We start from the raw sequence: 56,359 nt of genomic DNA on the forward strand, positions 1-56,359 counted from the left end.
TTATCCAAAGAAATCACCCTTTCATTTTTAGATGAATTGGGCTACTTTTCGAGCGGCGCTAGTGGGCTACTTTTCGACCGTCACTGACAATCTTCCGCCAGGCCCAGGGCAGCCTCCATCGCCCGAACATTGCCGACGGCTGAGAGTGCGTTGCTTTTCTCGCCCTCAGCTATTTCTGCAAGCGCAAGCTGTTTTGCGGAAGTGGTTAACTGTTCGATCTGTGAACTGGAGGCGGCTTCGGTGCGCAGCAAAATTGCTGTCATCGGCCCCAGAGAGGGTGAGTCACTCGCAAGCCGCACCTGAGCATACTTATCAAACTCAACCAGTTTACGAGTTGCGTCCTCAAGATCAGTCAAAACATCCGATGGCAGGCTGGGATTCCAGGTGCTTACTATTGCAGGGACGGCGGCCTCATAAACCCCGGCCTGTTTCCTCACCTCGGCATGCGAATACATTTGCTGGGCACGAGGCACCCATTCATGTTTCTGCCAAGATACCGGCTCAATTATTATTTTTCCGGCTTCATTATCTGTTGCCACGCCTGTAGCTTACCAACACTTAACTGTATAAGTGTTGGTAATGCGAAAACTCACCAACATTTAAAAACACCGGCGGCACCGCAGGTTTGCGGTACCGCCAGATTTGGTTGCTGTTTTAGGGCTAGAAGTCCCAGTCCTCGTCTTCTGTGACCTCGGCTTTGCCGATCACGTAGGAGGAGCCGGATCCGCTGAAGAAGTCGTGGTTTTCGTCAGCGTTTGGTGACAGTGCCGAGAGGATCGCAGGGTTCACGTCGGTGACGCTCGATGGGAACATTGGCTCGTAACCGAGGTTCATCAGCGCCTTGTTAGCGTTATAGTGCAGGAACTTCTTTACGTCCTCGGTGAGGCCCACGCCGTCATACAGGTCTTGGGTGTATTTCACCTCGTTGTCGTAGAGGTCGTAGAGCAGTGCGAAGGTGTAGTCTTTCAGCTCCTGGCGACGCTCTTCTGTTTCGAGCTCCAACCCCTTCTGGTATTTGTAGCCGATGTAGTAGCCGTGCACAGCCTCATCACGAATAATCAAACGGATCAGGTCTGCTGTGTTGGTGAGCTTCGCACGGCTCGACCAGTACATTGGGAGGTAGAAGCCGGAGTAGAACAGGAATGATTCAAGCAGTGTTGAAGCGACCTTGCGTTTCAGTGGGTCATCACCGTGATAGTAGTCCATCACGATCCGCGCCTTCTTCTGCAGGTTCGGATTTTCCACTGACCAGCGGAATGCTGCATCAATCTCGGTGGTTGAACAGAGTGTTGAGAAGATTGACGAGTAGCTTTTGGCGTGCACTGACTCCATGAACGCGATATTAGTGTAGACCGCTTCCTCGTGCGGGGTTAGCGCATCTGGGATCAGTGATACAGCGCCAACCGTGCCCTGGATTGTATCAAGCAGTGTTAGGCCGGTAAAAACCCGCATGGTCAGCTGCTGCTCTTCAGGGGTGAGTGTGTTCCACGACTGCACATCGTTAGAGAGCGGCACTTTCTCTGGCAGCCAGAAGTTGTTAACGAGCCGGTTCCACACCTCAACGTCTTTATCGTCTTCAATGCGGTTCCAGTTGATCGCCTGCACCTCTGTTAACAGGTGGCCCTTTTCTGCTGGACTCATTGTGGGGTCTCTTTCTCGCTTCTTTATTTATTTCTGCTGGTTTAGTTACATCTAGCAGCAGTTACAGCATACAGCTTACACAGCCCTCAACCTCGGTGCCCTCAAGCGCCATCTGCCGGAGTCGAATGTAGTAGATAGTTTTGATGCCTTTTCGCCACGCATAAATCTGCGCCTTGTTGACGTCGCGAGTGGTTGCGGTGTCCGGGAAGAACAGGGTCAGAGACAGTCCCTGATCAACGTGCTGGGTTGCAGCCGCGTAGGTGTCGATAATCTTTTCTGCGCCGATCTCGTAGGCATCCTGGTAGTATTCCAGGTTGTCGTTGGTGAGGAACGGTGCCGGGTAGTAAACTCGGCCGAGTTTACCCTCTTTCCTAATCTCAATCTTTGACGCGATCGGGTGGATCGAGCTGGTTGAGTTGTTGATATAGGAGATCGAACCGGTTGGTGGCACCGCCTGCAGGTTCTGGTTGTAGATTCCGTGTTTTTGGATGCTTTCGCGCAGCTCAATCCAGTCTTCCTGGGTTGGGATGTGGATCCCAGCATTGTCGAATAGCTCCTGCACGCGCGCGGTTGCGGGCTGCCAAGGCTCATCGATGTACTTGTCGAAGAACTCACCGCTTGCATACTTCGAGTCTTCAAACCCGACGAAGGTTTCTTCGCGCTCGATCGCGATCTTGTTTGAAGCTTTCAGTGCGTTAAACAGGATTGTGTAGAAGTAGATATTGGTGAAGTCGATGCCTTCTTCGCTACCGTAGAAGATCCGCTCACGGGACAGGTAACCGTGCAGGTTCATCTGGCCGAGACCGATTGCGTGTGACTGGTCGTTGCCGTCTTCGATTGAGCGCACAGAGTTGATGTGGCTCATGTCACTAACCGCAGTGAGGGCGCGGATCGCGGCCTCTACGCTCTTTTCGAAGTCTGGCCCGTCCATCATCATCGCGATGTTCATTGAACCGAGGTTGCAGGAGATGTCTTTGCCGATTTTGTCGTAGCTGAGGTCTGCATTATAGGTGGTTGGTGTGTTTACCTGCAGAATCTCAGAGCAGAGGTTCGACATGTTAATGCGGCCCTTGATCGGGTTGGCGCGGTTCACGGTGTCTTCGAACACAATGTACGGGTAGCCTGATTCGAACTGCAGTTCGGCGATGGTCTGGAAGAAGTTTCGCGCATTGATTTTTGTTTTGCGGATCCTGGAATCATCCACCATCTCGTAGTATTTTTCGCTGACGGAAATATCTGCGAATGGCACACCGTAGACGCGCTCGACGTCGTATGGCGAGAACAGGTACATGTCTTCGTTCTTTTTCGCGAGCTCGAAGGTGATGTCTGGTACAACAATGCCGAGCGAGAGGGTTTTAATGCGCACCTTCTCGTCAGCGTTTTCGCGCTTGGTGTCGAGGAAGGGGAGAATATCTGGGTGGTGTGCGGAGAGGTAAACAGCGCCCGCGCCCTGTCTTGCTCCGAGCTGGTTTGCGTAGCTGAAGCTGTCTTCGAGCAGTTTCATAACCGGGATAATGCCCGATGACTGGTTCTCGATCTTCTTGATTGGCGCGCCCGCTTCACGCAGGTTTGAGAGCAACAGCGCAACACCGCCGCCGCGCTTTGAGAGCTGCAGTGAGGAGTTGATACCGCGTGAGATTGACTCCATGTTGTCTTCGATCCTGAGCAGGAAGCAGGATACATATTCGCCGCGCTGTGCTTTGCCAGCGTTCAGGAAGGTTGGTGTTGCCGGCTGGAAGCGCCCGGAGATGATCTCGTCAACGTAGAGTTTTGCGAGCTCCTGGTCTCCGTCTGCGAGGGTTATCGCAACCATCACAACGCGATCCTCGAAGCGCTCCAGGTAGCGTTTACCGTCGAAGGTTTTGAGTGCGTAAGAGGTGAAGAATTTGAAGGCGCCGAGGAAGGTTGGGAACCGGAAGTGCAGACTGTAGGCGTGTTTGGTGAGCTCTTTTACGAAGCCCTCCGGGTACTTGTTGATGATCTCTGGCTCGTAGTACTCGTTTTCGATTAGGAAGCGCAGCCGCTCTTCAAAGTCGTGGAAGAACACGGTGTTCTGGTTAACGTGCTGCAGGAAGTACTGCCTTGCCGCCTCACGATCCTTGTCGAACTGGATTTTGCCGTTTGCATCGTAAAGGTTCAGCATCGCGTTGAGAGCGTGATAGTCCATTTCGCTGATGCGCGATGAGTCGTGCTGTGTGGTCACTGTTGTTTCCAAAACTGTTCCAGTCCGTTTCTAACGTTTTCTACGTCTTCTGGGGTTCCAAATAGTTCAAGGCGATAGAGGTGTGGCACGCGACACTTTTGTGCAACAATGTCGCCGGCTATTCCGTATGCGTCGCCGAAGTTGGTGTTTCCGGCGGCGATAACACCGCGTATTAGTTTGCGGTTGCGTTCGTCATTCAAAAACTTAATAACCTGTTTTGGGACGGCCTTGGTGTGTGGGCCACCACCGTAGGTCGGGAGGATTAAAACGAAAGGCTCGTCTGCCACGAGCGGATCCTCTGCACTGCGCAGTGGGATCCGCTGAGCGGGCAGTCCGAGCTTTTCGACAAATCTGTGGGTGTTCCCTGAGACACTTGAAAAGTAGATCAGGTTTGCCATGCTGTTGCCAGCTTAGGCGAGACGACCGGCAAGCTCGTCGATCTTGTCTGGACGGAAGCCTGACCAGTGGTCACCGTCGGTGACAACAACGGGTGCCTGCAGGTACCCGAGCTCTTTAACGGTCTCGAGCGCGGTCTGATCCTCAGACAGGTCGAGCACATCGTACTCAATGCCCTTGCTGTCGAGCGCGCGGTATGTTGCGGTGCACTGTACGCATGATGGCTTTGTGTAGACGGTAACAGTCATTGTGTGCTTTCCCTATCTCTCTTGTTCGCTTGGTTATTAAGTTGTTCACTCACGTTGCTTGAGTTTCTGCGGATTCAGCAAGGGAGTAACCTCAACCATCCTCAAAAACCACTATATATAGTGAATCACAAATAGTTGTGGCACTACATAGGGGAGTTACATCGGTGTGATTTTCCACCGAGTTATCACCCGTTTTTAGCACCGCCTGTTTAAAACTTTTTGCTAAATTTCAAGCATGTAAGTTAGTTATCCACAGGCTGATTCGCCAATAATTTTTTTTGCACAGGTTTGCGTCTTGGGCGTGTCTAGCAGGCCACCGACACAACATCTATCCGCTGTTTTTCAGTTTCACCCCCATATATAGTGTTGAATGAAATTGGCGGGTGTTTTTCACCGCCGTTTTTAACCAGTCCCCCGCTCACCGGGTTAAATAGTGTGTTTAAACCCTGGGGTTATAAACCCTTTTTGTTTACCTGCATAGTCAAACTGTCTATTTTCAATGAACACTGGTTTTATGGATTACAGTCGCAGGCACGAGTGCGTGGCGCTAGGCGCTCGCATTATCGAGCTGCGCCAAGAACTCAACCTGACCCAGACTGATCTCGCTCACCTCTCACACATTGACCCAAGCAACCTCGGCAAAATCGAGCGCGGCCAAGCAAACGCCAGCATCACAACCATCACACTAATCGCAAGAGCGCTAGAGACAACCGTCTCTGACCTGACACGGGATATTGACCCGACCAAGGTTAGTGAAAAAGTGCGGAAACCAACCGTTCGCGAGTTCCTTGAGTATCAGCAAGAGCGTGAATCTAGGCGACCACAACCAAACAGTTAAACACTCAGCAACCGGCCAAACAGCCGGGTAATGACTCTGGGCAAGAGTGCCATAGAACCGCTCTGCGTAGCCTGGCTAGGTAATCGGCACCGGACATATGAGCTCAGCCCCAGCACTGTTGCGCCACTGCACAACAGCGACCGCGCTCGCGCACGGAGACTCCGGCTCATAGACCCAGACAGAGAGGCTCTGACCGGGGCTCACCCTCTGCGGCAGACTCAGCGCGCAAACAGCAGAGCCCGCGACACTAACGCGGACGCCAAGCAGATCCTCCCCGCTGTCGTTGATTAGTTTTAGCCGGTGCTGCTGATGCGAGATCCGCCACGGATTAACAACCACCGGGGCAGTAAGCGGCGGCGCACGCAGTTGATCTGTGGCGCTGGCCCTGCTCAGTTTGCTTTTAATGTTTATTAACCTCATGGCAAAACACTATTTGCAGCGTGGGACATTTTGTTACCAATGGTGATAAACCGGCGGTCACGTAGCGATTAGCCAGCGAGAACGGAGTACCAAACAGATTACAACTCCAGCAAAACGGGATGAGCTGTTAGACGTGGTGGTACGGTCTGCCGGCGCTGATCTCGGCAGCGCGATAGAGCTGTTCGACAACTATTAGTCTCACCAACTGGTGTGGGAAAACCAGTTCAGAGAGTGACCAAACCAGGTTGGCGCGCTGGCGGATCCGCTCGTCAACCCCGTAGGCACCACCGATCACAAGCGTTATCTCGGCGAACCCAAGCTGCGCCGAAAGCTGCTTGGCGAGACCCGGTGAGCTGAGCATTTTGCCCCGCTCATCGAGCAAAATAACAAACTCGTCGGGTTTTAATTTGGCGAGGATACGGTCGGACTCCTGGGTGCGAGCGGCCTCCTCGGCAAGCGCAGAGTGCGCGAGGAACTGCCAGTTCAGGTTCCAGGGCTTGCGCAGGCGCTTCTCGTACCGCTCGATACCCGGCTGTATCCAGCTCTCCGACTTCTTGCCAACAGCTAAAATCCGAATCGTCACATCTCTAACAATACCGACAGTTGAAAATCGGCGGACTCTCCGGCAACCACAGCACCAGCCACATCAGCGGCCGCGAAATTTGCAGCAGAAAGTATATAAGCCTGAGCCGTACCGCAGCCATTACACAGCAAAGCTGGATAGACTTAGACAAAGTATGTACTAAAGCGCCCTTGCTGCGCAAAAACAATTTTGGAGGCACTATGCGAAGCAAATTTGCTCTGCTGGTTGGTCTTGGTGTCGGTTACGTGCTCGGTTCACGTGCCGGTCGCCCTCGCTATGAGCAGATCAAGCGTGGCACAAAGGCAGTGTGGCGGCAGCCACTCGTGCAGCGTGGCGCAGATGCGGCAAAGGATTTTGCGGGCGCCCGTGCTCAGCAGGCTCGTGACCTGATTGCTGAGGCTGCGAAGACTGTGATTAGCGGATCCGGCAACAAAAAAACCAGCGCAAAATCAACTCACACAGCATCTACATGGGATCCACACGGCACCGGTGCGCAGTCAGCTGCGGCGCAGGCACCCGGCGCCGAGCCGAGCGCGCAAACCACAGCTCCCGAGAACGCCAGCACAAACGGCACCAAAGCGGCTAGTTAGGTTAGAAATTGGCGAAGAAAAACCCTAATACTTTTAAACTGCTCGGTGCTCTGCCCGGGCAGACGATGCGGCTTGTTCGCACCGAGATTGCCAACGCGAAGGCGGAGGTTGCAGGCGGGTTTAAGAACCTGTTAACCGGTGTTGCTCTAATTGTTGTAGCGCTGGTGCTGTTCTTTTGGGCTATCCCGGTGTTTATTACCGCCGCGATCGCGGGTATTGCTGAGGCGCTACCGGTTTGGCTGTCAGCTCTGATCATCGGTGGCGCAATCCTGCTGGTGATTGTGATTGTTGTACTGATCGCTGTTTCCTTCCTGAAACGTGCGTCAATTGTGCCGAAAGAAACTATTGCGCGCGTGCAGGGTGATCTTGATGCAGCGCAGCACGTTGTCGACAATGTTGACCAGATGACAGCAAAGCCAGGCAAAAAGGGAACCAAGCCTGGCGAGAAAGGAACCTGGCGATGAGCGCCGCAAACTCACAGTCCACAAACGCACAGACGTCAGGCTCACAGCACAGCAACCAGGCTGGCGGCTCCAGTGAGCGACCAGAGACAGTTAAACTCCCAGGTCGCGCCGCTGGTATCGCGGCTGCTGAGCAGGCTCGCGCTGAACTTCGTAAAACCCTCGACCAGCTCAGCTACAACCTGGATTTTCCAGCGCGGATTGATGACCGTGTAAACGACGTCAAGCACAAGATTATTCGCCAAAAGCGCCGCAACCCGGTCAGTTTCGTGGTCGGTGTTGCCGTCCTCGGACTGGCTGCCGGAGCCGTTGTTGCCGGTGTCAGTCTAGCCATCGCCCGCCGCCTCTAAGGTAGCCCCGCTCACACCGGTGCTTTTTGCACCGGTGTGCTTCTATTTGCAATTGAGCGCTAAAGGCGCGAAAATAGCTTAAGTGTGTCATGTATCGCAGTAAATACAATCCCCGGTTACTCTCGGGGAAACAACTGTTAAATGCAGCGAGTTATTACACAAGTTAGTTGAGTTTGATGAGTGAACAAAACGGTCCCTTAGCAGGTCAGAGAGTGTTGGTCCCCCGCGGCGGCAGCTGGGGAACCCTTGTAGCGAAAGCACTCCGCAGCCAGGGTGCAACACCGGTTGTCGCTCCCCTCATCGACTTCTCGCACACCAGCGAGGAGGAGAAGCTCCGCCAAGCGCTAATCAAACTTGAGTCCGGCTACTATGACTGGATGACGGCGACAAACGCGACCGTCGTTGATGTGCTCGCTCACAACAACACAGTTATTGCGAAACGCACCCAGGTTGCGGTTGTTGGTGAAACAACCTACGCAGCGTTCATCGACGCCGGCTACGAGGTAGCGCGCACAACCGAGGAGGCTGACACCAGCGCTCTCGGCCTGTTGAAGGTGTGGCCGGAGATCTCAAACGGCAAGATTTTGCGGATCCTCACCATGCGCTCCGATGTGGCCAAGCCGGTTCTCACCGAGGGACTGATCGATCTCGGTCACGATGTTACTCAGATCGTCGCCTACCGCACTATCGGTGTGCCAGCGTCCGTGCACGTGCGCGAGGACGTCAGCTCCGGCCACATCAACGCCCTGCTGGTTAGTTCCCCGCAGGTTGCTCGTGAGGTGGCTGCGCAGTTTGCGGACCGTCCAGACTCGACAATCGTCGCCTGTTTGGGTGATGAGGCTCGCGCAGAGGCCGAACGGCTGGGCCTGACAACCGGCAGTTCCGCGTCTGAGGCCCTCACCTGCGCGGTGGCGAAGGCCGCACTGGAGGCACTCGATCCAGCCGACATGATGGACTAGCCCCCAGCTAAGCAGCAGACCAACTAGTCAGCCAGGCAGGTAGCGCAGCGCCCGCGTCACTGGCCTGCGACAATAGCCCGCGATAAGCTGGCGCTAACGGCTAGGCGATGCCCGCTAGTTTGCGGCGCATCACGGTCAGCGCGGGTTTGCTCGCGTTAAGCGCCGCACTCAAATCCCCGCCGTGATTCTCCGCCCCAACATACAGGGGTGCCGACAGCTCAGCACCGTCATTGTTGGTGGATCCACCCGCCTCAGCTTTATCGGCACCCGCGGGCACAAAGACTTCGCCAAGCTCCCACGCGCCCGCTGACACAGCGTTCGCATCAACCCCGAGCAGCTCGACCGTCTGCTCGCGCAACTGCACGGTAATTTCACGACGGCCGCGAATCTCCAACCGGGGAGCTTTCTCTCCGTCACACCAGAGCTGCGCCGCTGCCCCGTCGTGGGAGATGTCGGCGAGGTCAATGGTCAGTTCCGCGCTTCCACCTTTAGCGAGGTGCTCGTGCATTTCCGCAGGGCACTGCCAGCCGCTCGCGTCGGTCGGGGCAGGCAGGGTGACAACTGCGCTGTGAAGCGTTGCAGGTGTGGAGCCCGTGGGATCCACCCCGGCAATAATTAGGGCGCGGGCACTCAGCAACTCCCCCACCAAAGCTGCGGCGGTGTCGGCAGGGTTAGAGCAAGAGCCAGCATCGGCGGTGTCACCGGAGTCCGGCAGAGAGCCAGGGTCGACAAAGTTGCCGCGACGCGGTGTCACCATTACAGTGTGCCGCTCGGCCTGCGCATCAAAACTGTGATCGTGCAGCTCACCGGTGATAATTGTCACGTTGTAGGTTTGCAACAGGGTTACGAAATCGGTTAGCCAACTGCGCCAGCCAGGCTGCGGGGTAAGTAGCGTTGCGGCGCTGTCATTGCGGGCGGCGAGCGCGAAAATCGCGTCTGCCAGCGATCCACGCCGACCAACGGCCGCGGCCAGCCCCGGCACAACATCGGTTGACACCTCGGTGACCTCGGCCGCAAAGTTATACCGCAGCTGCGGCGCAAGCAGTGTCTGCGCGGTTTTTGCGCCAAAACGCTGACACACCAGCTCCCACAGGTTGCGATGCTGGCCGATTTTCAGCACGGGCAGCACCCGATCCAGGTAGGCGCGCAGTGCGGCGGTGGATCCAATCAGCGCCATCGTTCGGGAGCTCAGCGGGCTAGCTGGTATCCCTAGCACCGAGTATTTTTCAAGCTCGCCAAATTTACCGGACGCTGTTCTCATCCACTGTGTCGGCAACTGCTCACTGACAGCCGTCTCGGTTGCCTGAAACAGCTCCCGCAGCGCGCCGCTTGCGTCTGTCAGGCCACGCTCGGGCACAGTGATCTCGCCGGTTACAAGCGCAACTCGCAAACCTAGTTGCGCGAGCTCAAAACAGCTGCTGAGCGCGGCAATACAGTCGCCAACAACAACGGCATCAAACTCTGCGCACTGGCTCGTTTCAGGCTGCGACACGGGCATCACCGCTGTTCATTTGACTGCTGTGAATCACTCGGCTGCGGCGCGGGGGCTGGTGCGATATATTGCGGAGCCGGCGCATCAGCCGGCACACCAATCGGCGCTGCACCAACCGGATCGACAGCAGCCGGCACACCACTAACCGGCGTACCACTATAAGTCGCGCCAACCGGAACCGGCTGCGGCGGCACCACCTGCTGGCGCAGCGAACTGTTAGCGGGAAGCTTTGCAAACTGCTCAGGGGTGATAATCAGCCTGCCTGCCGGATCCACCGGGAAAAATTGCTCGATTGTGTCAACACGGGTGGTTTTTACCGCGCCTCGCTTCTCGTCACGCTTGAACACGAACATCGCGGCTGCAACAAACACCGACAGCACAACCAGTTCAACAAACACCAGTAACGGACCACCAGAGCTGGTCTCAGCAGACTCCTGCACACCGCTTAAGGTTACCCCGAAAGCAAACCAGTTGTTGACCGTGTGCAACGCAATCGCAGTCTCTAGACCGCCGGTCCGCCAGGTAAGGTAGCCGGCAGCGGCACCCATCAAACCAACCGCGGTAATGCCCCATATGTCATACTGCACGTGCACAGCGGCAAACAGCACAGTGGTGATCGCGATCGCAACCGCCGGATGTTTCACCCACGAGCCGATCATCTGCAGCAGCGCGCCACGGAAAATAACCTCCTCGGCACCCGCCTGGAGCGGTACAATCAGCAGCACAATTAGCATTGAGAGGAGGAACCCGCCAAGGTTAAAGTCTTGCAGTCGCTGCTCGGTAGCCGCCGGATCCAGTGCGACAACAATACCCTGCACTATACCGTGCAGCGGCACGAGCACCGCGAGCGTCAGCAGTGTCATCTTGCCGAGTGGGCGCCAGCGCAGTTTCAGGTTAACCGAGTAGAGCCTGCCGACCGGTCGGATACCAACAGACAAGCAGGCGAGGATAGCTGCTGGCCACATAATCGCGACGCTCAAGAGAAGGAACAACAGCGCACCCACCTGGAACTCGCTGGATGATTCCAGCATCGCAGTGATCTCCTCAATATCCCCGTTCACGGGGAGACTGTTGACGAAATCGGGAGCCGCGATCACCAGAATCAGAATCAACGCGATCACTAGCGCCGTTGACATCACAAAATAGTAGACCATGGTCAGCAACACCATCACGAGCGGTTTCCACCACGAGTATTTGTTGATGCCACGGTAGAGGCGGTGGTATTCGAGCGGATCCGTCTGGTGCTTCACGCTGACCCGGGGCTGCGCCCACGGATACATCGGCGCGGCAGGCGGCACGGAAGCGGGGTAGCCGGGAGCCGGCGCGGGCGCGGGGTAGACTGGCGCGCCTTGCGGCACCTGGCCAGGGTAAGCAGGAGCTGCCTGACCGGGGGGCGGCGCAGGATTATCTGGTACCACTGCGGGGTTGGGGGTCTGTGGCTGCTGATAGTCTGTCATGTTTCCTCCAACTCGTTTGTGGCTGCTGGTGTCTGCCCGCGGTTAGGCGCCGCGCAGTTTGTTCGCGAGGTAAGCAAACAGCTCCTCGCGTGGCACTCGCACCTGCTCCATTGTGTCGCGCTCACGCACGGTGACAGCGTTATCGTCGAGCGAATCAAAGTCGACGGTGATGCAGAACGGGGTGCCGATCTCGTCCTGGCGACGGTAGCGGCGACCGATCGCTCCAGCGTCATCAAACTCGGTGTTCCACTGTTCACGCAGCTCCGCCGCAATCTCCTGGGCGAGCGGTGACAGTTTTTCGTTGCGGCTGAGAGGCAACACAGCGGCTTTCACCGGCGCGAGACGCGGATCCAGCCCCAAAACTACGCGGGTTTCGGTGCCACCCTTCGCGTTTGGCACCTGCTCCTCACGGTACGCATCCACCAGGAACGCCATCAGTGAGCGGGTGAGACCCGCCGCCGGTTCGATCACATATGGCACCCAGCGCGCATCCTTGGTCTGGTCGAAGAAGCTGAGGTCTTTACCGGACGCCTCCGCGTGGGTTTTCAGGTCGTAGTCGGTGCGGTTTGCAACGCCCTCCAGCTCACCCCAGTCACCGCCGGCAAAACCGAACTTGTATTCAATGTCTACTGTGCGCTTCGAGTAGTGTGAGAGTTTTTCTTGCGGGTGCTCGTAGAAACGCAGATTCTCGGGCTTGATGCCGAGGTTTGTGTACCAGTCCATGCGCTCCTGGATCCAGTACTCGTGCCAGGTCTCGTCGGTTCCCGGCTCAACAAAGAACTCCATCTCCATCTGCTCAAACTCGCGGGTTCTGAAAATGAAGTTACCCGGTGTGATCTCGTTGCGGAAGCTCTTACCGATCTGCGCGATACCGAACGGCGGCTTCTTGCGCGAGGTCTGCAGTACGTTCGCAAAGTTCACAAAAATACCCTGCGCGGTTTCTGGCCGCAGGTAGTGCATACCCTGCTCGTCATCGACAGGACCCAGGAAGGTTTTTAGCAGTCCCGAGAACGCGCGTGGCTCGGTCCACTCACCGCGTGTGCCACAGTTTGCGCACACAATCTCGCTCATGCCCTCAGCCTCACGGCCCTTCTTCTCGGCAAAAGCCTCAAGCAGGTGATCTTCACGGTAGCGTTTGTGACAGCTGGTGCATTCCACGAGCGGATCCGTAAACACCGCCACGTGCCCGGACGCCTCCCAAACCTGCTTGGGGAGGATCACGCTAGAGTCGATGCCGACAACGTCTGCGCGACGCTGCACCATGGTCAGCCACCACTGCCGTTTAATGTTCTCTTTTAACGCTGTTCCCAGAGCCCCGTAGTCCCACGCGGACCTTGACCCGCCGTAGATTTCACCCGCCTGAAACACAAAGCCGCGCTTTTTCGCGAGCGAAATAACTTTTTCTAGACGTGACTGACCTGCCATATTCGTTTCTTCTCCAAGGTGCTTAACGGGGAACTTGGTAACCGCCACAGACTCCAGGCGGCAATACATCATAACAATTTTACAGAGCTATGCTGGTGTTTAGCTATAACGCGGCGCAGCCGGCATTTTCGCTTAGGCTTGATTCTTCGCAACAAGCGAGTAGAGTTAGGGGTATGCGTCCGCACCGTTTTCACCCCTCCACCCCGCTGGCTGCGGCGCTGCTGATCTGCGGCGCCGTCGCTCTCGCGGGCTGCGCTGAGGCGGATCCACCAAAAAAGCCCGCTGCGTCTGACACCGCCAAGAAACCCAGCAAAAAGGACGAGAAACCGGCCGCAGATAACGCCGCCGATGACTCCGCAACCGACGATGCTGGGGCAGCAAATGCGCCGGTCAGCTATGATCTTGATTCTCCCGACTCGGTTACCGTGCTGGTTAATAAACAGCGCCCGCTGAACCCGATAACCTTCGAGCCGGGCGATCTGGTGCTGCCGAGCCTGCCGAACCCGAACGGTCAGCCGGTGCGGCAGGTGATGCTCGCCGACCTGGAGCGGTTGGCAGCGGACGCGGTCGCCGCGGGCCTGCCGCAGCCGATTCTTAGCAGTGGTTACCGCAGTTACCAGCTGCAGGAGAGCCTGTTCGCTAACTATTCCGCGAACTACGGTGTTGCGGCGGCGGATCAGTTCTCCGCCCGTCCCGGGCATTCCGAGCATCAAACCGGGTTGGCGGTTGATCTCGATGACGGATCCGGCTGCAACCTGCAGGCTTGCTTCGGCAACACCGCCCTCGGCCAGTGGCTGAGAGACAACGCCCACCGCTACGGTTTTGTGCTGCGCTACACCGAGGCGGGCACACCGATAACCGGTTATACGGCGGAGCCGTGGCACTTCCGCTACGTTGGCGTTGAGGTTGCTGAGGCGGTTAGGGCGAGCGGCGCGGAGACGCTTGAGCAGTTCTTCGGCGTCGCCTAGACTACGCTAGCGGCGCACGTGGCTGCCCCGAGAGGGATCCCGCCCACAGCTCGCAGCGGGCGCCAAAACAGAGATAGCGGCTAGAGCTGCACCAGGTTGAGCGGCGGCTCGCCCGCCAGGCGGCGTTCAATCTGCCGGCGAATCAGTCGCACAATCCGCGGCTGCATAGCGCTTGAATCGCCGCCAACGTGCGGTGTTATCAGCACACCGGGGAGGCTCCACAGCGGGTGATCCGCGGGCAGCGGTTCCGGATCCACCACGTCAAGCGCCGCACGCAAACGCCCCGAAGAAACCTCCGCGGTGAGCGCGTCAGTGTCGACGACGGCACCGCGCGCAACGTTCACAACCAGCGCCCCGTCGGGCAGGTGCGAGAGCATTTCGGCGTTGATAAGCCCGCGCGTCTGCTCGGTGAGCGGCACCGTAATAATCAGAATGTCGGTCTGCGGCAAGAGCGTCGGCAGCTCCGCAACACCGTGGACAAGCACCTCACTGTCTGAGTACATTTCGGTGCGGGCAACGCTCGCAACCCGGTTCAGCTGGGTTTCAAAGCCCGCGAGCCTGACCGCGACCGCCTTCCCGACGCCGCCATACCCGAGCAGGGTGACCCGCGAATCCGCCAGCGACGGATAAAACTTTGGCGCCCAATTGTGTGCGTCCTGATTGCGCACAAACTGCGCAAGCCCGCGCTGGGCAGCGATTGCGAGCCCGATTGCGAGCTCAGCGGTTGAGGTCTCGTGCACACTCGCGGCGTTCGCGACCGGGATCCCCTTCGGCACATACTGTTTCAGCGAATCGTAGCCGATCGACTGCCACTGGATCAGCCCAACATCAAGCCCCTTCAGGTTCGCGATAACCGAGCCGTCACCCATGTAGGGCGGCACCACAATGTCGATCTGCTGTCGGGGCGCTGGCGACTCCAAATCCCACAGCGCAAACTCGGCGTCATCGCCGCTAACATGCTGCCGCAGAGCCTGCAGCAGGGACTCTCGTGCCACGGTAACAAACTGCTTAGCCATGCTAATATCCTACAAAACTAAGCTAGCAGCGAGGTGTAAACCTGCTGGTTCGGCTAATCCCCGCCGGTTTCCCGGGTGGATCCGCACAGCCCCCGTATCGCTCTCCCCGCCGCTGCTGGGGTGCTGCCGGCCTGCTGCCTCGGGTGGATCCGGTGCTTAAGCCCAGTCGCTGCGCGCCGCCGCTTTCGGGTTCAGCTGCTGCAGTATCCAGGTGATGCTGTTTTCAACCTCGGGATCGTTCTCGGTTTCGTTGCCTGTTTCGTGCAGGTAACCGGTTTCCGCTTTCGCCCACGAGGTTTCAATCACTCGCACACCGGCCGCTCGCACCCGGCTCGCGAACGCTTCGCTCCCCTGTTTTGCCGGATCAAGCTCGGCGTTTAAAACAATCAGGTCTGGTAGTTTAGCCAGCTGTTTTTCTTGCAGCTGCAAAACCGCGATCGGTTCGGTTGGCAGGGTTGGTTCCGGCGGCAGTTCCACCGTCTCAAACAGCGCATCGTGCGCGGCACGCGCGGCCGCTTCCGCGCTCGCCCGCTCCGCCGCTTTAATCTGCTCGATCATCGCGGTAATTGCCGCGAGCGAGGCGCGTTCCTGCCCGGCGGCGGCGGTTGCCGGTTTCGCGGGTGCGGCGTTAATCGGGGCGGTGTCAGCGGTCACGCTGGTCGGTTCCGCGGCGCTAACGGGTGCGGCGCCAACCGGTGCAGCATCCACTGATCCGGCGCCAGCAGGCGCGGCACTAACCGCCCCGGCCTCAGCTGGCGCGGTGTGCTGGGGCGCAGCCCGCCTCGGGGTATATCCGCCAGCGCCAGCGCCAGCACCAGCACCGGCGTCAACCACACCAGCGCCGCTGGCTGAGCCGATCCGCCCCTCCTGACCGGTTAAAAGCTCTGGGTAAACCAGCAAAACACCCGCCGCCCTGCCCGCAATACCAGCGGCGGCAGAAACAGCCTGGGTGAGAGCGGCCTGCAGCGCAAAATCGGCGGCGATTCCGGATCCGCCAACGAAAATAAGCCCGCCGTAGTGGGCGTCAACCCAGCGCAGCACCGCAGCAACCTGGTTTGCGGCGCACAGCTGCGCGGCCGCGTCTGCGGCGAGTCCGTCACGGTTCTGGCGGGTTTCGGCGAGCACCGCAGCGTAGTCGACCGCCAGAATCCTAACCCCGTGCTCTGCGAGACGCTGCGCAAAACACTCGGCTTCGCGGTAGCGGGGATCGTCAGCCCAGACGAGGGTTGCGAGCGGTGAGGCGGCGATGCGCTTGAGCGGATCCGGCGCGATCGTGGGTTCAAACAGTGTGGCGCTGATGCTGCCCCGGGCAGCCGGATTACCGGCGCGATCCTGAGCGGCCTCTGGCATCGGGATCGGCATTTTTATCTGTTTAACCGCGTAAGACATGTCTCTCTATTTGCAATAGCCTCCGCTAGCTATCGTACAACTTTTTGCATACCCCCTCACGATCTAATAGCGTGTGCATGTGACTGTGGTAAAACAGAAGCATGGCAGTGACCCACACCAGATTCACCTACACGGACAGTTACGGCGTCAAAATCTACGCCCAAAAGTGGGCTCCGGCAGACCACAGTCCCGGCTGGACTGGCCCGATCGCGGGCGACCAAAACGCTGTTGACCCGACCGATCTGATCGGCGCGGTGCAGATTGTGCACGGCATCTGTGAGCACTCGGACCGCTACAGTCAGTTCGCTCACGAGCTTGCGAACGCGGGTTTTGTTGTTTACGCTGACGATCACCGCGGGCACGGCCGCACCGGCATCCAGCAGCACCGCGAAAACCCCGATCAGATGGGGAAGCTCGGGCCCGGTGGGCTGCTCGCAACCGAGGCCGCGATAACGCAGCTGACCAGCATCATCCGCGAGGCTCACCCGGGTATTCACGTCACCGTGTTTGCTCACTCCTGGGGGTCTTTGATGGCGCAGCGGATCCTGAATCGCACCCCGAATGTTTGGGACGCCGTCGTGTTAAGCGGCACCGCATACCGCACCCCAGCCCACATGAACTCGGGCGATTTGAACGCCGGTTTTGAGGGTCCAACCGACTACAACTGGCTGAGCCGTGACCTGAACGTCGGCATCGCCTGTGAGGAGGATCCGATGCGGTTTAAGGGATCCATTCTCAACCTGTTCGGGGTTGCCGACTCGCTGCGCCTGTTTGGCACCCCAGCGGCCGGCCTCAACCCGAAAACGCCGCTGCTGATCACCGGCGGCACCGCTGACTCGCTCAGCCAGAAGGACGGGCTGCAGAAACTCGCCGCCGCGTATCGGAAACGCGGGCTTGAGGATGTGACGTTACGGCTCTACCAGGACGGTAGGCACGAGATGCTCAACGAGATCAACCGTGACGAGTTTGTTGGTGACGTTATGACCTGGATAACCGACCGGGCGATGGGATACTAGTTGCCGCGCGCCCCGAGATCGGTTGTTGTCACGTCCGCAACCGCCCAGTTGAGGTAGGAGCGGGAAGCGGTTGGCCCGCGCTGCCCGTGATAGCGGGAGTTGGTTGCGCTGTAACCGTAGGGGCGTTCTGCCGCGCTTGACAGTTGGAAGAAGCACAGCTGCCCAATCTTCATGCCCGGCCACAGGCGAATCGGCAGGGTTGCGACGTTTGACAGCTCAAGGGTGACATGCCCCGAGAATCCGGGATCGATAAAGCCCGCTGTTGAGTGGGTGAGCAGGCCGAGCCTGCCGAGTGAGCTTTTACCCTCCAGGCGGGCGGCAATATCGTCGGGCAGAGTCACCTGCTCGAAGGTGCTGCCGAGCACAAACTCGCCCGGGTGCAGCACAAACCCCTCCTCCGGGTCCGCCTCAATCAGGCGGGTTAGTTCCGGCTGCTCAACCGCCGGGTTGATCTCCGCGTATTTGTGGTTATCAAACAGTCTAAAATAGCGGTCAAGACGCACATCGACGCTTGACGGCTGCACCATCTGCGAATCGCTCGGGGTTAACTGGATCCGCCCGTCTGCAAGCTGCTGCTGAATATCTCTGTCTGAAAGTAACACGTAATCTATACTACTTCAGTTAAAAAGCGCCCGGGCAACCGGTTTAGCAACCGGCCGCCACTATTTGATGCGGTTACGCCACGCGGGAGTGTCGAACTTCGACTCGAGCAGTTCCTCCGCCTCATCCCACTCGGTGTCGGTGATGCTGCCCTCTACACCGCCGTGACGCTGTTTAAACACCTCAACCATGCGCTGAATCAGCTCATCGCGGCTCAGCTTGGTTTGGGCTTTGAGCGGATCCACCCGCTTATTTGCCGATGGGATGCCCTTGTCGCTGAGCTTCTCACGGCCGATGCGTAGCACTTGCAGCATCTCGTCCGGGTTCATGTCGTAGGCGATAGTGACGTGGTGCAGAATCGCGCCTGACCCGAGACGTTTCTGCGCAGCGCCGCCGATTTTGCCGGACGGGCCGACAATATCGTTGAGCGGAGCGTAGGATGCGTCAATGCCGACCGAGTTGAGTGCCTCAAGCACCCACTCGTCGAGGAAGGCGTAACTGTCGGCGAAGCTCATACCGCGCACCAGCAACTCTGGTACGTAGAGCGAGTAGGTTATGCAGTTCTCGGGCACCATGTACATTGCGCCGCCGCCGGAAATACGGCGAACCACGTCAACGCCGAGCTTCTCCACGGCCTCACTGTCGATCTCGTTCTTCACCGACTGGAAGCTGCCGATAAACACCGCCGGGCGATCTGACTCCCAGATGCGCAGGGTTGGTTTGCGCTCGCCGGAACCGATCTTCTTGGTGAGCACCTCGTCCAATGCCGCGTTCAGCATCGGGTCGATCTCCTCCTCGTGGACAATCTCCCACTCGTAGTCGCGCCAGGTTGCCGCGTTCGTGAGTGCGCGCCGAATCGCCACGCCGACACTGCTCGGGGTGACACCCAGCATTTCGCAGTGCTCCGGCAGTTCCTGCTCAATCGACTCCGCAATGTCGAGGATTGTGCTGCCAATATCGAGACCGTTAACCGCGTTGTTAATATCATCGATAAGCGTCTCTGGCTCTAGGAAAAAGTCGCCCGAGAGCTGGAAATTCTTAATAACTCCGGCCTCTTGCTCGAAATCTACGACAACAAGTTTGCCACCTGGGACCTTGTACTCTCCATGAATAGCCATACCTACCAGGTTACCATTTTGCGGCGTTAATCTCACTAGCGGTCGGAGCGGTCGCGGGGCCGCTGCGGGTGACGGCGAGCGCGGCGGCGATGTTGGCGCGCTCCGCTGCGGCGGTGAGGGTGGATCCGCGAGCCAGCTGTCCACACAGCACCCCGGTGTGTGCGTCACCGGTGCCGTTGGTGTCGACGGCCTGCACCCGCGGCGCGGGTATCACGGTGTGATGCTGCCCGCTCGCAACAACGCAGCCCTGTTTACCGCGGCGCAGCACAACGTCGCAGCCGTGCTGGCTGGCGAGCTGCGAGGCGAGGGAGGCGGCGCGCTCAGTGCTGGTTTCGGGCGAGCTAGCGGCCGTTGCGGAGGTGCCGGTTTCGGTGCCGGTTTCGGTGCCGGTTTCGGCGCCGGTTGACGCTTGCCCTGCTGCCGGGGCACCTGCGAGCAACCCCGCCTCTCGCTCGTTGAGGGTGAGCACCGTGGCGTGGGCCAAAACCCGCTGCAGCAGCGCCGGATCCACCTCGCTGATTACCGGGGCGGGATCAAACACAACGCTGATGCCGGGGACGGCCGCCGCGCTATCGCTGAGGAAGCCGAGCAGTTCCTCGGCGAGGCACGGGCTCACCAGCGAGTAGCCTGAAACATAGATAACATCGCCGGTTTTCGCGATCCGCGGCAGCCGCGTTGGCTCGGATTCAGCGCCCAGCACGGTGAGGAAGCTGCGCTCCCCGTCGGGTTCGACCAGCGCAACGCAGTATCCGGTGTCGCGCCCGGTCAGCGGCTTTTGCAGGACTGTTACGCCCTCCCGCGTAAGCTCACGCAGCACGCGCTTGCCGTGCTCGCCGTCGCCGATTGCGCCGAGGTAGCAGGCTGCTGCGCCGTCTCGCACCGCGGCCGCGAGCACATTCAATCCGCCACCGACCGCTGTAGATGCGGCTGTTGCGATGGTTTCGCCGCCGCGCTCCGGCAGTTTCGGCACCCGCATCACCAGATCAACTATCACCTGACCGGTGTGGATCAGCCTGCCCACGCCCGTCACGCCACGCCTCCCGCCTCGCCCCGCTGTACCTCGCCCCGCTGTTCCTGTGCCCGCTGACGCAGCTCGGCTAGCTGGGCGGCGAGCTCGGGGATCCGCCCCACACCCGTCTCTGTCAGGTTGACCTCGCTCAAGAGTCGCCGAGACTCCGCCGGGATAACCGCGGTGCCGTGCAGGGCACCGAGCATCGCCCCGGCGATCGCGCCAACCGTGTCGGTGTCACCGCCCGCGTTTGCGGCGGTGGATAGCGCCAGCAGCGGATCATCCGCGAAGCGCTCAAAAAGCAGCAGCGCCGCAACGATTGACTCCTGCGACTGTACCGAGGTTCCTACCGTTCGTGCCAAAAAATCTGGGAAATCTGCGGCGTCCACCCATGCCGCGATTGGCCGGAACAGCCTAAACCTCGCCGCAACCGTTGCGCCCGGAACCCAGTTGCCGCACGACTCCGCAGCCTCCGCGAGCTGCACCGCCGAATCGAGCGCCGCCGTCGGCTGCTGCCCGCTAAGCAGCTCCGAAATCACCGCCGCAACAGCGACCGCGCCCGAGACGCCAATGTTCGTGTTGTGGGTGACAAGGCTCGCCCGCTGCACCGCCGCAATCAGCTGCGTGCCAGGCGGGTGGGCGATGCCGAGCGGGGCGATGCGCATTGCGGCGCCGTTGGTGGATCCGTCAGCCCCCGCCATCTCTGGCGCGACGCCCTGCTGCAGCGCCGTCAGCGCGGCCTTCGTTGACGGACCGAGCAGGTCGAGCGACCCGCGAGCGATCATGCGAGCCTCCCAGTCGATTAGGCGTTGGGCGAGCTCGTGCACGTCTACGCTGCCGCCGCCGGAGATGGTTAGTTCGGCAACCAGCAGCGCCTGTTCTGTGTCGTCGGTGACGCTGCCCGCGGGCATGCCCGGGGCGATCGGCTGCTCGTCGTTTGCGGCAACAAAACCACCGATCCTGCCATACTGCTCAGCGATCTGTTCGGCGCTTAAACACTGGGTCGGCATGCCGAGCGCGTCACCCGCGGCAAGGCCCCAGAGGGTTCCGGCGGCGCGGTCGAGAAGCTGCGCCTGGGCATCGACCCGCGCACTGTCTGCCGACTGCGGCGAGGCGGCGGGGTTACTGCTGTTATTGCTCACAGATCCAGTTTAGTTGCGCCCGGTGTGCTTCGCAGGTGGCTAGTCTTGTGCGCGCCCCTCACGCCAGTACCCCATAAAGGCGGCGCTGCGGCGGTCGATGCCCATATCGCGGATCAGGTAGCGGCGGATCCGCTTCACCATGCCCGCCTCACCAGCAACCCAGGCGTAAACGCCCGTGCTTTGCAGCTCCGCACCGCCGGCAGCCCCGCGCGGCACCTCCCACAGAAGTTCCCGGTCAACGTCGATATCGCAGGGGTCCTGCCGTTCAGTGACACCCGCGCGCACCTTAAAGTTTTGACTGAACAGTCGGAACAGCTCCTCGCCGTGCGCGTCTTTTCGCGCGGTCACAAAGATCTTAAACCCGGGATGGTGCGGCAGATAGGCGCCGTCCGCCGGGTTCGGCAGCTCCAGCAGCACAATCCCGTTCGCCGCCTTGGGCAGCTGCTCCAGGATCCGCGAAATCGCCGGCGCAGCCGTCTCATCCCCCGCCAGCAAATGCCACATAGTTACCGGTGGCGGCACGAAATCGAGTCCGCCACTGTCGCCCGAGTAGCGACGATTCGGCCCGAGCAACCAGACCGTGTCACCCGGCTGCGCGCTCTGCACCCACCGCGATGCGGGGCCTGCAGGCGTGTGCACAACCGCGTCAATATCCACCTCGCTCAGTTCGGGCGCACTGTCGCAGTGCCGCACCTCGCGGGTTGTGTATGTGCGGATCACGGGACGCACCGCCTCGGGCATCTCGCTCCAGCGCTGATACCAGTCAGATGCTGCCGCGAGCTCCTCAACTGCCGCTGCCGCACTCTCACCCGCTGTCGGCAACACCAGCTTGATCCGCTGATCAAAACCCGGATCAGCTAACTGGTTGAGGCTCGCGCCGCGAAGCGTGAAGCGCCGCATCGTCGGGGTCAGCTGCGTAATCTTCAACAGCTGCGAATTGAAGAACCTGAAGGGTGGCGCGGCCGCGTCTGTCTGCACAATTCTGCCCCGCCTGGGCGCCGCCGGAGTCTGCGAGGTTAGCGGGGATGCCGCGCGCCGCGGTGCTGCGGGCTGCGCCGCCCCACTCTCGCGCTGCGCTGCGGTGTTTCCGCGCTGCGCTACCGCACCTGCGGACTGCGCCAGGTTAGTTTGCAAAGTTTCCTCCTTAAATGTAGCTTCAATTCGCAGATGAACCTCGTCACAACACAGCAAAACAGCCATTCAGCAGCGCGTTTTACCGCGAGGTACATTCATATGATTACATTTTAAGGCACTTAGCACCCTCGCGTAAACTGCTATCCGCAAAGCCGCTGTTGCTACAATGTTTTACCGCCGCGTAGTTTTTTAATTTTCAGGCCATCAGGGAGGATTTAATGCCCAAACTAAACCTCAAATCTCGCAAAACCATCATCGCGCTGAGCATCGGTGCCGCGGCACTGCTGGTCGCCGTCGCCTCGATCTTCCAGCCCTGGCTGCTGTTTGTCAACAACGAAGTTAAAGACACGATCCCGACCATCTCCAAGGAAGATACGGCCGCAAAGCCAAAGAGCGAGGGCGATGGCGGATCCACCCAGGCACCCGCAACCGAGGGACCCGCCGCCGAACCTGCCCCCGAACCCGCACCCGAGCCCGCTGGCCCGGTGCTGGTCGCACAGGGCAGCCTGATCTCGCACGAGCACCCCACCTCCGGGCAAGTGCTGGTTTACCGCCTGCCTGACGGATCCACCCAGCTCGCCCTGCAAGGACTGCAGACAACAACCGGGCCAGATGTTCACGTCTGGCTTTCACAAGCGCCGGTGATTGAGGGAACCGCCGGCTGGTACACAGCCCGCGACTACGCTCACTATGACCTCGGCATGATTAAGGGTAACCAGGGTGACCAGGTTTATACGGTGCCCGCTGACGTCAACATCACCGACTGGAGCTCCGTAACCCTGTGGTGTGAGGCCTTCGCGGTGTCGTTCGGTGCGGCAACACTCGCCTAGTGATCTTATAACTGTTTATAACTTCGCGAAGTTATAAACAGTTATAAGACGCTACAGGGCATAGACCTCGCGAATGTACTTGCCAAATCCCGGCGCAGTGAACTGCAGATAGCCGTACTCCGGCGCCTCAATTAGCCCCTTGCTGAGCAGTGAAGCGCGCTGCGCACTGATATCTGTTGTGGAAACGCCCAGCGCTTTTGCGATATCAGCCCTCCTCAGTTTTCGTTCCTGCAGGGTTGCCATAGCCTGCAAAAGCTCAAGCTCTTTCTCGGTTGTTTTGGCGAGGCGGGAGGCAAAGAACTCCGTGCGCTTGGACTTGAACAGTTCACCCGCCGCAGCTGCTTGCACCGCAGTGATCTCCTCGTCAGCGTCAGGGTCACCCGCAACCTCCCACGCACAATCACCGATTAACTGCAAAAAGTGCGGGTAACCAGCGGCAAACTCGAGCGCGGTTTTCAGTGCCTCTGTGTGCCACTTCACGCCAAGCTTACCTGCGGGCAGGATCAGAGCCAGCTTCGACTCCTGCGGGCTCAGGTTAGCCAGGTGACGGTAGCTGAACCGTTCCGCAAAACTAGCCGAGTCGGTTAAAACGTCTCGTGTGTTACCGAGCCCGGCCGTGAAAATAGCCAGCGGCAAGTGATCAGCTTCCGCCTGCAGGTGCTGCCAGGCAAACGCCAAAGCGGTCAGGCTTGCCTTATCGGCCTGCTGCAGTTCATCAATGAACACAACAAGACCCTTTTTACCGCTCTGCAATGCGGCATCTGTTGCGGCCTTAAACGCCGCCTCAAGCACCCGCTCAGCAGGCTGTGTTGGGAGGTTACTCTGTTCATGCTGCTGCAGATCAAGAGTCACAACGGGCAGCGTTATCTTCATCCGCTGCAGAGAGGATTTCAGAGCACTCGCAAGCTTATTGGAGGTAGCCTCAACAGTCCGATAGCACTCGTCAATCAGAGCCGCGGCAAGCTCACTGTTACCGGCTGTCACCCAGATCGTTTCAAACTGCCGCTGCTTAGCCAGTTTCTCCGCTTTCCGCAGCAGCGAGGTTTTACCAACACCTCGCGGGCCGACAAAGATTTCAAACTGTTTATTCATCTCCCCGAGCTGCGCAACACGCTCAAGTCGCTGCGAGATCAGACTCAACTGCGACTCACGGCCGGGGATCTCCTCCGCAATCGTACCGGGTGTGTAGGGACTCATCTGCATAAGACCATCTTATAGCTGTTTATAACTTCGCGAAGTTATAAACAGCTATAAGATCGGCGAGGCAACAAAAAACTGTGGGGAGCAATCTCTTACTCCCCACAGTTTTAGTGTTTAGCGATCTGTCGACAGCGCCGGTTTATTCAGCTGTGTTAGCGCTGCGGCGTCTTGCCATGAAGAACCCGGCCGCTGTGATCAGCAGCACCGCACCAACCGCTGCCGCACCACCGAGCATCTGCCCGCCGGTGACTGACAGTCGCTTCGGCTGTGGGCACAGCACCTCGTTGCAGACGAACTTGTTGGTGACCTTAATCGCCAACTCCTGCAGCTCATCTGGCTTACCCTCGGTAACCTGTACACCCTTCTCGAAGCTGTCATGGTCAGTGATGACCTCAGCAGCACCGCCGGTAACGGTTTCGTTAACGAAGCACTTGGCACCGAGTGGCAGGTGCTGGGTCTCGCCTGCGCTGTCTTTCAGCAGCACGGTCTGACCGTCACTGATCTCAACCTCTTGGCTGTGTACGGTGACTGGTTTGCCGTTCTCGTCAATCTGGCAGGTAACCATGATCTTGAACTTGGCGTCTTTCACCTTCTCGAGCGCTTCAGCCTCGCCGGTTACTTCCTTGGTCAGCTTCAGTGTGCCAGCAGAGTAGTAGTTAGTCAGCGACGCATTAGCCAAACCACTGGTCCAAGCAACACCATCCCAAGGAATAGTCACAGTCACAGGAGCAGCCAACCCGTCAGCACCAGGAGCCGCCTTCTCAGTAATCACACACTCCGCAGAAGCAGGCAGATCACCAATCACAGCAGACTCAACCGAGGTAGCCCCAGCAGGAACAGCAACCTTCACAGTCTCGTTCCGAACCTCAGCACCCTCAAAGGTACAAACAACACCAAACTCCAGCTCAGTGCCACCAGCAAACGGTTTCACACCAACACCCTCAAGCAGCTTAGTGATCTTCAGCTCACCCTTAGGCAACTCGAACTTGTTAGTCACAGAAACATTCAAAGCCTGCAACTCAGTCGGCTTACCACCAACAACCTCTACACCATTAGCAAAGGAATCATTAGCGATAACAACCTCAGAAGCACCACCATTAACCGGCTCAGAAGCAAAACACTTCGCACCAAGCGGCAGGTAAACAGGCTCACCATTATCATCCAGCAACTGCTTGCTACCAGCACCAGTGAACTTCACCAGCTGCGACGCAACAGTCGCACCAGGAACACCACCAGCACCAGGCACCTGACAGGTAACCATCACCTCAAACTCCTTAGCCGCAGCAGCAGCCAAAGCAGTGTCATTACCCTCAAGCAGCTTAGTCACCTTAATAGTGCTAGCAGAGTAGTAGTTAGTCAGCGACGCGGTTGTGACCGGCGCGGTCGGATCCGCCCCAACAACCACGGTTACCGGTGCCGCAGCTGCATCGGCTGCGCCGTGACCGGTCTCGGTGATAACACACTCAGCCTTTGACGGAATACCAGTCAGCTCCTCAGAGTTCACGGAGGTAGCGCCAGCCGGCACGGTAACGTTTACTGTCTTGTTGAACACCGGTTTGGTGTCGAGAGTACAACTCACCTCGAAGGAGAGTTTGTTACCGCCAGCAAACGGTTTCACACCAACACCCTCAAGCAGCTTAGTGATCTTAAGTTTACCGTCGCTGATCAGACCGGCATCAACCTCGGTGACCTGCGAGTCACGGCCGAGAACAACCGGATCCGCCACGCCCTGAGCGTTTGCGTTAGAGTCGATCGCTGTGTCACCGCCCGCGTTCTTGACGGTGAACGAGGTGTCGTCCGGCGCGATGAAGGTCACAGTGTAACCGTCAGCGTTTGACGCACGCAGATTGTTGAACATGTAGTGACCGGTGTCGTCGGTGCGGGTCTCCAACTTAACCGGGTTGCCGAGGTCGTCGGTTCCGGTCAGGGTGACCCGGACATTACCAACAGGCGCCTCTGGCTCACCAGCGAAAGTGTCTTGCACACCGTTACGGTTGTAGTCCCACCAGACGTAGTCACCGATACTGGAGGCGATCACAGTGGTCTGACGCTTTACCGGACCAACCGGGAACTCCAGCCCCTTCACCGCGGCGAAGGTGACGTTATCGTAGACGTTACCCGCAGCGTTACCGGTGGCAACCGCTGAGATATCGAACTCGAGGATCTCGCCAACCTTGTATGGTGCCTCGCTGATAGCGCGGAGACCGGTCACCTGGGCGGCCGCTGTCGGGCAGCTGCCGGTGCCGTAAACCACGTTGCCACCAGCCGGAGCGTCACACCAGGTAGTGCTGCCATTCGGCAGGTTGCTGGCGTGACGAGGATCCAGCTCGATGTTGTCAGCCGAGGTGTAGAGCAGCTTCATGGTGCTGAGGCTGCGCGGGGTAGGCTTAGCGCTCTGGAAGGTGAACTTACCGGTGAAGTTCGTGTCGTGGAGGCCGTTCTTCGGCAGCACGTCGATCACATCCGGGTTGCTAACTGCCGGGCCGCCAACGGCTGGCAGCGCGTTGATCAAACGCACGCGCCAACCAATGTTCTCGGTGTGTGCGGCATCCGCAGGCAGCACCTGGCGAACCGGGGTTGTCAACACCTTCTCAAGCTTCACACCGGCGGCGTTAGAGATCTGCACCTGCGCGATGTCGCTGCGCTGTGTAACGGTTGACTGGTCATCCTCTGCCCAGATCCGCACCTTATTGGTGTAGACACCGTTCTGTGCACCGCTGCTAACCTCTACGGTCATAATAATCGGCTCGATTGCCTGGTTTACCTCGTGCTTCGGGTAAACCCAGCGCAGGTATGTCTCGCCCTTCTCACAGGCTGGTCGCTTCGCATCGCTAGGGGTTGTGTTGCTCACAACATCCGGGTTACGAGTCGCACCAACATAGTCCTGGCTGCCTGGGAGGCAGTCCTCAACCCAAACATCCTTGAGGATGCCGGTTGTTGCAGCACCGGAGGTCAGGCTCGGGGTGATCTGGTACTGCACAGTGTTGCCGCCGGTCACGTTTGGCGGGGTCTTTGTGAAGTCACCTGCTTCACCGGCACGCACCTGCTTCACCACGCGAGCTTGCACGTGAGCCAGAATAACGCGGTCACCGATGGATCCGGTGTGGTTGTTGAAGTCGTAGTTGTTGCGGAACCAAGGCTTGTTGGAGTTAACCACCTCGTCGATTGTGCCGGCGGTGAACTCCTGGTTGCCACCCTCAAAGTTAGTGAGGCGCTTGGTTGATGCCCAGTTTGGCAGCTTGGTGCCGGTGTCGTGACCGGCGTCAGCAACGTACATGCCGACAGCGATGTTGTAGCGCACAAACGCAATGTGTGAGCCAACCGCTTTCGGTGATACGAACTGCACACGCACCCGCTTCACACCGCTGTAGATACCCTTTGCAGCGAGGGCAGGATCGTTGTTAAACGATGCGTGATTTGGGTCGTCGTACCAGGGGCCCTGGTTATCGGCACAGGTGGAATCGTTACCGCTTCCAGCGTTTCCGCCAGCAGAGTACTGCACCTTCAGCTCAGGCACCTGATCCTTATAGTTTGCGTACTGCAGCCGACCGTTTGCCGCCAGCGGCAGGTTGTTGTAGCCGGTGATCCAGACGGGCGCGCCGTCAGAACCGATGTAGCGGCCCGGAGTGTTTGGATCCCCCGGATGCTGGCGTGCCTGCAGGTGCAGTTTGGTGTTGTCCCAAACGTCACAGACGAGAATGTTCTGGCTTGCTGGCAGCGCCGCGTTTGACGAATGCACGGTCAGCAGCGAGATCAGGCTCTGGGTTGGTGCAACGGTGATGCCACCGGATCCATAGGTTGCGCCGCCCGGAGGGCCCTCACCCATCCAGCCCCTGTCACCAGCGTTGAACTCGGTCGGGGTCATGTTGCGTGGCTCGCCAGTAACACCTGCGAAGCGCTTACCGAACACACCGCTCACCGAGAGGTTCGGCTGGGTTGTCAGGTAGTCGTTCCAGTTAACGGTGCCGGCGCCCGGGTACTTGGTTGAGGCAGGTCCTGGCTGCTGGCTTGAGTCCTGTGTATCGGTCGCAGAGTTAAAGCCCTTAATGTTCAGGTTGTCGAGCTTGTTAACGGTCTGCAGCGTCCAGACGCTGTCAATCTCAACACCGAAGTCGCGCACAACCTCGGTCGGGGTGTAAACCTCAAAGGCGTATGAAACCGCGTAAGCGTTCTTGCCCGGGATCGCCTTACCAACCGGGCTTGCAACCTGGGTTGGGTAGGTCTTCAGGGTTGTGTCAGCGCCGCTGATGGTGATCTTAGCTGGCTGGCCTGGGCCGTCCTGCACAACCTTAGCGGTTCCAGAGTCGCGCACCGAGTTGGTGACGGTTGCAGCGCCGCCGAGCTTCGCGTATGGGCGATCATACGCCGCACCGTTACCCTCCAGGGTTGTGCGGATCCGGCTACCGTACTTGTTGAGATCCGCCTTCAACGCAGCAAGCTGCTGCGCGTTGAGCTGCGGGTACATCGCCTCCGGGGTGAGGTTGTCCTCAAGGTAGATGTCACCGATCGCAGGCATCGCACCCTTACCGCCATCCGGTGCGGAGATCAGCAGGGTGTAGCGGGTTTGGAAGCAGACGCGGTTCTTGTCGAAGTCACAGGCCGCAACCGCGGGGCCGTACTTGTAACCGGTGTTCTCCTGCTGCGCGATAGCGTTCTTTGAGACGTCCCACATCAAACGCGCAGATGCCTTGGTGGTTGGCAAGTTGGCTGCGTTTGACGGGGTTGGTGCCTCGTCGGTTTTAATGGTGACGCTGCTTGGCGAAATGGTGTCACCGTTGTGCAGCAGGTTAGAAACCTTAACGTCAAACTCAAACAGCTTTGAGTCGTTGGTCAGGTTACCAACGTTACAGACCAGGGTCTGCGCCTCCAGCTGGTCCTTTGAGGTTGCGGTCAGCGGCACAGTCACACCGTTAGAGGTTGACTGCGGGGTCAGTGATGAACCGGGGCCAGAGCACAGCGCCGGCAGCGCTGCGAGCTCAACACCCTTTGGCAGCGCAACGGTGACGGTTGTGTTGGTGCCTGTGCCACCCGCTACCGCGTAGTTGACCCGGTAGCGGATTGTGTCGTTAACCCGCACAATTCCATTCTTAGACCCGGAGTCGTTACCTGCACTATCATCAGCGAACCATTTGTCACCCTCGTCCGGGGTGCCGTCACTAACAACCTCGATTTAGACGCTTGCTGTGCCGGCTGCCTCGGTTACCGCTAGCGCTGGGCTGGTCCCAAACAGCAGGCTTGAAGCCAACAGCGCAGAAACTGTGACAGCAGAGGCGAGCGGTTTGCCCGCTGCCGTCAACCTCTTTTTTTGACTCGACATTATTACGATCATCCGTTCTACTGGGGAGTAGTCAAAAACTTTGTGCAAATATTCTGCAAAAAATTCTCTTAACCTTTCTATTCTATGGTAAGAGGGTGGGGTAAACAATTTATCTTTAGCCAAAGCAAAAATACCGGTCAGCGGGCAAAACAAAAGCGACCCCGGGAGATCCGGGGTCGCTCTCTAGTAAATCTTGTGTTTACCAGCTTGACTTGGTGATGCCTGGCAGCTCACCGCGGTGAGCCATCTGGCGGAAGCGCACACGGCTAACACCGTACTTGCTGAGCACACCACGTGGACGGCCGTCGATCACGTCGCGGCTGCGAACGCGAACAGGTGAGGCGTTGCGTGGCAGCTTCTGCAGGCCACGGCGAGCAGCCTCACGGCTCTCAGGTGTGCCATTAGGGTCAACAAGCGCCTTCTTCAGCTCTGCGCGACGCTCAGCGTAGCGTGCAACGATCTCCTGGCGCTGCTTGTTTTTAGCGATCATGCTCTTCTTAGCCATGATTAGCGCTCCTCTCGGAATTCAACGTGCTTACGCACCACTGGATCGTACTTCTTCAAAACCAGGCGGTCTGGGGTGTTACGACGGTTCTTCTTGGTTACATAGGTGAAACCGGTTCCCGCTGTTGACTTCAGTTTGATGATTGGACGAACGTCCTGCTGCTTAGCCATATTAGAACTTCACCCCACGCTTCTTCAGATCTGCAACAACCGCTTCAATGCCGCGGGCGTCAACAACCTTAATACCCTTAGCAGAAAGGGTCAGGGTAACCTTGCGGCCGAGTGATGGCACGAAATAGGTCTTCTTCTGGATGTTTGGATCAAACCGACGCTTGGTACGACGGTGTGAGTGTGAAACATTGTGGCCAAAGCGTGGAACGGCTCCGGTCACCTGGCACACTGCTGCCATAGTAATTTTCCTCTCAGTACCGAGAACTCGTGACGAGCCCTCCCAAGATCTCTTGTCTGCTACCCGCGCCGGGTGACGCGGATGCGGTCTGCGCCAACAGGAAATGGCACAGCCAAAGTTCAAGCTTACTCGCATTACGCTGCAAAAGCAAAGCGTGGCTGCTGTAAGATTTCTCAAACAGCAGCCACGCGCTAGCTCTGACGAGCTACGGTTTGCTGCACCCGACCAGAAACCTGGCCTGCTGGGCTAGCCGCAAAGGCTCGGCCGGCCCAGCTCAGCAAACGCTACTCAGCGGCAATAATAACCTTTACCGCCTTGTGCTCGTCAGCGTTCTTGAACACATCCCATGCCTTCTCGAACTCATCCCAGGTGAAGTGGTGGGTAGCCAGCTCATGCACTGGGAGGTCGCTGTTCTGCACAGCGCGCAGCAGCATACCTGTGGTGTCTGCGCTAACCAGACCGGTTGTGATGGTGAGGTTGCGGATCCACAGCTTCTGCAGCTCCAGCTCAACAGGCTTACCGTGCACACCAACAACCGCGACGTTTCCGCCAGGCTTTACAACATCAGGGCACATTGCCCAGGTTGCTGGGAGGCCAACAGCCTCGATTGCGGTGTCAAGGCCACGACCCTCGGTGATCTCGTTGATGCGTGCAGCAACATCCTCTTTAGCAGGATTGATCACGTGGGTTGCGCCCATCTTCTTTGCCATCTCCAGACGGCTCTCGTTCATGTCAACAACAACGATGGTTGCTGGTGAGTAGAACTGCGCTGTCAAAAGCGCACTCATACCAACGGGGCCGGCGCCAACAATCATAATGTCTTTGCCCGGCATAACCTGGCCGCGCTGCACACCGATCTCGTGACCGGTTGGCAGTGCGTCAGAGAGGAACACAGCGGTGTCATCGTCGAGTCCCTCTGGCAGAACATAGAGAGAGTTGTCAGCAAACGGGGTACGAACATACTCTGCCTGGGTGCCGTCGATCATGTAACCCATAATCCAACCGCCGCCGTTCTGGCAGTGTGCGTAGATCTGCTTTTGGCAGTACTCACAGGAGCCACAGCGGGAAACACAGGAAATAATTACCTTGTCGCCCACTTTAATGTTGGTGACACTGGATCCAACCTCTTCAACGATACCGATTCCCTCGTGTCCGAGAATCCGACCGTTCCATTCACCAGTCTCAGCCTTCGCGGTCTCCTCAATCTCTGGGTTTTTGCCCTTGTAGATTCCCAGATCAGTACCGCAAATGGTGGTTTTTAGCACCCGAACGATCGCGTCTGTTGGGTCAATCAGCTGCGGCTTCGGTCGCTCTTCAAACCTAATATCGTGATCGCCGTAGTAGGTTATTGCGCGCATAGTCTCGGCCATGCTATCTCCTTTGACTAAATTGAGAGGAACGAACACCAGGCGGTGTACCTGCAACCCAACTTACTCCCCTAAAACGAAATAAGCAATAACACTCAGAACAGTAAAAAACGACGAAATTAAAACACCGGATCAGGAGGCGTTACCGCGGCAGTTTGCGCAGATGCCAAAGACATCAACCGCGTGTGTTGTGTCGGTGAACCCGTGCTGTGCGGCAACCTGGTGGGCCCAGGTCTCAACCTCGTTCGCCTCCAGCTCCTCGGTGTGACCGCACACCCGACAGATCAGATGGTGGTGGTGACCGGCGGTTGAGCAGAACCGATAAATGTTCTCACCCTCCGGCGACTGCAGCGTATCCGCCTCCTCGCTCTCCACCAGGCTAGCCAGCGCCCGGTAGACAGTAGCCAGGCCGATTGCGGATCCGCTGTGACGCAGTTTGTCGTGGAGCTGCTGCGCGCTGACAAAACCAGACTCGTCGGCGAGAGCAGCCCGCACCGCCTCCCGCTGCCAGGTGTTGCGCTTTACAACCATCAGAGAATCCTATCTACGCACCCGAGTTTTGCTGAGCGTTAAGACACAGCTATGCATTCAGGCTAGCGGGTTTGTTTGAAACCACGCTGAAAATTAAGCCGCTGCAAAAGCAGCGCGATCCCGAACAGCACCGCAACCATCACGCCGATAGCGCCGCCGGCGGCAACGCTGAACGCAACCGAAACCCACAGCCCCAAGCCGCTCGCGAGCAGGGCAATCACGAGGGCGAGTGGGGGGATCCACACCACATTGCTAACCAGCAGGCGGGCGATCGCGGGCGGGCCAACCAGCAGCGCGACGCTCAGGATCGCACCAACCGCGGGCAGTGAAACAACCACCGCGGCGGCAACCACCGTTGCCGTAACCAGCTCCGGTGTTAGCCTGCCGAAACCCGCAACCCGGTAGGCTGCCGGGTCGAAGGTGTGCAAGAGCAGCTGCCGTTTAAACAGCGCCAGCAGGATTAAACAAGCGATCAGCACGATTTCGGTGATGACCGTGTCGGAGGGTTGTACACCGAACAGTGAGCCGACCAGCAGCGCGTCAACCGGCACGTTAAAGCTCTGCTGCAGCGAGCTGAGCAGCGCGCCGAGGGCGAATCCGAAGGCGAGCACAATGCCGGTCGCCGCCTGCATGCCCTGGCCGCGGACCCGGGACAAAAGCGCCATCAAAAGCACCAGAATAACCGCCGCAATCGCCTGCCCGAACAGCACGTTAACGCCCGCGATCGCGGCAACAACGCCGCCAGGGAAGGTTGCGTGACTGAGCGCAACCGCGAAGAATGACCGTTCACGGAGGACAATCACGGTGCCGACCGTTGCCGCCAGGCAGGCGAGGAGGGTGAGGTGCAGGGCGGCGAGCGTGAGATAGTTCACGGTGCCACCTCCCCCGTGGTGGCGGAGGGGCGAGAGCGACGCAGGGCTGACGGGATCCGCCCCAGCAAAACCAGCCCGTAGATTAGCAGCAGGAGCAACACAACCGCCGCACCAGCCGAGAGGTTAACGCCGTGACTGAACGACGCCCAAACGCTCGCGGTGAGGCCGCCAAAACCGGCGATAGCGGTGACCAGCGCCGCGACCGGAACCAGCAGGAACAGCTTAGACACGAGCTGCCTGGCAACCGCCATCGGCACGATCAACAGGGCGATCACCAGCAAGTTTCCGAGCGCCTGCACACCCGCGACAACAAGCATCGAGATAGCGATGCTGAGCAGCAGATCGGTTTTAAACACACTAAACCCGGCAACCCTAAAGCCGCGCAGGTCGTGGGCGCGGTAGAGCTGTCTGCGCCAGGTGAGAATCACGATCAGGGTTGCAACGCCCGCGACCACGATCAGCTGCCAGAGCTGGGTGTCGGTGACCGTCAGCAGGTGCCCAAACAGCAGGCTCTCCAACTGGCTAACATAGCTCTCCTGCTGTGACACAATCACGATGCCGAGGCTAAACGCGCTCGTTAAAAGCACCGCGACAGCCGCATCCGAGGCGAGTTTTTGGCGCTGTTCGAGCAGGGTCAGCACAAGCGCGGTGATCAGTGCGGCGATTAGCGCCCCGGGCATGATGCCGGCGGATCCGCCCACAACATAGCCGATAACGAGACCGGGGAAAACCGCGTGCACAAGCCCGTCGGTGACGAACTCCATGCTGCGGAAGCTGATGAACAGGCCGACGAACGCCGCCGCCACGGCGAGCACCAGGATCGTGATGATTCCGCGCTGCACAAACGGCAGCTGCATCGCAGCCAGCAGCTCCGCGAGGGTCATTGCGCCGCGCCGCTCTCGTCGCCGAGGCTGTTGTTGCCGAAGCTGTTGTTGCCGAGACCGCGGCCGCGAGGGTCGCCGCTCTCGTCGCCGAGGTCGGTGTGCTGGTGGCCAGCCCGCTCGTGCCTGGTTGTCAGCTGCGCGTTACCGATTGTCACCGTTGTGTCGTGGAAGGTCTTGGCGACATTCTCCGAGGTGAGCGTTTTCGCAACCTCGCCGAACGCGATCATCTCCCGGTCTAGCAGCAGCACGTGACTGCACGCCTCACGCGCAATCTCCAGGTCGTGCGTTGACACAACAACCGAAACACCGGTTTTCCTCAGCTCTCGCAAAACTGCCAGCAGCGCCAGCCGATTTGGCCGGTCAAGGCCGTTAAACGGCTCATCGAGCAGCAGCAGTCGGGGGTTTGCAACAAGCGCCCGGGCGAGGATCACCCGCTGCTGCTGGCCGCCGGAGAGGTCACCGAACAGCCTGCCGGCGTGCTCCCCCAAACCAACCTGCGAGAGCGCGCGCTGCACCCGCTGCCTGCCGTCCCTACCGAGTGGTTTTAACACCCCGAGCTCACGGTAGAGCCCCATCGCAACAACCTGTTTCGCGGTGACCGGTAGTTCTGTTTCGCGGGTGTCCGCCTGTGGGAGCAGCCCGATTCTGCTGAGCGCCTCCCGCGGTTCCGACCCGAACACCCGCAGTTCACCGCCCAGCTGCTCAACGGTGCCGGTGAGACCGCCGAGCAGGGTTGATTTACCCGACCCGTTCGGCCCGATCAGCGCAACCGCCTCACCCGGGTAGAGCGCCGCAGTAACACCGGTCACAGCGGCTTTTCCGGCGTAACCGAAGCTCGCGTCTCGCAGCAGCAGGGTGGGGTCTGGGGCCGCTATATTCGTTGCTTCCTCGTGAGCGGATCCACCCGCCCGCGCGCTAGTTTGCTGCGGCATCAAGCACCTCGGCGAGCTCGGTTGGCAGCGGATCCACCGTCACACCCCACGCCTCCAGCATCACGCGCGTGTTGGAGACGGTCGCGCCGATGTAGCTTGCCGCCTCGCCGTCAGCGCCGAGCGAGTCGGCGTAGATCGGGTCGGTGACAACCTTGGCGCCCGCCTCATTCGCGACGGTTGTGCTGAGTTTCGGGCTCACCGATGACTCCACGAAAATCGCCTTCAGTCCGGCTGCTTTTATCGCTGTGACCAGGCGGTTTATCTCGCCCGCGCTGGGCTCGGCGTTGTCCTCGAAGCTTGGGATAACAGAGCCGACATACTCGATTTCGTACGCCTCAAGGTAGTAGAGCAGCGCGTTGTGTGTGCTGACGAACTTGCGGACTTCGGGATCCGCCTTTGCCATCTCGGTTTTAATCCAGTCGTCCAGCACCGTCAGTTTCGCGGTGTATTCCTCGGCGTTTTCGCTGTACTCTGCAGCATTGTCGGGGTCTGCTTTGCTGAGCCCCTCGGCGATCTCTGTGACCATTGCCGCCGCGAACTCGGGTGATGTCCAGACGTGCGGGTTGACGCGCGCCGAATCGCCGGCGCTATCACCGTGGTCGTGGTCGCTGTGGTCGCTCGCACTGTCGCCGTCACCGTCGCTCATCGCGGCATCGGGGGTGGATCCGGCAGCGGTCAGCTCCGCAGCGCGATCAAGATCAACCCCGTCAGCGGCAATCACCTTTTCGCCGTTAAAGCCGGCGGCCTCAACCGCGCTGTCCAGGAAGTCGTCGAGGCCTGCGCCATTGACGATCAGCACATCAGCGACGGCGAGCGCCTGCAGGTCGGCGGGGCTCGGGTCGAATGAGTGGGCGGATCCGCCCGGTTTCAGCAGCCCGGTCAGCTCGACTCGATCCCCGGCAATCTGCTTAACAAAGTCTTGAATCTGCGTGGTCGCCGCCACAACCTTCAGTTTGCCGGAGTCACCCCCAGCCTCTCCCGCGTTACCGCTGCAACCGGCGGTGAGCGCGAGGGAGGTGAGCGCGGTTGCTATTGCCGTGGTTTTTAGTAGTGATTTGAGCTTCATTAATCCCCCGCCGGTAATAGTGCGTTGTGCGTACCAGTCAATCCTATATTGAGAATCGTTCGCATCAATCAGCTAAGTATCAGCTTTTGCGGCCGCCGCTTCTCAACAGTATAGATAGCTATGAATAAGTCGTGGGAATGCTAGTCAAGCGACGCAAAGCGTGTCGCGGTCGAAGCTGTGTATAACCGGTGCGAAATTAGTTTCCGGCAGGGGGTTTTAGCGCGGAGTAATCCACAGCCGCTGGAAAAACGCAACCCTAAACTTGAACATTAAACTTTCTGGAAAAAGTTCTGTGTTTTGGGAAAATCACCGGTCAGAGCACGGAAAAAAGTTTTATACCCAGTTTAATCCACAGCTTTTACCCACATCTGTGGATAAATCACGGAGTTATCCCTGGCGTTTTCCACGAAGTTTTCCACAGGCTGTGTTTGCGTCGCATTATCCTTGGGTATAGTTCAATATGCGCGCGTGCTATGGTGCGCGAAACAATCGCAAACCGCGGCCGCAAAACAAACCGTGTAACCGCAAAAACCGCGAAAACCGCGAAACAAATCGCGGGGGGCGATCGCAAGTTCGCGTTAAGCAGCCGCAAACCGCGCAAGGCAACCGGGAGGGGGACCCATGACAGACAGCACAGCTGACAGCTCGGCTGCCCAGGCACCTGCCCACCCGCCCATCAGCGACGACGGCTACATCCCACCGAGCGGCGGCTACGACGAGCACGCCGATATGCTCGGCAGCGATGTTGCGCTGAGTGACCGTGCCGCAGCGCTCAGCGCCTGGAACACCCTGAACTCCGGGCCCGCGAGACACCCCGGGGATCGGATCCCACCGCACGATATTCTCGCTGAGCAGAGCGTGCTCGGTGCGATGCTGATGTCGCCGGACGCGGTTGCCGAGGTTATTTCGAAGCTGCGCGGCTCCGATTTTTATGTGCCGAAGCACGAGGTTATCTACAACGCGATCCTCTCCGGGTACTCAAACGGTGAACCAACCGATGTTGTGTCAATCGGTAACCACCTGGTGAAGCACGGTCTCACCCAGAAGGCGGGCGGTGTTGAGTACCTGCACGAGCTAACAAGCGCCGTGCCAACCGCGTCCAACGCCGAATACTACGCCGAGATTGTTGATGAGAAGTCGATTCTGCGCAGGCTTGTGCTCGCCGGCACAAGGATCGCGCAGATGGGCTACGCTGAACAGGGCGAGGCAAAGGATCTGCTGAATCTCGCACAGGTTGAGATCTATCAGGCGACCGGATCCGACAGCGCCGACGACTATGTGACGTTGAAGGACGCGGTGAATGAGGCGCTTGAGGAGATTGAGCGCGCCGCCGAACACGGTGACGGAATGCGCGGTATCTCCAGCGGTTTCCGCGAGCTGGACGAGCTCACCAACGGGTTTACCGGCGGTCAGATGGTGATTGTTGCGGCTCGTCCGGCGATGGGTAAATCAACGCTTGCGCTCGATATTGCGCGCGCGGCAGCGATCGGCGGTAACCGCAGCAGCAAACAGCACCCGACTATTTTCTTCTCGCTTGAGATGGGGAGCACCGAGATCGCAACCCGTCTGATTGCGGCGCAGGCCGAGATCCCGATGAACCTGCTAAAGACCGGGCAGCTGGAGCAGCACGACTGGCAGAAGGTCGCCCACACAATCGCCGAGATCGACAGCGCACCGCTCTATATTGACGACAGCCCCAACATCACAATGGTTGAGATTCGGGCGAAGTGCCGCCGTCTCAGCCGCAGCGAAACCGGCCTCGGCATGGTTGTTATCGACTACCTGCAGCTGCTGTCGAGCGGCAAAAAAGCGGAGAGCCGTCAGCAGGAGGTGAGCGAGTTCTCGCGCTCCCTGAAACTGCTCGCTAAAGAGTTGAACGTGCCGGTTATCGCCCTCGCGCAGCTAAACCGTGCCTCTGAGCAGCGCTCCGACAAGAAACCACACATGAGTGACCTGCGTGAGTCCGGCTCGCTGGAGCAGGACGCCGACATGGTGATTCTGCTGCACCGCGAGTTCGGGCAGGAGAACCCGAGACAGGGTGAGGCTGATCTGATCCTCGCGAAGCAGCGTAACGGCCCGACCGGCACCGTCACGGTTGCCTTCCAGGGACATTTCTCAAGATTCAGGGATATGGCCGCAAACTAGTTTATGCTTGTGCATATGACTGAGCAGCAGAATCAAGCAGAGCCAAACACCGCCCAGCCAGCAGGCCCGCTCTCCAGTGAGCAGGTTGACGCGATCCGCACCGGATACAGCTTCAATGAACCGGTGCTGGAGATTGGGGCGCTGGTTAACGGCGAGGCGGATCCGAGCGTGCAGGTGCGGATCCCGATCTCAAAAACCAACCGGCACGGCCTGATCGCTGGCGCCACCGGAACCGGTAAAACAAAAACCCTACAGGTTTTGCTTGAGCAGCTCTCCGACGCCGGGGTGCCGGTTTTTGCCGCCGATATTAAGGGTGACCTCTCGGGCGTTGCAACCGCGGGCACCGCGAGCGAGAAACTACTCGCCCGCACAGCCGGTATCGGCCAAAACTGGGAGGGTAAGGCGAGCCCCGTCGAGTACTTCTCGCTCGGCGGGAGGGGTAACGGTGTGCCGATTCGTGCGACCGTCAGCAGTTTCGGTCCGCTGATGCTCGCGAAGGTGCTCGGGCTCAACGAAACCCAGGAGTCGAGCCTCGGCCTGGTGTTCCACTACGCCGATAAAAACGGGCTGCCACTGGTGGATCTCACCGACCTGCGGGCCGTTTTGAACCACCTGACGAGTGACGCGGGCAAGGCTGAACTGCAGGAGATCGGCGGCCTCTCAAAACAGACCGCGGGCGTTATTTTGCGGGAGCTAACCAACTTCGCCGCCAAGGGTGCGGACGTGTTCTTTGGCGAGCCGGAGATTGACACCTCCGAGTTCCTGCGCACAACACTCGACGGGCGCGGCACCGTGTCACTGCTGCAGATTCCCGGCGTTGCCTCACAGCCGGAGGTGTTCTCAACCTTCCTAATGTGGCTGCTCGCGGATCTCTTCAACAGCCTGCCCGAGGTTGGTGACATCGAAAAACCGAAACTGGTGTTCTTCTTTGATGAGGCACACCTGCTGTTTAACGGTGCCTCGAAAGAGTTTGTTGCACAGATTGTGCAGACGGTGCGACTGATCCGCTCAAAGGGCGTCGGCATCTTCTTTGTCACCCAGACCCCGAAGGATGTGCCAAATGACGTGCTGGCGCAGCTCGGTTCACGCATCCAGCACCAGCTGCGCGCCCACACCCCCGATGACGCCAAGGCGCTGCGGGCGACCGTGCGCACCTACCCCAACAGTGGCTATGATCTGGAGGAGGTGCTAACCCAGTTGGCGATCGGTGAGGCGATTGTCACCGTAATGAACGAGAAGGGTGCGCCAAGCCCGGTTGCCTGGACCAGGTTGCGTGCACCGCAGGGGTCGATGGATCCAACCCCCGAGAGTGAGATTGTGCGGGCGGTTAACGCCTCCCCGCTGCTTGCCCGCTACGGCACCCCGGTGGATCCAGAATCGGCGTCGGAGATGCTGGCACGCCGAATGAACGAGGCAGCAGCGGCAGCCGCTGAGGCGGAGCAGCGTGAGCAGGAGGCGAGGGACCAGCAGGCTGGTCGCGGCGGGTACGGCACCACCGGTCACACCACAACCCGCACAACAACCCGCACAACAACCCGCACTCGCGCCCAGAAATCACCGGTTGAGAAGGTGTTGGGATCACGCACCGGGCAGACCGTTGTGCGTGAGATTGTGCGCGGCGTATTCAGCGCGCTGTTTAAGCGCCGCTAACCGAAAATCATCGGCGCATCAAAGTCGTCAGCGAACTCGTCGTCGCTGAGTGTCTGGTCGATCTCGCAAACCACCGGCACATGATCGCTCGGTTTAATGTCGATGCCGGAGGGGTTGTCCTGTTTACGCTCATCGCGGTGAATCTCTCCGGCGACAACCATGTCGTTAAAAGCTTCTGAACCGAGGATGAAATCGATCCGCATCCCCTCATTGCGTGGGAAACGCAGCTTTGTGTAATCCCAGAAGGTGTAGCCCTCGGGCTGGTATGGCCGCACAACATCAACCAGCTGCGGCGCGAAACCAGCAAACAGTTCGCGCTCGGCGGGTGAGACGTGGGTGGATTCGCCGACCGTGAACGATGGGTCACCCATATCCTCTGGCAGCGGTGCAATATTAAAATCACCCATCAGAGCCAGTGGCTGTTCGGGGTTCTCGGCTAGCCAGCCGGTGACGTTGCGCTGCAGGGCGCGCAGCCAGTCCAGTTTGTAGTCAAAATGCGGGTTATCAAGGCCGCGACCGTTTGGCACATAGAGGCTCCACAGGCGGACGCCGTTGACGGTGACACCGAGGGCGCGCGCCTCCTGCGGTAGTCCGTTTACACCGGTCAACTGCACCGCTTCCTGCCCTTTCACGGGGTTGCCGAAGCCGGGCATCTCGGCGAAGCTCGTTGCCACATCGGTTATCTCGTGCCGGCTTGCGAAGGCGACACCGTTCCACTGGTTAAGCCCGAACGCGGTAACAGAATAGCCCGCGCGTTGAAACAGGTCGGTCGGGAACTGCTCCGGTTTACACTTAATCTCCTGCATCGCGAGGACGTCAATATTGGCGCGCTGCAGCCAGTCAACAACGCGCTCGGCACGGGTGCGGATAGAGTTTACGTTCCAGGTGGCAATTCGCATGATTCAAGCCTACAGGGTTCGCCGCGACGAGCCCCCAGCCCCCGCCACGGGGAGTCCAAAGACCCCGCCACTCGAGACCGTGCAACCCCGATGATCCACCCCTATTTCGAACTGAACCGACCAGACGGTATAGTTTTCTACTATGTCACACACTTCCGGATCCGCCGACATAATCACCGGCACCAGAGCGCTCTCAGCCGCGGGACGCTGGACCGCGCTCGCCGTGCTGATGCTCGGCACCCTGATCCTGTCAATCGACGGCACCGTGCTGTTCCTCGCGATCCCGTCACTCACCCGCGACCTCTCCCCAACCGCTGAACAGCTGTTGTGGATCAGCGACATCTACTCGCTCGCCATCGCGGGGCTAATGGTTGCGATGGGCAACCTCGCAGACAGGGTTGGCCGTAAGCGGATCCTGCTGGTCGGCAGCGCCGTTTTCGCGCTCGCCTCCCTGGTCGCCGCCTTTGCCCCCGACCCGAACACACTGATCGCAGCTCGGGCGCTATTGGGTGTTGCCGGTGCGAGCATTATGCCGTCAACGATGGCGCTGATCCGCAACATTTTCGCCGACGAACGCGAGCGCACCCGCGCCGTCGCGCTCTGGGCAACAACCTTCGGTGGTGGATCCGCAATCGGCCCCCTAATCGGCGGCGCCCTCATCGAGAATTTCTCGTGGGGATCGGTGTTTTTGATTAACGTTCCGGTTATGCTGCTGATTATTGTGGTGGGCAGTTTCCTGCTGCCCGAGTCTAGGAACCCGAACCCTGGCCGCTTCGACATCATCTCCGCGCTGCTGTCGTTGGCGACGATGACACCGTTTATCTACGCAATTAAACACTCCGCAAAACACGGCTTCGACAGTGTAACAGCGCTGACACTGATTATCACGGTGATTGCCGGCTGGCTGTTCCTCCGCAGGCAGCGCCGCATCGATGATCCGCTGCTCGATATTGAGCTGTTTAAGAACCCGGCGTTCACCAGCGCAATCGCCACCAACCTGATCGCGATCTTCTCGCTGATCGGTGTGTTTATGTTCTTCTCGCAGTATCTGCAGTTTGTTCGCGGGTTTAGTCCGCTGCTCGCAGGCATCGCCGAACTGCCGGGCGCGCTAACCCAGATCGTCGCGCCGCTGATTATCGGTGTTGTGCTGTCACGGCTCGGCCGCCGCTACGGTGTTGTGCTCGGCACCCTGACGATGAGCCTCGGCATGGGACTGCTCGCGCTCGCCGAAAACCAGGAGGGCTACCTGTGGCTCGGGGTGGCGCTGGCGCTTGTCGGTTTTGGCGCGGGTATCGCGCTGAGCCTCACCCTCGATGTTGTGCTCACAGCCAGCCCGCCCGCCAAAGCGGGTGCGGCCGCTGCACTCTCCGAAACCAGCATCGAGATTGGAGCGGTTCTCGGTATTTCGGTGCTCGGCACGCTGCTCACCTCACTGTATCGCAGCTTTGTTGAGATTCCCGCCGAGATTACGGGGGCGAATCGCGCCGCTGTCGCCGACTCAATCGCTCAGGCGATGCCGGTGGTTGAGGGAACCGCAGCTGAACCGCTTGTCGCGGAGGCGTTTATTCACGCGATGCAACTGACCTCCGTAACCGCGATGGGGGTTGGGCTGCTGTTGACGATTATTGCCTGGCGTTTTATCCCGAACGGGAAGATTAGCAGCGGCGGCGAGAATGAAAAGGACAATGCCAGATGAGCCGCAAACAGGGACAAACCGCAGAGCAGACCCGCGAGGATATTCTGCGGGCTGCCGCGAGACTACTCGCGGGCGGCGCCGCAAAATTGACGCTTGAGGGCACTGCTAAGGCAGCGCAGGTTTCAAAGGGCGGCCTAATCTACCACTTCCCGTCCAAGGACTCGCTGCTGGTTGCGCTCGCCGAGCAGACCGTTGCGGCTTTTCGTGAAGACCTTGAGGCGGCGCAGGATCCGCTCGACGGGGAGGCAAGATCATTCACACGCTGCTTCATCCGCGCGGCTCTCAGCCCGAGCGTCAGCGGTCAAAAAACCCGTGACAGCATGTTCCTGATGTCGTTTCTACTCAGGCACCCGGAGGCTGCGGCGGTGATTAGAAGCGGTGAGGCTGAGCTTACTGAACAGCTTGCCAGTGACGGCGTCGACCCGGATACGCTGGCGCTGATAATCGCGGCGACTGACGGGGTCCACATCGCGCCAATGTGGGGTGGCAAGGAGAAAACCGCTGCCGAGTTGGAGCGGATCACCGAGCAGTTGCTCGCCCTCACCAGGGTTTAGACCCCCGGCTACAAGGTTTGCAAGGTTCTAATTCACCTCCGCCCAAACGGCACACTTGTGTAGCGCAGGTCATCTATATCTCTAACCGCAAGTGGGGTTTAAAAATCCCGGCTGTTAGCTGCTACTGTTAAACCTGAAATTGCCCGTTTAACAAGACCAAAACAGCGGGCGGCCACAGTGCAACAAGTGATTTTAAGGAGTGAAATGACCTGGCCATACCTGGATAAGCTGGACACCGCAGTCTGGGAGGCGACACTGAATCTCAGCTCAGCGGTTAGCGAAACAGCGAACAAGCACGGTATTTCCGACACCGAGGCGGAACTCATTATGACTCGCGCATCCCAGCTTAACCAGTGCGCTTACTGCCTAAATATTCACGCGGACTCTGCCCGCACCGCCGGAGTCACACAGCAGCAGCTTGACCTGCTACCAACCTGGCGAGGCTCATCACTCTTTAGTGAACGAGAACGAGCGGTGCTTATAATCGCTGAGGCAGTAACCTCGGTTCCTCACACACCAGCGGTTGAAGCTGAACTCGCGAGCGCCCGGGAGCTGCTGGGGGATGAAGCGTTCGCCGCGGCAGAGTGGGTAGCCATCACAATCAACATGTTTAACCGGATCTCAATCCTGTCTGATTACCCGGTTAAGCAACGCTAAACACGGTAATAAAATAGCTACTTGCCGCGAAGCGGCAACGGGTTACTCTGAGTCGGCGATTGCGCGCTCCAAACGCTCCAGTTTGCCGTCCATCTCACCTGTGTAGCCGGGGCGGATATCAGCTTTAATCACCAGTGAAACCCTCGCACCGTAGGGCAGAACCGCCTCGGTTGCCGCTTTAATAACCGCGAAAACCTCATCCCACTCCCCCTCAATTTCAGTGAACATCGAGCTGGTTCGGTGAGGCAGACCGGAAGCACGCACAACCTTCACCGCCTCAGCGACGGCATCTGAGACGGATCCACCCTCACGCTCTGGGCGCCCCGGCACCGGGCCGCTGGGAGCGATCGAGAATGCGGCAATCATACACACCTCCTGGCTGTTGGGAACTTTAACGGAAGGCAATACCCCAAATAATAGCAACGTTCTGTTCTTCGTTGCTCTTTACCCAAGTAGAAGAGGGGTTACACGCCTGCCTTTAACAATACCGGTGTGGTGGGTGGATCCGCCAAAAAATCCGCAATCTCTAAGCTCGCAACGCGTAAAATAGTTGGCATGACTGATTTTCGTCTCGTTTCTGTCAACGTCAACGGCGTGCGCGCTGCGTACCGCAAAGGCATGGGCGACTGGCTCGCAAACTGCGGCGCCGATATTGTGGCGCTGCAGGAGGTGCGCGCTGATGCCTCGCAGCTTCGCCAGCTGATTGACCCGGAGTGGCATATTTTGCACGATGAGGCTCCGCAGAAAGGGCGGGCGGGTGTTGCGCTGCTGAGCCGTACCCCGGCGCTCGCACACCGCACCGGTGTTGGCCCGGAGGAGGCTGCGTCGGGCGGTCGCTGGCTTGAGGCAGATTATCAGGTGGGCGATAAAAGCGTTACCGTTGTCAGTGTTTATATGCACTCCGGCGAGGTTGGCACGGAGCGGCAGGAACAAAAATGGGCGATGCTTAACGCCATGACCGAGCGGCTTGGCGAGCTTAAAAACGAGCGCGAGCTGGTTGCGGTGGTTGGTGACCTGAATGTCGGGCACCGTGAGCTTGACATTAAAAACTGGCGCGGCAACCGCAAAAAGAGCGGCTTTTTAGCTGAGGAGCGCGCCTACTTTGATGCCTTCTTCGGCGCAGCTGGCGAGACAATCGCCTGTGTTGACGGCGGCGAGCGCACCGGACTCGGCTGGCACGATGTCGGTCGCGAGTTTGCCGGTGAGGTGGACGGGCCATACAGCTGGTGGTCTAACCGCGGGCAGGCTTTTGACAATGACACAGGGTGGCGGATCGACTACCACGTTGTGACACCGCAGCTTGCGAAGGCGGTTAGCGACTATCGGGTGGATCGCTACCCCAGCTACGATACTCGCTGGTCAGATCACGCCCCGGTTATCGCAGACTATCGCCTTTAGCACCGATTAACCCGCTAGATACCCCGCTAACAGATTTAAGAAATAACCAATGAGCACTAAACCAGTAATTTTTTCGGGAATGCAGCCGTCGGCTGACTCCCTGCACCTCGGCAACTATGTTGGGGCGCTAACCCAGTGGACGAAAATGCAGGAGGACAACAACTGTTACTTCTGTGTCGTCAACCTGCACGCCATAACCGTGCCGCAGGATCCAAAGGAGCTGCGCGAGCGCACCCGGAAAACCGCAGCACAGTATATTGCCGCGGGGATCGACCCGGCAAAATCAACCCTCTACGTACAGTCGGACGTGCCCGCGCACACCGAGCTCGCCTGGGCGTTAAACACCCTGACCGGCTTCGGTGAGGCTGGGCGCATGACCCAGTTCAAAGACAAGTCGCAGCGTTACGGCGCCGACAGCACAACCGTTGGCCTGTTCACCTACCCGATTCTGATGGCGGCGGATATTCTGCTCTACAACGCAAACATCGTGCCGGTTGGTGAGGATCAGCGGCAGCACGTTGAGCTAACCCGCAACCTCGCGCAGCGTTTCAACTCCCGCTTCGGCGACACCTTTGTTGTGCCGGAGGCGCAGATTCAGCAGGCGAGCGCGAAGGTGTTTGACCTGCAGGATCCAACCGCAAAAATGTCGAAATCGGCGGCGAGTGATGCCGGTCTGATTAACGTGCTTGATGACCCGGCAAAAACCCGGAAGAAGATTATGCGGGCAGTCACCGACACCGACGGTGAGATCCGCTTCGACCGTGACAACAAGCCCGGCATCTCTAACCTGTTAACCATTTTTAGCGCGCTAGCGGATCGCCCGGTCGACGAGGTTGCTGCCGAGTTTGCAGGATCCGGTTACGGAGACCTGAAGAAGCAGCTCGCGGAGCTGATTGAGGCGACATTCGCACCGATCCGCACCCGCACCACTGAGCTGTTGGATGACCCAGCCGAACTGGACAGACTGCTCGGCGACGCGGCTGACCGCGCACGCGAGGTTGCTGACGCAACCGTTGAGCGAGTTTATCAGGCGATGGGGTTGCGCTAGGCAGCCTGTTGCCTGCTGAGGCGGTAGCTATGGGACTTAATACGGCGCAGCTTGAGGCGGCGATGGATCGCGCCATCGCAATTGCCGGGTTCGGGCCAGACAACACCCCAAACCCGCAGGTTGGCTGTGTGCTGATCGACGGTGAGGGGCGGATCGTAGCCGAGGGCTGGCATCGCGGTGCCGGCACCCAGCACGCCGAGGTGGCCGCTCTCGCTGCCCTGCAAACCCCTGGTCAGGCGGCAAATCTAACCGCCGTTGTCACTCTTGAACCGTGTAACCACACGGGACGCACCGGTCCCTGCTCTGCCGCGCTGCGGCAGGCTGGGGTCAGCCGGGTTGTGTTTGCATGCAAAGACCCCGGTCAGGTTTCTGGCGGCGGCGCTTCAGCGCTGCGGGCAGCCGGAATTGAGGTGATCGGCGGTGTGCGAGAGAGCGCTGCCGCACACCTCGTCACAGACTGGCTAGCACGCACCGCCGAGCCGGGAGCAGCCGCGACCGTTTCGCCGTGGCTGCCGGCCCGCTCCCCCGAACTGCCCGCGGTTATCGCGAAGTGGGCGCAAACCATTGACGGTAAAGCAGCAGCCCCGGACGGCACCAGCCAGTGGATCACCGGCCCCGCCGCCCGCGCTGACGTGCACAGTCGCCGCGCAGCCGCAGCCGCGATCGCGGTTGGCACCGGCACCGTGCTCGCCGACAACCCCAGCCTCACCGCCCGCACCCCCGCCGGTGAACTGCTTGTTTCGCCCGATCAGCAACCGGTGCCGGTGGTGTTTGGGCGGCGTCAAGTGCCGGCGGACGCGAAGCTGCGCGAGCATCCAGCACTTGCTGCACGCGGGATCGCGGATCCACCCCAGTATGCGACGGACAGCGGTGCCGCACTGATTGCGGCCCTCAAGGATTTGAAACGGCGCGGCTACGACTCAGTGTTTATTGAGGGCGGGCCGAAACTAACCAGCTCGATGCTGAAGGCCGGTGTGGTTAGTGAGCTTTTGATCTATGTTGCGCCGAGCCTGATCGGCTGCGATGACTACGCCGATTTTAGTGCCGTCGGCGACATCGGTGTTTCAAGCATTGCGGAGATAAAACAGCTGCGCGTTGTTTCCGAAACCAAGCTCGGTCAGGACACCCTGATCCGCGCGACTCTGACGCAGCCTGACCAGCAGCAAACCCCGGCGCAACCAGCCGAGGCGCCACAGGCCGCTGACCCACCGGCTGAGACACCACAGGCCGAGGCACAGCCGACCGAATCCACCCCGACTGCAAAGAGTGAGGCAGTTTAATGTTTACCGGACTCATTGAAACAGTTGGCCAGATTAGCGAGATTACGCCGCTCGGCGACGGCATTAAACTGACGGTGACGGGTCCCGCGGTGCTCGGCGACGCAAAACACGGCGACTCGATCGCGGTTAACGGCGTCTGCCTAACCGTTATTGAAATGACCCCCGAGAGTTTCACCGCCGATGTGATGCGGCAAACCCTTAACCTGTCAACGCTCGGTGCGCTCACGGTCGGTGACGCGGTTAATCTAGAGCGGGCGGCGGCGCTTGGATCCAGGCTAGGCGGACACATTGTGCAGGGCCACATCGATGGCACCAGCACAGTCCTCGCGGTAAACGACGAAACGAGTATGCGGGTTGTGCGTTTCTCCCTCGACCGCTCTCACGCGCCGCTGGTTGTTGACAAGGGATCAATCACCGTTAACGGTGTTTCCCTCACCGTTTCCCGGGTGAGCCCGGCAGCTGACACAGAGCAGTGGTTTGAGGTTTCGCTGATCCCAGAAACACAGACCGCCACCAACCTCGGAGCCCTGAAACCAGGCGATACTGTTAATATCGAAACCGATATTATGGCGCGGCACGTCGCCAGAATGAACAGCTTCGCAGCTAAAACCCCAGAGAGAAGAGAAGATCTCAATTGAGCATCGCGAGTATCGAAACCGCTATCGCGGCCATTAAGGCCGGTAAACCCGTGATCGTTGCTGACGATGAAAACCGCGAGAACGAAGGGGACGTGATCCTCAGCGCTGAACTCGCAACCCAGGAGTGGGTTGCCTGGTCGGTGCAGCACTCATCGGGACTGCTGTGTGCGCCAATGTCGAACGAGATCGCCGACACCCTGGAACTGCCGATGATGACGGTGATTAACGAGGACGCGCGCAGCACCGCCTACACCGTCACCGTTGATGCCGCCGAGGGTGTGACAACCGGCATCAGCGCCCACGACAGGATGACAACCCTGCACCGGCTCGCAGCACCCGACGCAAAACCAACCGATGTGCGCAGGCCAGGCCATGTGCTGCCGCTGCGCGCGGTTGACGGCGGGGTGAGGCAGCGTGCCGGACACACCGAGGCGTCTGTTGAACTGATGCGGCTCGCGGGTCTGCGCCCGGTCGCGATGATCGCCGAGATCGTTGCGGAGGACGGCGAAATGATGCGCATGCCCGGCCTGCTTGAACTGGGTGAGCGAGAGAATGTCCCGGTCACAACCATTGAGAAGCTGATCGAGTACCTGAACGAGCATGAGCCGCTGGCGGATCCAGAAACCGGCGCAGCCTCCCGGCAACAGCGCCGCACACACCGCCGAGTCAGCCTGAAAGCTGACACGCTCGTGCCAACCATTTATGGTGAACTGCGGATGCTCGCCTACCGCGACCAGCACCTCGGCATCGACCATGTTGCGCTGGTCGGCACCGATGACAGCGGTGTTTTGCCAAGCGAGGGTGCGCTTGTGCGCGTCCACTCCGAGTGCATAACCGGCGAGGCGTTCGGTTCGCTGAAGTGCGAGTGCGGCCCGCAGCTGGAATCCTCGCTGCAGCGGATCGCGACAGAGGGCGGTGTCGTTGTTTATATGCGCGGGCACGAGGGGCGCGGGGTTGGGCTCGCCAACAAGCTGCGCGCCTACGCGCTGCAGGAGACAGGGCGTGACACCCTCGACGCAAACCTCGATTTGGGGCTGCCAGCGGACGCCCGCGACTATGTTGCGGCCGCGGAAATAATCGCGCAGCTGGGACTGCAGAACATTCGCCTGCTCAGCAACAACCCCGACAAACGCAACCAGCTCGAATCTTACGGTGTCAGCGTTGCCGAACTGGTGCCGCTGGTTGTTAGCGTTGGCGACAACAACCGCGACTATCTGCGCACCAAGCGAGACCGGATGGGGCACGCGCTACCAGCGGAGCTTGACTAACCAAACCGGCACAACAGACTTTAACCCCAAGTTTTTAGGAGAGAGCAAATGAGCGGACAGGGCGCACCAGATTTAACCGTAACCGGCAGCGGCTTGCGGGTTGCTGTGATCGCCGGCAGCTGGCATCAGGAGATCACCGAGGCGATGATTAACGGGGCGGCAGAAACGCTCAGTGACGCCTGCGCAGACTTCAAAATCTACCGTGTTGCCGGTGCTTTTGAGTTGCCGCTCGCGGCGCAAACCGCGCTGCAGAACGGTTACGACGCGGCCGTTTGTCTCGGCGTGATCGTGCGCGGCGGCACCCCGCACTTCGACTATGTGTGTGACGCGGTTACCGCTGGCCTCACCCGGGTTCAGCTCGACAGCGGCAAACCCGTCGGTTTTGGAGTGCTAACCGTCGACAACGAGCAGCAGGCGTTCGACCGCTCCGGCCTGCCGGGCTCAAAGGAGTCAAAGGGTAAAGAGGCCGCCGAGGCGGCGCTGCACCTGGCGGTCACCTGCCGCGACATCGCCTAGCGGCGGCGCGCTAGCCCCCGGACTCGGGTTGTTTTCACTAGCCGCTGTTAGGATTCTTAACTGTGCCAGTTAACAACACACCAGTCGATAATCAGCCGCTGCGGGCGTCCGTTCGGGAACTGCTGCCGTACCTGTTCCAGCAGCGCAAACTGCTGATTGTTTCGCTCGCACTCGGCCTGGTCAGCTCCCTTGCGGCGCTCGCGCAACCACTGACGGTTAGCGCTATCGTCACCGCCGTGCAGAATCAGCAGCCGGTGCTTTCGCTTGCCACACTGCTCGCCGGACTGGTGCTCGTGATGGCGATCTTCAGCGGCCTGCAACACTACACCCTACAGCGCATGGGTGAGGGGGTTGTGCTGAGCTCGCGGAACACGCTGATTAAAAAACTGCTGTTCCTGCCAATCCCAGAGTTTGATCGCCGCCGCTCAGGCGACCTGGTCTCCCGCATCGGCAGCGACACAACCCTGCTGCGCGCTGTGCTCACACAGGGTCTGGTTGAAGCGATCAGCGGTGTGCTCGTTTTGATCGGTGCGCTCATCGGCATGCTGATAATCGACCCGGCGCTGTTCCTTGCAACGGCGGCAACCCTGGTGCTCGCGCTGCTGGTTGTTGTCGGTATTTCACTTCGGATGCGCCCGCTCGTCACCGCAACACAGCAGAAGGTTGGAGACCTCGCCGCAAGCGTTGACCGCGCTGTTGGCTCGATCCGCACAATCAGGGCCGCCGGTGCCAGCGAGCGGGAGGCCGCCGCGATCACCGCCGAGGCAGAATCGGCGTACCGGCTGGGATTAAAGGTTGCGAAACTGAGCGCGCTGGTTGTTCCGGTGTCGTTTATCGCGCTGCAGCTGTCGTTCCTGGTGGTGCTCGGTTTTGGTGGTTACCGGGTTGCGTCCGGCGTCATAACCGTCGCCGAACTGGTCGCGTTCATCATCTTCGTGTTCCTGCTGCTCACCCCGCTGGGCCAGATTTTTGGGGCGGTCGCCGCCGTTAATCAGGCGCTCGGTGCGCTCGGACGGATCCAGGATCTCGCCCGCCTGAAAACCGAAACCGCCGACGATGCCGCTCTCTCCCCAACCGGTGAGCTGCAGCCGCTTTCTCGGGTGCGGATCCCGGGCGCGCCCGCAATCGAACTGCAGGGTGTCCACTTCACCTACCGCTCCGCCGCCCCCGACCGGGTTGACGCCCGCAAACTCGTCTCCCGTCGCGGCCGAAACGAAACACTGCCCGCTGAGATTGTTGAAACCCCGGTGCTGCACGGTGTCAGCTTCGCAGTGCCGGAGGGTAAACGGGTTGCGCTCGTCGGTCCGTCAGGCGCAGGCAAGTCAACGATTCTCGGCCTGATCGAGCGTTTCAATGACCCCGACGCGGGCGCGATCCGCTTCTTCGGCGCCGATCTGAAGCAGCTACACCGTGAGGAGCTGCGCGCACACCTCGGCTACGTTGAACAGGACGCCCCCGTCCTCGCGGGCACGCTCCGCGACAATCTGCTGCTCGGCAACCCCGACGCGAGCGACGACGACTGCGAGAGAGTGCTGCGCGAGGTTAATCTCGGTGGCCTGCTCACCCGGTCAGAGGCGGGCGGATCCGGATCCAGCGGCCTCAACACCCCTGTGGGTGAGAACGGCGTGATGCTCTCGGGCGGTGAGCGCCAGCGGCTGGCGATCGCGCGCGCCCTGCTGAGCGATGCGCCGGTGCTGCTGCTTGACGAATCAACCGCTAACCTTGACGGGGTTAACGAGGCGATTATGCGGCAGGCGCTAGACAATGTCGCAACCGGTCGCACAATGCTCGTAATCGCTCACCGACTGGCAACCGTAATCGACAGTGACCTGATTATTGTGCTCGCTGACGGTGAAGTGGTTGGTGCGGGAACCCACCAGGAGCTGCTCGAATCAACCCCGCTCTACCGTGACCTGGCGAAACGGCAGCTGCTGGTGCCGCGCGACGAATAACCGCGCGACGAATAATCGCAGAACGAATAACCGCCTAAGGGGAATGGTTCCGACGGGGAAATAGCGTCCGCAGTAGAATCGCCCAATCCCGCACATTAGCGCTCCCAACGGTAACAATTTTCTGCATATAGGCGTTTTTTCTAGAATTTTGCACACAGCGGCCGAGTTTTTGCGTAAAATAAGGTTCGCCTATAAATAAACAAGTTACTGGGTAACGAAGCCTGATAGGAGCAATGACAAGATGTCACAAAACCAAGGTACACTGAAGCGTAACCTCGGGTTGTGGGCCATAGTCGGTCTCGGCCTGGGTTATATGACACCGACAGTTGTGTTCGACACGTTTGCGATTGTGTCGGAGGATACACACGGCGCCGTGCCGAGCGCGTACATTGTGGCGCTCGTCGTGATGGCGTTCACAGCGGTCAGTTACGGCAAGATGGTTGGCGTATTCCCGCAGGCCGGATCCGCATACACCTACACGAGAGAGTCAATGCACCCTAACGTTGGCTTCCTGGTCGGCTGGGTGGCGCTGCTCGACTACCTGATGCTGCCGCTGGTTAACGTGCTGATTCTACGCCTCTACCTCGAATCGGTGTGGCCAGAGATCCCCGGCTGGGTGACCGTTGTGCTGCTGACCATCGTCATCACCGGCACTGTTGCGCTGACAATGCGCGGCACCTCAAACTTCAACAGCCTGCTGCTGCTGTTTGCGCTGGTCGTTATGGTCGTCTTCTGTGTGTTCGCGGTTAACCTGCTGCTTGAGGGTCATGGTAACGGCACCGTGCTGAGCTCAACTCCGTTCGTTGGTGAACCAATCGAGAACGGCCTTGAGGCGTTTGAGCCGCTCGTGCTCGTTGGCGGCGCAACCGTTGTTTGCTTCTCATTCATCGGTTTCGACGCGATCACCATGTACGCGGAGGAGGCAAAGAACCCGAAGATTATGCCTCGCGCAATCCTCCTGACCGTGATGCTCGGTGGCCTGATCTTCCTGATCGCCGGTTACCTCACCCAGCAGCTGTTCCCAACCAACGAGTACATCATTGACGAGCTGATGAACAACCACGGTGAGTCACTTGAGAAGGCAGAGAGCGATCTTGAGGATCCGCTCCCGGCAATCGGTAAGATCGTTGGCGGCCCGGTATTCCAGTTCATCTTCGTCTCCGCTGGTTTCGCCGCAACCATGGCGTCCGGTCTTGCCTCACACGCTTCTGTGTCACGTATGCTGCTCGTGATGGGTCGCAACAACCTGCTGCCGGGCAAGATCTTCGGTCGCATCAATCCAAAGACTTCAACCCCTGTCTACAGCGTTGTGATTGTTGGTATTGTCGCGCTGCTGGCAATCTGGCTTGACCTTGACACCGTTGCCTCAATCATTAACTTCGGCGCGCTGATCGCGTTCACCTTCGTGAACCTGTCGGTTATCGCATGGTTCGCGATCAGGCAGGGCCGCCGCCACACCCCTGGCGACATCTTCAAGTACATTGTGATGCCGGGTATCGGAACCCTGCTGACAACCCTGCTGTGGTCACAGCTGGATCAGGTGTCACTGCTCACCGGTTCAATCTGGCTGGTTGTCGGCGTTCTGATCCTCGCGCTCGTGACGCGCGGCTTCCGGAAGCAGCCTGCGAACTTCGATGAGGCGCAGCCTGTTACCGGGTTCACCAAACTGCCCGACGCCTAACCGGCCTGCGGTGGCACCGTTTAAGCGAGTTTGCTAGCGGATCCGCCCGGTCTAACCGGCTTCGATTACTGCAAGGAGTCTGCGGGTCAGAGTTTCACACTCTGGCTCGCAGACTTTTTGTTGCCAGCGGTAATTTAGGTGGTGGGGGCGGATCCGCCCGGCAAAACCCAGACGAACTCGGGGTGCTGCGGGCTGCGGCCGTCGCCGCTGGAGCGTCCCGTCAGTCGCCGCTTCACCCACGGCGCAACGTGCTCGCGCGTGTACCGCACCTCCTGCCGAAGTGACGTCTTCGGCACCGCCGGCGCGGTAATCTCCCAGTCAGCGGGCACCTCATAGCCGAGCGTCTGCAGCACGTTCGCGGCAACCCGCCGGTGACCGACCGGGGCGAGGTGCAGCCGGTCGGGGCTCCAGTAGCCGCGCTGTTTTAAGATCACGCTGCTCCAGTTGTCGCAGAAACGAACGTCAAGCTCGGCGGCAAGCTGGTAGGCGGCGACGGTCATCTCGTCACCCTTAGCGCGGGTGCGCGAGCCTCCCGGGAGCCCGCCGGTTGGATCCGCCCCCGCAATCAGCAGCGGCTCAATGCCTGCGGCCTGAATGCGCTGCAGCGCCTCGCGGGTGCGCTGCATAATCCAGGGTATATCGGTTTGCGGGCGCAGCATATCGTTGCCGCCGCCGTTGAACGAGATCATGGTCGGTTTCAGGGCGATCGCCGGCTCCAGCTGTTCCTCCAGAATCGCGCGCATTTTTCGGCCGCGGATCGCGAGGTTTGCGTACTGCACAGGTTCGCCGGTTGCGTCCGCGAGACCCTGCGCGAGCAGCCCCGCCCAGCCGCGGGTGGATCCGTCTGATCGCTCATCTCCGACGCCCTCGCTGAAGCTGTCGCCGATTGCGACATAGCGGATCCGGGCTTGGGGTGCGTTACTGCTCAGGTCATAGCTCACACCCTAAGCTTATTCCGCTCTGCTTAAAAAATCTCGTCCATCGAAGCGGTAATTTGCGCTAACACCAAGTTTTTTGCCGGAAAGTTAAGTAAAATTGATGTTATGGCTGATTCATCATTTGACGTAGTGAGCAAAATTGATCGCATGGAGGTTGAGAACGCAACCAATCAGGCGCGCAAAGAAATCGAGCAGCGCTACGATTTCAAAGACACCGGCGCGGTTGTTGAGCTCAGCGGCGATACCGTTTTGATTAAGGCAAACAGTGAGGATCGCGCGCTTGCGGCGCTTGACGTGCTGCAGTCAAAGTTTGTGAAGCGCGGGCTGTCACTGAAAACCCTCGACGCGGGCGATCCGTACGCGAGCGGTAAAGAGACCCGGATTGAGGCAAAGCTGAAAGAGGGAATCGACCAGCCGACCGCGAAGCAGCTGAACAAGCTGATCCGCGACGAGGCACCGAAGAGCGTAAAGAGCCAGATCCAGGGCGATGAGCTGCGGGTCAGCTCGAAGAGCCGCGACGATCTGCAGGCGACCATTGCGCTGCTGAAAGAGGCAGACGTTGATGTGGCGCTGCAGTTTGTTAACTTCCGGTAGCCGGTAACCCCCGGTTTAAATAGCTTGAGGCGCTTTAGGTTTAGTCAGCTGGTTAGCTAGCCGGCGACGCTCCAGCGGTTAGGTTTAATCACTCGTGATAGGTCAAAATTTGCTCGCACCGGATCCGACGCTGTTGCCGGAGGATCCCGCTGCGGCGCTGCTATCGCCCGCCCCCGATGCGGCAGAGCTGAACAGCGCGGTCACAAAACACCCCGAGTCGTCGCTGCTTTGGGCGCTGCTCGCGGACGCGGCAACCGAGCGCGGTGAGACGATCACCGCCTACGCCTATGCGCGGGTTGGCTACCATCGCGGGCTTGACGCTCTGCGCAAAAACGGCTGGAAGGGCGCGGGTCCGGTGCCGTGGTCGCACGAGCCGAACCGCGGGGTTTTGCGCGCGCTCTATGCGCTCCGCTGCTCCGCCGCCGCGATCGGTGAAACCAGCGAGTTTAACCGGCTGACCGACTTTTTAAACGATTCTGATCCAACCGCAATAGCCGCCATTGAGGCTACTGCAGAAAGGGGCTAGGTTATGCCTGCTCTGCTCATCACAGGTGCCCAGTGGGGCGACGAGGGCAAAGGCCGCGCAACCGACCTGCTCGGCAGCCGCGTCGACTATGTTGTGAAGTTTAACGGCGGCAACAACGCCGGTCACACGGTTGTTGTTGGTGACGAAAAATACGCGCTGCACCTGCTGCCGTCGGGTATTCTCACCCCAGGTGTCACCCCGGTTATCGCAAACGGCGTGGTTGTTGACCTGGAGGTGCTGCTGCACGAGCTGGAGGCGTTAAGCGCCCGCGGAGTTGACGTGTCACGCCTGAAGATCAGCGCTAACGCACACGTTATCACCTCCTATCACCGCACCCTCGACAAGGTTACTGAGCGGTTCCTCGGCAAACGCCAGATCGGCACAACCGGGCGCGGTATCGGCCCCGCCTACGCCGACAAAATCAACCGTGTCGGGATCCGCATCCAGGATATTTTTGACGAAAACATTCTCCGGCAGAAGGTTGAGGCGGCGCTCGAGTTTAAAAACCAGGTGCTCGTCAAAATCTACAACCGCCGGGCAATCGACCCTGAG

General features: G+C 59.4%; 56 protein-coding genes (1 of these 56 cut by a window edge). 24 read left to right on the plus strand and 32 right to left on the minus strand.

The annotated features are described in order from the left end of the window. Positions 1-80: 80 nt before the first annotated feature. From EII30_RS04305 to nrdH, 5 genes are all read right to left on the minus strand, one after another. Positions 81-539, minus strand: coding sequence for a Fic/DOC family N-terminal domain-containing protein (locus tag EII30_RS04305; protein ID WP_199731566.1), 459 nt, complete (start codon positions 537-539; stop codon positions 81-83). A 121-nt stretch (positions 540-660) separates the two neighbouring features. Beyond that, entirely contained in the window at positions 661-1,641 is a 981-nt protein-coding gene (gene nrdF / locus EII30_RS04310; RefSeq protein ID WP_124886103.1) for a class 1b ribonucleoside-diphosphate reductase subunit beta, read from the minus strand. Between the two features lie 61 nt (positions 1,642-1,702). Then, positions 1,703-3,808 carry a class 1b ribonucleoside-diphosphate reductase subunit alpha gene (gene nrdE, locus EII30_RS04315; protein WP_233569287.1) on the minus strand — a complete coding sequence of 702 codons (2,106 nt, stop codon included), beginning with the start codon at positions 3,806-3,808 and terminating at the stop codon, positions 1,703-1,705. 32 nt (positions 3,809-3,840) lie between these two features. Then, a complete protein-coding gene (gene nrdI, locus EII30_RS04320) occupies positions 3,841-4,242 on the minus strand; it encodes a class Ib ribonucleoside-diphosphate reductase assembly flavoprotein NrdI (RefSeq protein WP_124886105.1) in 402 nt (133 codons plus the stop codon). A gap of 12 nt (positions 4,243-4,254) precedes the next feature. Next, positions 4,255-4,488, minus strand: a complete 234-nt coding sequence (nrdH, locus tag EII30_RS04325; protein ID WP_124886106.1) for a glutaredoxin-like protein NrdH — start codon at positions 4,486-4,488, stop codon at positions 4,255-4,257. 499 nt (positions 4,489-4,987) lie between these two features. Between nrdH and EII30_RS04330 the strand changes: the two genes are divergently transcribed. Beyond that, positions 4,988-5,326 (plus strand): helix-turn-helix domain-containing protein, encoded by a 339-nt coding sequence (locus EII30_RS04330; RefSeq protein WP_124886107.1) that lies wholly within the window; start codon positions 4,988-4,990, stop codon positions 5,324-5,326. Positions 5,327-5,401: 75 nt separating this feature from the next. On the opposite strand, the gene EII30_RS04335 is transcribed toward EII30_RS04330, so the two are convergent. Continuing rightward, the gene (locus EII30_RS04335; RefSeq protein WP_124886108.1) at positions 5,402-5,746 is read right to left on the minus strand and encodes a hypothetical protein; all 345 of its coding nucleotides are present in this window, start codon (positions 5,744-5,746) and stop codon (positions 5,402-5,404) included. Positions 5,747-5,873: 127 nt separating this feature from the next. Further along, entirely contained in the window at positions 5,874-6,329 is a 456-nt protein-coding gene (locus tag EII30_RS04340; RefSeq protein WP_199731567.1) for a 23S rRNA (pseudouridine(1915)-N(3))-methyltransferase RlmH, read from the minus strand. Positions 6,330-6,529: 200 nt separating this feature from the next. Between EII30_RS04340 and EII30_RS04345 the strand changes: the two genes are divergently transcribed. The 4 genes from EII30_RS04345 to EII30_RS04360 all read left to right on the plus strand — a co-directional run bounded on the left by EII30_RS04345 (position 6,530) and on the right by EII30_RS04360 (position 8,689). Next, positions 6,530-6,919, plus strand: coding sequence for a YtxH domain-containing protein (locus tag EII30_RS04345; RefSeq protein ID WP_124886109.1), 390 nt, complete (start codon positions 6,530-6,532; stop codon positions 6,917-6,919). Between the two features lie 8 nt (positions 6,920-6,927). Then, complete coding sequence (locus EII30_RS04350; protein WP_124886110.1) at positions 6,928-7,383, plus strand: phage holin family protein; 456 nt, start codon at positions 6,928-6,930, stop codon at positions 7,381-7,383. Further along, positions 7,380-7,730, plus strand: a complete 351-nt coding sequence (locus tag EII30_RS04355; RefSeq protein ID WP_124886111.1) for a hypothetical protein — start codon at positions 7,380-7,382, stop codon at positions 7,728-7,730. Before EII30_RS04350 ends, EII30_RS04355 begins: the two co-directional genes overlap by 4 nt. A 212-nt stretch (positions 7,731-7,942) precedes the next feature. Then, positions 7,943-8,689: a uroporphyrinogen-III synthase gene (locus EII30_RS04360; protein ID WP_233569276.1), complete on the plus strand. Its 747-nt coding sequence runs from the start codon at positions 7,943-7,945 to the stop codon at positions 8,687-8,689. A gap of 100 nt (positions 8,690-8,789) precedes the next feature. On the opposite strand, the gene EII30_RS04365 is transcribed toward EII30_RS04360, so the two are convergent. From EII30_RS04365 to EII30_RS04375, 3 genes are read right to left on the minus strand one after another with little or no spacing between them, the layout of a single operon-like run. Next, positions 8,790-10,181 (minus strand): hypothetical protein, encoded by a 1,392-nt coding sequence (locus tag EII30_RS04365; RefSeq protein WP_124886113.1) that lies wholly within the window; start codon positions 10,179-10,181, stop codon positions 8,790-8,792. A 5-nt stretch (positions 10,182-10,186) separates the two neighbouring features. Next, a complete protein-coding gene (locus EII30_RS04370) occupies positions 10,187-11,638 on the minus strand; it encodes a CPBP family intramembrane glutamic endopeptidase (protein ID WP_124886114.1) in 1,452 nt (483 codons plus the stop codon). Positions 11,639-11,680: 42 nt separating this feature from the next. Next, complete coding sequence (locus EII30_RS04375; RefSeq protein WP_124886115.1) at positions 11,681-13,063, minus strand: glycine--tRNA ligase; 1,383 nt, start codon at positions 13,061-13,063, stop codon at positions 11,681-11,683. 173 nt (positions 13,064-13,236) lie between these two features. Between EII30_RS04375 and EII30_RS04380 the strand changes: the two genes are divergently transcribed. After that, complete coding sequence (locus EII30_RS04380) at positions 13,237-14,031, plus strand: M15 family metallopeptidase (protein ID WP_158608656.1); 795 nt, start codon at positions 13,237-13,239, stop codon at positions 14,029-14,031. Between the two features lie 80 nt (positions 14,032-14,111). On the opposite strand, the gene EII30_RS04385 is transcribed toward EII30_RS04380, so the two are convergent. Both EII30_RS04385 and EII30_RS08975 read right to left on the minus strand, forming a co-directional pair. Further along, the gene (locus EII30_RS04385; protein WP_124886117.1) at positions 14,112-15,047 is read right to left on the minus strand and encodes a 2-hydroxyacid dehydrogenase; all 936 of its coding nucleotides are present in this window, start codon (positions 15,045-15,047) and stop codon (positions 14,112-14,114) included. Positions 15,048-15,203: 156 nt separating this feature from the next. Next, complete coding sequence (locus EII30_RS08975; protein ID WP_199731568.1) at positions 15,204-16,436, minus strand: hypothetical protein; 1,233 nt, start codon at positions 16,434-16,436, stop codon at positions 15,204-15,206. A gap of 101 nt (positions 16,437-16,537) precedes the next feature. On the opposite strand from EII30_RS08975, the gene EII30_RS04395 reads away from it, so the two are divergent. Next, positions 16,538-17,452: an alpha/beta hydrolase gene (locus EII30_RS04395; RefSeq protein WP_124886118.1), complete on the plus strand. Its 915-nt coding sequence runs from the start codon at positions 16,538-16,540 to the stop codon at positions 17,450-17,452. Here the strand turns inward: EII30_RS04395 and dcd are convergent. From dcd to EII30_RS04420, 5 genes are read right to left on the minus strand one after another with little or no spacing between them, the layout of a single operon-like run. Next, positions 17,449-18,054: a dCTP deaminase gene (gene dcd / locus EII30_RS04400; RefSeq protein ID WP_124886119.1), complete on the minus strand. Its 606-nt coding sequence runs from the start codon at positions 18,052-18,054 to the stop codon at positions 17,449-17,451. The two genes, EII30_RS04395 and dcd, sit on opposite strands and share 4 nt — an antisense overlap. A 60-nt stretch (positions 18,055-18,114) precedes the next feature. Continuing rightward, on the minus strand, positions 18,115-19,164 hold the full coding sequence (locus EII30_RS04405; RefSeq protein ID WP_124886200.1) for a biotin/lipoate A/B protein ligase family protein: 1,050 nt from the start codon (positions 19,162-19,164) through the stop codon (positions 18,115-18,117). Positions 19,165-19,180: 16 nt separating this feature from the next. Further along, positions 19,181-20,200, minus strand: coding sequence for a PfkB family carbohydrate kinase (locus tag EII30_RS04410; RefSeq protein WP_124886120.1), 1,020 nt, complete (start codon positions 20,198-20,200; stop codon positions 19,181-19,183). Then, a complete protein-coding gene (locus EII30_RS04415; RefSeq protein ID WP_233569277.1) occupies positions 20,197-21,321 on the minus strand; it encodes an ADP-ribosylglycohydrolase family protein in 1,125 nt (374 codons plus the stop codon). The genes EII30_RS04410 and EII30_RS04415 overlap by 4 nt, the downstream gene beginning before the upstream one ends. A 39-nt stretch (positions 21,322-21,360) precedes the next feature. After that, positions 21,361-22,455 (minus strand): siderophore-interacting protein, encoded by a 1,095-nt coding sequence (locus EII30_RS04420; protein ID WP_233569278.1) that lies wholly within the window; start codon positions 22,453-22,455, stop codon positions 21,361-21,363. Between the two features lie 218 nt (positions 22,456-22,673). Between EII30_RS04420 and EII30_RS04425 the strand changes: the two genes are divergently transcribed. Further along, positions 22,674-23,285 carry a DM13 domain-containing protein gene (locus tag EII30_RS04425; protein ID WP_124886122.1) on the plus strand — a complete coding sequence of 204 codons (612 nt, stop codon included), beginning with the start codon at positions 22,674-22,676 and terminating at the stop codon, positions 23,283-23,285. A 51-nt stretch (positions 23,286-23,336) separates the two neighbouring features. Here EII30_RS04425 and EII30_RS04430 read toward each other — a convergent pair whose 3' ends face one another. From EII30_RS04430 to EII30_RS04480, 12 genes are all read right to left on the minus strand, one after another. Next, positions 23,337-24,482 carry an AAA family ATPase gene (locus EII30_RS04430; RefSeq protein WP_158608657.1) on the minus strand — a complete coding sequence of 382 codons (1,146 nt, stop codon included), beginning with the start codon at positions 24,480-24,482 and terminating at the stop codon, positions 23,337-23,339. 142 nt (positions 24,483-24,624) lie between these two features. Beyond that, on the minus strand, positions 24,625-29,562 hold the full coding sequence (locus tag EII30_RS04435; RefSeq protein WP_124886124.1) for a DUF5979 domain-containing protein: 4,938 nt from the start codon (positions 29,560-29,562) through the stop codon (positions 24,625-24,627). 93 nt (positions 29,563-29,655) lie between these two features. Then, positions 29,656-29,802, minus strand: coding sequence for a hypothetical protein (locus tag EII30_RS08885; protein ID WP_158608658.1), 147 nt, complete (start codon positions 29,800-29,802; stop codon positions 29,656-29,658). A gap of 199 nt (positions 29,803-30,001) precedes the next feature. Continuing rightward, positions 30,002-30,307, minus strand: a complete 306-nt coding sequence (gene rpsN / locus EII30_RS04440; RefSeq protein WP_124886125.1) for a 30S ribosomal protein S14 — start codon at positions 30,305-30,307, stop codon at positions 30,002-30,004. A gap of 2 nt (positions 30,308-30,309) precedes the next feature. Further along, positions 30,310-30,477: a 50S ribosomal protein L33 gene (gene rpmG / locus EII30_RS04445; RefSeq protein WP_124886126.1), complete on the minus strand. Its 168-nt coding sequence runs from the start codon at positions 30,475-30,477 to the stop codon at positions 30,310-30,312. Position 30,478: 1 nt separating this feature from the next. Next, complete coding sequence (gene rpmB / locus EII30_RS04450) at positions 30,479-30,715, minus strand: 50S ribosomal protein L28 (protein WP_124886127.1); 237 nt, start codon at positions 30,713-30,715, stop codon at positions 30,479-30,481. 284 nt (positions 30,716-30,999) lie between these two features. Then, positions 31,000-32,085, minus strand: coding sequence for a zinc-dependent alcohol dehydrogenase family protein (locus tag EII30_RS04455; protein WP_124886128.1), 1,086 nt, complete (start codon positions 32,083-32,085; stop codon positions 31,000-31,002). 129 nt (positions 32,086-32,214) lie between these two features. Further along, the gene (locus EII30_RS04460; RefSeq protein WP_124886129.1) at positions 32,215-32,613 is read right to left on the minus strand and encodes a Fur family transcriptional regulator; all 399 of its coding nucleotides are present in this window, start codon (positions 32,611-32,613) and stop codon (positions 32,215-32,217) included. Between the two features lie 62 nt (positions 32,614-32,675). Beyond that, the gene (locus tag EII30_RS04465) at positions 32,676-33,485 is read right to left on the minus strand and encodes a metal ABC transporter permease (protein WP_124886130.1); all 810 of its coding nucleotides are present in this window, start codon (positions 33,483-33,485) and stop codon (positions 32,676-32,678) included. After that, positions 33,482-34,369: a metal ABC transporter permease gene (locus EII30_RS04470; RefSeq protein WP_124886131.1), complete on the minus strand. Its 888-nt coding sequence runs from the start codon at positions 34,367-34,369 to the stop codon at positions 33,482-33,484. Before EII30_RS04470 ends, EII30_RS04465 begins: the two co-directional genes overlap by 4 nt. Continuing rightward, positions 34,366-35,301, minus strand: coding sequence for a metal ABC transporter ATP-binding protein (locus tag EII30_RS04475; protein WP_124886132.1), 936 nt, complete (start codon positions 35,299-35,301; stop codon positions 34,366-34,368). The genes EII30_RS04470 and EII30_RS04475 overlap by 4 nt, the downstream gene beginning before the upstream one ends. Next, complete coding sequence (locus EII30_RS04480; protein ID WP_124886133.1) at positions 35,285-36,367, minus strand: metal ABC transporter substrate-binding protein; 1,083 nt, start codon at positions 36,365-36,367, stop codon at positions 35,285-35,287. Before EII30_RS04480 ends, EII30_RS04475 begins: the two co-directional genes overlap by 17 nt. A 621-nt stretch (positions 36,368-36,988) precedes the next feature. Between EII30_RS04480 and dnaB the strand changes: the two genes are divergently transcribed. Next, entirely contained in the window at positions 36,989-38,512 is a 1,524-nt protein-coding gene (gene dnaB, locus EII30_RS04485; protein WP_124886134.1) for a replicative DNA helicase, read from the plus strand. A 15-nt stretch (positions 38,513-38,527) separates the two neighbouring features. Then, complete coding sequence (locus tag EII30_RS04490) at positions 38,528-40,162, plus strand: helicase HerA-like domain-containing protein (protein WP_233569279.1); 1,635 nt, start codon at positions 38,528-38,530, stop codon at positions 40,160-40,162. On the opposite strand, the gene EII30_RS04495 is transcribed toward EII30_RS04490, so the two are convergent. Continuing rightward, positions 40,159-41,061, minus strand: a complete 903-nt coding sequence (locus EII30_RS04495) for an exodeoxyribonuclease III (protein ID WP_124886136.1) — start codon at positions 41,059-41,061, stop codon at positions 40,159-40,161. The two genes, EII30_RS04490 and EII30_RS04495, sit on opposite strands and share 4 nt — an antisense overlap. Positions 41,062-41,203: 142 nt before the next feature. Between EII30_RS04495 and EII30_RS04500 the strand changes: the two genes are divergently transcribed. From EII30_RS04500 to EII30_RS04510, 3 genes are all read left to right on the plus strand, one after another. Then, the gene (locus tag EII30_RS04500; protein WP_124886137.1) at positions 41,204-42,757 is read left to right on the plus strand and encodes an MFS transporter; all 1,554 of its coding nucleotides are present in this window, start codon (positions 41,204-41,206) and stop codon (positions 42,755-42,757) included. Then, the gene (locus tag EII30_RS04505; RefSeq protein WP_124886138.1) at positions 42,754-43,311 is read left to right on the plus strand and encodes a TetR family transcriptional regulator; all 558 of its coding nucleotides are present in this window, start codon (positions 42,754-42,756) and stop codon (positions 43,309-43,311) included. Before EII30_RS04500 ends, EII30_RS04505 begins: the two co-directional genes overlap by 4 nt. A 204-nt stretch (positions 43,312-43,515) precedes the next feature. Then, complete coding sequence (locus tag EII30_RS04510) at positions 43,516-43,968, plus strand: carboxymuconolactone decarboxylase family protein (RefSeq protein ID WP_124886139.1); 453 nt, start codon at positions 43,516-43,518, stop codon at positions 43,966-43,968. 42 nt (positions 43,969-44,010) lie between these two features. Here the strand turns inward: EII30_RS04510 and EII30_RS04515 are convergent, their stop codons facing one another. After that, entirely contained in the window at positions 44,011-44,334 is a 324-nt protein-coding gene (locus EII30_RS04515; protein ID WP_124886140.1) for a thiamine-binding protein, read from the minus strand. Positions 44,335-44,523: 189 nt separating this feature from the next. Here EII30_RS04515 and EII30_RS04520 point away from each other — a divergent pair, with 189 nt between their 5' ends. The 8 genes from EII30_RS04520 to EII30_RS04555 all read left to right on the plus strand — a co-directional run bounded on the left by EII30_RS04520 (position 44,524) and on the right by EII30_RS04555 (position 53,749). After that, complete coding sequence (locus EII30_RS04520; RefSeq protein WP_124886141.1) at positions 44,524-45,366, plus strand: exodeoxyribonuclease III; 843 nt, start codon at positions 44,524-44,526, stop codon at positions 45,364-45,366. 49 nt (positions 45,367-45,415) lie between these two features. Beyond that, positions 45,416-46,414, plus strand: a complete 999-nt coding sequence (gene trpS / locus EII30_RS04525; RefSeq protein WP_124886142.1) for a tryptophan--tRNA ligase — start codon at positions 45,416-45,418, stop codon at positions 46,412-46,414. 29 nt (positions 46,415-46,443) lie between these two features. After that, positions 46,444-47,694 (plus strand): bifunctional diaminohydroxyphosphoribosylaminopyrimidine deaminase/5-amino-6-(5-phosphoribosylamino)uracil reductase RibD, encoded by a 1,251-nt coding sequence (ribD, locus tag EII30_RS04530; protein WP_124886143.1) that lies wholly within the window; start codon positions 46,444-46,446, stop codon positions 47,692-47,694. Then, entirely contained in the window at positions 47,694-48,332 is a 639-nt protein-coding gene (locus EII30_RS04535; protein ID WP_124886144.1) for a riboflavin synthase, read from the plus strand. Before ribD ends, EII30_RS04535 begins: the two co-directional genes overlap by 1 nt. Then, positions 48,329-49,600 carry a 3,4-dihydroxy-2-butanone-4-phosphate synthase gene (ribB, locus tag EII30_RS04540; RefSeq protein ID WP_124886145.1) on the plus strand — a complete coding sequence of 424 codons (1,272 nt, stop codon included), beginning with the start codon at positions 48,329-48,331 and terminating at the stop codon, positions 49,598-49,600. The genes EII30_RS04535 and ribB overlap by 4 nt, the downstream gene beginning before the upstream one ends. A 48-nt stretch (positions 49,601-49,648) precedes the next feature. Further along, positions 49,649-50,116 carry a 6,7-dimethyl-8-ribityllumazine synthase gene (gene ribH, locus EII30_RS04545; RefSeq protein ID WP_124886146.1) on the plus strand — a complete coding sequence of 156 codons (468 nt, stop codon included), beginning with the start codon at positions 49,649-49,651 and terminating at the stop codon, positions 50,114-50,116. Positions 50,117-50,178: 62 nt separating this feature from the next. Beyond that, positions 50,179-52,068, plus strand: a complete 1,890-nt coding sequence (locus tag EII30_RS04550) for an ABC transporter ATP-binding protein (RefSeq protein ID WP_233569280.1) — start codon at positions 50,179-50,181, stop codon at positions 52,066-52,068. Positions 52,069-52,309: 241 nt separating this feature from the next. Next, complete coding sequence (locus tag EII30_RS04555; RefSeq protein ID WP_199731569.1) at positions 52,310-53,749, plus strand: APC family permease; 1,440 nt, start codon at positions 52,310-52,312, stop codon at positions 53,747-53,749. A 134-nt stretch (positions 53,750-53,883) separates the two neighbouring features. Here the strand turns inward: EII30_RS04555 and EII30_RS04560 are convergent, their stop codons facing one another. Next, a complete protein-coding gene (locus EII30_RS04560) occupies positions 53,884-54,690 on the minus strand; it encodes an SGNH/GDSL hydrolase family protein (RefSeq protein WP_233569281.1) in 807 nt (268 codons plus the stop codon). A gap of 102 nt (positions 54,691-54,792) precedes the next feature. On the opposite strand from EII30_RS04560, the gene EII30_RS04565 reads away from it, so the two are divergent. The 3 genes from EII30_RS04565 to EII30_RS04575 all read left to right on the plus strand — a co-directional run. Continuing rightward, on the plus strand, positions 54,793-55,281 hold the full coding sequence (locus tag EII30_RS04565) for a YajQ family cyclic di-GMP-binding protein (protein ID WP_124886148.1): 489 nt from the start codon (positions 54,793-54,795) through the stop codon (positions 55,279-55,281). A 94-nt stretch (positions 55,282-55,375) separates the two neighbouring features. Further along, positions 55,376-55,807, plus strand: a complete 432-nt coding sequence (locus EII30_RS04570; RefSeq protein ID WP_124886149.1) for a DUF3151 domain-containing protein — start codon at positions 55,376-55,378, stop codon at positions 55,805-55,807. A 3-nt stretch (positions 55,808-55,810) separates the two neighbouring features. Then, on the plus strand, positions 55,811-56,359 hold the 5' end (the start) of the coding sequence (locus EII30_RS04575) for an adenylosuccinate synthase (protein WP_124886150.1). The gene runs 741 nt beyond the window's last position; only the first 549 of its 1,290 coding nucleotides appear in the window; the start codon lies at positions 55,811-55,813; its stop codon lies beyond the right edge, outside the window.

The sequence above is a fragment of the Leucobacter sp. OH1287 genome, from assembly GCF_003859945.1.
Classification (GTDB): domain Bacteria; phylum Actinomycetota; class Actinomycetes; order Actinomycetales; family Microbacteriaceae; genus Canibacter.

Bases quoted from the DNA above. Each gene is read 5' to 3' on its own strand.
- nrdF (WP_124886103.1), bottom strand. From the start codon at position 1,641: ATGAGTCCAGCAGAAAAGGGCCACCTGTTAACAGAGGTGCAGGCGATC.
- nrdE (WP_233569287.1), bottom strand. From the start codon at position 3,808: ATGGACTATCACGCTCTCAACGCGATGCTGAACCTTTACGATGCAAAC.
- nrdI (WP_124886105.1), bottom strand. From the start codon at position 4,242: ATGGCAAACCTGATCTACTTTTCAAGTGTCTCAGGGAACACCCACAGA.
- nrdH (WP_124886106.1), bottom strand. From the start codon at position 4,488: ATGACTGTTACCGTCTACACAAAGCCATCATGCGTACAGTGCACCGCA.
- EII30_RS04330 (WP_124886107.1), top strand. From the start codon at position 4,988: ATGAACACTGGTTTTATGGATTACAGTCGCAGGCACGAGTGCGTGGCG.
- EII30_RS04335 (WP_124886108.1), bottom strand. From the start codon at position 5,746: ATGAGGTTAATAAACATTAAAAGCAAACTGAGCAGGGCCAGCGCCACA.
- EII30_RS04345 (WP_124886109.1), top strand. From the start codon at position 6,530: ATGCGAAGCAAATTTGCTCTGCTGGTTGGTCTTGGTGTCGGTTACGTG.
- EII30_RS04355 (WP_124886111.1), top strand. From the start codon at position 7,380: ATGAGCGCCGCAAACTCACAGTCCACAAACGCACAGACGTCAGGCTCA.
- EII30_RS04370 (WP_124886114.1), bottom strand. From the start codon at position 11,638: ATGACAGACTATCAGCAGCCACAGACCCCCAACCCCGCAGTGGTACCA.
- EII30_RS04375 (WP_124886115.1), bottom strand. From the start codon at position 13,063: ATGGCAGGTCAGTCACGTCTAGAAAAAGTTATTTCGCTCGCGAAAAAG.
- EII30_RS04380 (WP_158608656.1), top strand. From the start codon at position 13,237: ATGCGTCCGCACCGTTTTCACCCCTCCACCCCGCTGGCTGCGGCGCTG.
- EII30_RS04385 (WP_124886117.1), bottom strand. From the start codon at position 15,047: ATGGCTAAGCAGTTTGTTACCGTGGCACGAGAGTCCCTGCTGCAGGCT.
- EII30_RS08975 (WP_199731568.1), bottom strand. From the start codon at position 16,436: ATGTCTTACGCGGTTAAACAGATAAAAATGCCGATCCCGATGCCAGAG.
- EII30_RS04395 (WP_124886118.1), top strand. From the start codon at position 16,538: ATGGCAGTGACCCACACCAGATTCACCTACACGGACAGTTACGGCGTC.
- EII30_RS04425 (WP_124886122.1), top strand. From the start codon at position 22,674: ATGCCCAAACTAAACCTCAAATCTCGCAAAACCATCATCGCGCTGAGC.
- EII30_RS04430 (WP_158608657.1), bottom strand. From the start codon at position 24,482: ATGAGTCCCTACACACCCGGTACGATTGCGGAGGAGATCCCCGGCCGT.
- EII30_RS08885 (WP_158608658.1), bottom strand. From the start codon at position 29,802: ATGTCGAGTCAAAAAAAGAGGTTGACGGCAGCGGGCAAACCGCTCGCC.
- rpsN (WP_124886125.1), bottom strand. From the start codon at position 30,307: ATGGCTAAGAAGAGCATGATCGCTAAAAACAAGCAGCGCCAGGAGATC.
- rpmG (WP_124886126.1), bottom strand. From the start codon at position 30,477: ATGGCTAAGCAGCAGGACGTTCGTCCAATCATCAAACTGAAGTCAACA.
- rpmB (WP_124886127.1), bottom strand. From the start codon at position 30,715: ATGGCAGCAGTGTGCCAGGTGACCGGAGCCGTTCCACGCTTTGGCCAC.
- EII30_RS04455 (WP_124886128.1), bottom strand. From the start codon at position 32,085: ATGGCCGAGACTATGCGCGCAATAACCTACTACGGCGATCACGATATT.
- EII30_RS04460 (WP_124886129.1), bottom strand. From the start codon at position 32,613: ATGGTTGTAAAGCGCAACACCTGGCAGCGGGAGGCGGTGCGGGCTGCT.
- EII30_RS04470 (WP_124886131.1), bottom strand. From the start codon at position 34,369: ATGACCCTCGCGGAGCTGCTGGCTGCGATGCAGCTGCCGTTTGTGCAG.
- EII30_RS04475 (WP_124886132.1), bottom strand. From the start codon at position 35,301: ATGCCGCAGCAAACTAGCGCGCGGGCGGGTGGATCCGCTCACGAGGAA.
- EII30_RS04480 (WP_124886133.1), bottom strand. From the start codon at position 36,367: ATGAAGCTCAAATCACTACTAAAAACCACGGCAATAGCAACCGCGCTC.
- dnaB (WP_124886134.1), top strand. From the start codon at position 36,989: ATGACAGACAGCACAGCTGACAGCTCGGCTGCCCAGGCACCTGCCCAC.
- EII30_RS04490 (WP_233569279.1), top strand. From the start codon at position 38,528: ATGACTGAGCAGCAGAATCAAGCAGAGCCAAACACCGCCCAGCCAGCA.
- EII30_RS04495 (WP_124886136.1), bottom strand. From the start codon at position 41,061: ATGCGAATTGCCACCTGGAACGTAAACTCTATCCGCACCCGTGCCGAG.
- EII30_RS04500 (WP_124886137.1), top strand. From the start codon at position 41,204: ATGTCACACACTTCCGGATCCGCCGACATAATCACCGGCACCAGAGCG.
- EII30_RS04505 (WP_124886138.1), top strand. From the start codon at position 42,754: ATGAGCCGCAAACAGGGACAAACCGCAGAGCAGACCCGCGAGGATATT.
- EII30_RS04510 (WP_124886139.1), top strand. From the start codon at position 43,516: ATGACCTGGCCATACCTGGATAAGCTGGACACCGCAGTCTGGGAGGCG.
- EII30_RS04515 (WP_124886140.1), bottom strand. From the start codon at position 44,334: ATGATTGCCGCATTCTCGATCGCTCCCAGCGGCCCGGTGCCGGGGCGC.
- EII30_RS04520 (WP_124886141.1), top strand. From the start codon at position 44,524: ATGACTGATTTTCGTCTCGTTTCTGTCAACGTCAACGGCGTGCGCGCT.
- trpS (WP_124886142.1), top strand. From the start codon at position 45,416: ATGAGCACTAAACCAGTAATTTTTTCGGGAATGCAGCCGTCGGCTGAC.
- ribD (WP_124886143.1), top strand. From the start codon at position 46,444: ATGGGACTTAATACGGCGCAGCTTGAGGCGGCGATGGATCGCGCCATC.
- EII30_RS04535 (WP_124886144.1), top strand. From the start codon at position 47,694: ATGTTTACCGGACTCATTGAAACAGTTGGCCAGATTAGCGAGATTACG.
- ribH (WP_124886146.1), top strand. From the start codon at position 49,649: ATGAGCGGACAGGGCGCACCAGATTTAACCGTAACCGGCAGCGGCTTG.
- EII30_RS04555 (WP_199731569.1), top strand. From the start codon at position 52,310: ATGTCACAAAACCAAGGTACACTGAAGCGTAACCTCGGGTTGTGGGCC.
- EII30_RS04565 (WP_124886148.1), top strand. From the start codon at position 54,793: ATGGCTGATTCATCATTTGACGTAGTGAGCAAAATTGATCGCATGGAG.